47 protein-coding genes, 2 pseudogenes and 1 other annotated feature (2 of these 50 only partly in view) are annotated in these 57,671 nt (G+C 28.6%); of the genes and pseudogenes, 13 read left to right on the top strand and 36 right to left on the bottom strand.

Translation table 11 applies throughout. The features are described from left to right. The 9 genes from ACQZHJ_RS04340 to ACQZHJ_RS04300 all read right to left on the bottom strand — a co-directional run. Window positions 1–766: the 5' portion of an AAA family ATPase gene (locus ACQZHJ_RS04340; protein WP_430484314.1), read on the bottom strand. It extends 350 nt beyond the left edge of the window; the window shows 766 of its 1,116 coding nt (coding positions 1–766); its start codon is at window positions 764–766; the stop codon falls past the left edge of the window. Window positions 767–793: 27 nt separating this feature from the next. Continuing rightward, on the bottom strand, window positions 794–1,582 hold the full coding sequence (locus ACQZHJ_RS04335) for a hypothetical protein (protein WP_430484313.1): 789 nt from the start codon (window positions 1,580–1,582) through the stop codon (window positions 794–796). Window positions 1,583–1,836: 254 nt separating this feature from the next. Next, window positions 1,837–2,628 (bottom strand): GTP pyrophosphokinase, encoded by a 792-nt coding sequence (locus ACQZHJ_RS04330; RefSeq protein ID WP_430484312.1) that lies wholly within the window; start codon window positions 2,626–2,628, stop codon window positions 1,837–1,839. Between the two features lie 84 nt (window positions 2,629–2,712). After that, entirely contained in the window at window positions 2,713–3,405 is a 693-nt protein-coding gene (locus ACQZHJ_RS04325; RefSeq protein ID WP_430484311.1) for a metallophosphoesterase, read from the bottom strand. 141 nt (window positions 3,406–3,546) lie between these two features. After that, window positions 3,547–4,767: a tyrosine--tRNA ligase gene (gene tyrS / locus ACQZHJ_RS04320; RefSeq protein WP_430484310.1), complete on the bottom strand. Its 1,221-nt coding sequence runs from the start codon at window positions 4,765–4,767 to the stop codon at window positions 3,547–3,549. Between the two features lie 231 nt (window positions 4,768–4,998). Next, window positions 4,999–5,412: a hypothetical protein gene (locus tag ACQZHJ_RS04315; protein WP_430484309.1), complete on the bottom strand. Its 414-nt coding sequence runs from the start codon at window positions 5,410–5,412 to the stop codon at window positions 4,999–5,001. 78 nt (window positions 5,413–5,490) lie between these two features. Next, the gene (locus ACQZHJ_RS04310; RefSeq protein ID WP_430484308.1) at window positions 5,491–6,621 is read right to left on the bottom strand and encodes an AlbA family DNA-binding domain-containing protein; all 1,131 of its coding nucleotides are present in this window, start codon (window positions 6,619–6,621) and stop codon (window positions 5,491–5,493) included. A 134-nt stretch (window positions 6,622–6,755) separates the two neighbouring features. Beyond that, a complete protein-coding gene (locus ACQZHJ_RS04305) occupies window positions 6,756–7,880 on the bottom strand; it encodes a Ger(x)C family spore germination protein (RefSeq protein ID WP_430484307.1) in 1,125 nt (374 codons plus the stop codon). Then, window positions 7,855–9,276 (bottom strand): spore germination protein, encoded by a 1,422-nt coding sequence (locus tag ACQZHJ_RS04300; RefSeq protein ID WP_430484306.1) that lies wholly within the window; start codon window positions 9,274–9,276, stop codon window positions 7,855–7,857. Before ACQZHJ_RS04300 ends, ACQZHJ_RS04305 begins: the two co-directional genes overlap by 26 nt. Before the next feature lie 94 nt (window positions 9,277–9,370). On the opposite strand from ACQZHJ_RS04300, the gene ACQZHJ_RS04295 reads away from it, so the two are divergent. The 3 genes from ACQZHJ_RS04295 to ACQZHJ_RS04285 all read left to right on the top strand — a co-directional run bounded on the left by ACQZHJ_RS04295 (window position 9,371) and on the right by ACQZHJ_RS04285 (window position 12,739). Beyond that, window positions 9,371–10,462: a GerAB/ArcD/ProY family transporter gene (locus ACQZHJ_RS04295; RefSeq protein WP_430484305.1), complete on the top strand. Its 1,092-nt coding sequence runs from the start codon at window positions 9,371–9,373 to the stop codon at window positions 10,460–10,462. Between the two features lie 150 nt (window positions 10,463–10,612). Beyond that, entirely contained in the window at window positions 10,613–10,768 is a 156-nt protein-coding gene (locus ACQZHJ_RS04290; protein WP_300348435.1) for a zinc-ribbon domain-containing protein, read from the top strand. Window positions 10,769–11,080: 312 nt separating this feature from the next. Beyond that, window positions 11,081–12,739, top strand: coding sequence for a glutamine--tRNA ligase/YqeY domain fusion protein (locus ACQZHJ_RS04285; protein ID WP_430484304.1), 1,659 nt, complete (start codon window positions 11,081–11,083; stop codon window positions 12,737–12,739). Between the two features lie 164 nt (window positions 12,740–12,903). Here the strand turns inward: ACQZHJ_RS04285 and ACQZHJ_RS04280 are convergent, their stop codons facing one another. After that, window positions 12,904–14,082 carry a hypothetical protein gene (locus tag ACQZHJ_RS04280; protein ID WP_430484303.1) on the bottom strand — a complete coding sequence of 393 codons (1,179 nt, stop codon included), beginning with the start codon at window positions 14,080–14,082 and terminating at the stop codon, window positions 12,904–12,906. A 225-nt stretch (window positions 14,083–14,307) separates the two neighbouring features. Between ACQZHJ_RS04280 and ACQZHJ_RS04275 the strand changes: the two genes are divergently transcribed. The 3 genes from ACQZHJ_RS04275 (at window position 14,308) to ACQZHJ_RS04265 (ending at window position 16,301) form a co-directional block, all read left to right on the top strand. After that, window positions 14,308–14,772: a DUF3284 domain-containing protein gene (locus ACQZHJ_RS04275; protein ID WP_430484302.1), complete on the top strand. Its 465-nt coding sequence runs from the start codon at window positions 14,308–14,310 to the stop codon at window positions 14,770–14,772. 449 nt (window positions 14,773–15,221) lie between these two features. Next, window positions 15,222–15,638, top strand: coding sequence for a flavodoxin (locus ACQZHJ_RS04270; protein ID WP_430484301.1), 417 nt, complete (start codon window positions 15,222–15,224; stop codon window positions 15,636–15,638). Window positions 15,639–15,677: 39 nt separating this feature from the next. After that, on the top strand, window positions 15,678–16,301 hold the full coding sequence (locus ACQZHJ_RS04265) for a DUF3793 family protein (protein WP_430484300.1): 624 nt from the start codon (window positions 15,678–15,680) through the stop codon (window positions 16,299–16,301). A gap of 437 nt (window positions 16,302–16,738) precedes the next feature. Here the strand turns inward: ACQZHJ_RS04265 and ACQZHJ_RS04260 are convergent, their stop codons facing one another. The 9 genes and pseudogenes from ACQZHJ_RS04260 to trpS all read right to left on the bottom strand — a co-directional run bounded on the left by ACQZHJ_RS04260 (window position 16,739) and on the right by trpS (window position 25,634). Then, a complete protein-coding gene (locus tag ACQZHJ_RS04260; RefSeq protein ID WP_430484299.1) occupies window positions 16,739–17,434 on the bottom strand; it encodes a response regulator transcription factor in 696 nt (231 codons plus the stop codon). Window positions 17,435–17,537: 103 nt separating this feature from the next. Beyond that, window positions 17,538–18,191, bottom strand: coding sequence for a phosphate signaling complex protein PhoU (phoU, locus tag ACQZHJ_RS04255; protein ID WP_430484298.1), 654 nt, complete (start codon window positions 18,189–18,191; stop codon window positions 17,538–17,540). A 25-nt stretch (window positions 18,192–18,216) separates the two neighbouring features. Then, on the bottom strand, window positions 18,217–18,978 hold the full coding sequence (pstB, locus tag ACQZHJ_RS04250; RefSeq protein ID WP_430484297.1) for a phosphate ABC transporter ATP-binding protein PstB: 762 nt from the start codon (window positions 18,976–18,978) through the stop codon (window positions 18,217–18,219). A 17-nt stretch (window positions 18,979–18,995) separates the two neighbouring features. Further along, window positions 18,996–19,817 (bottom strand): phosphate ABC transporter permease PstA, encoded by an 822-nt coding sequence (pstA, locus tag ACQZHJ_RS04245; protein WP_430484296.1) that lies wholly within the window; start codon window positions 19,815–19,817, stop codon window positions 18,996–18,998. A 2-nt stretch (window positions 19,818–19,819) separates the two neighbouring features. Then, window positions 19,820–20,707 (bottom strand): phosphate ABC transporter permease subunit PstC, encoded by an 888-nt coding sequence (pstC, locus tag ACQZHJ_RS04240; RefSeq protein ID WP_430484295.1) that lies wholly within the window; start codon window positions 20,705–20,707, stop codon window positions 19,820–19,822. An 84-nt stretch (window positions 20,708–20,791) separates the two neighbouring features. Next, window positions 20,792–21,611 (bottom strand): annotated as a pseudogene (locus ACQZHJ_RS04235) (phosphate ABC transporter substrate-binding protein). Window positions 21,612–21,837: 226 nt separating this feature from the next. Further along, window positions 21,838–22,665, bottom strand: coding sequence for a phosphate ABC transporter substrate-binding protein (locus ACQZHJ_RS04230; protein WP_430484294.1), 828 nt, complete (start codon window positions 22,663–22,665; stop codon window positions 21,838–21,840). Window positions 22,666–23,058: 393 nt separating this feature from the next. Next, window positions 23,059–24,171, bottom strand: a complete 1,113-nt coding sequence (locus tag ACQZHJ_RS04225; RefSeq protein WP_430484293.1) for an anaerobic sulfatase maturase — start codon at window positions 24,169–24,171, stop codon at window positions 23,059–23,061. A gap of 464 nt (window positions 24,172–24,635) precedes the next feature. After that, a complete protein-coding gene (trpS, locus tag ACQZHJ_RS04220) occupies window positions 24,636–25,634 on the bottom strand; it encodes a tryptophan--tRNA ligase (protein WP_430486863.1) in 999 nt (332 codons plus the stop codon). A gap of 208 nt (window positions 25,635–25,842) precedes the next feature. Further along, window positions 25,843–26,065 (bottom strand) — a binding site (T-box leader). 349 nt (window positions 26,066–26,414) lie between these two features. On the opposite strand from trpS, the gene brnQ reads away from it, so the two are divergent. From brnQ to ACQZHJ_RS04205, 3 genes are all read left to right on the top strand, one after another. After that, complete coding sequence (gene brnQ, locus ACQZHJ_RS04215) at window positions 26,415–27,689, top strand: branched-chain amino acid transport system II carrier protein (RefSeq protein WP_430484292.1); 1,275 nt, start codon at window positions 26,415–26,417, stop codon at window positions 27,687–27,689. Window positions 27,690–27,976: 287 nt separating this feature from the next. Then, window positions 27,977–28,987: an LCP family protein gene (locus tag ACQZHJ_RS04210; protein WP_430484291.1), complete on the top strand. Its 1,011-nt coding sequence runs from the start codon at window positions 27,977–27,979 to the stop codon at window positions 28,985–28,987. A 105-nt stretch (window positions 28,988–29,092) separates the two neighbouring features. Beyond that, window positions 29,093–30,580 (top strand): cell wall-binding protein, encoded by a 1,488-nt coding sequence (locus ACQZHJ_RS04205; protein ID WP_430484290.1) that lies wholly within the window; start codon window positions 29,093–29,095, stop codon window positions 30,578–30,580. Window positions 30,581–30,642: 62 nt separating this feature from the next. On the opposite strand, the gene ACQZHJ_RS04200 is transcribed toward ACQZHJ_RS04205, so the two are convergent. The 14 genes from ACQZHJ_RS04200 to yidA form a co-directional block, all read right to left on the bottom strand. After that, complete coding sequence (locus ACQZHJ_RS04200) at window positions 30,643–31,326, bottom strand: NTP transferase domain-containing protein (protein ID WP_430484289.1); 684 nt, start codon at window positions 31,324–31,326, stop codon at window positions 30,643–30,645. A gap of 138 nt (window positions 31,327–31,464) precedes the next feature. After that, window positions 31,465–32,445, bottom strand: a complete 981-nt coding sequence (locus ACQZHJ_RS04195) for a DMT family transporter (protein WP_430484288.1) — start codon at window positions 32,443–32,445, stop codon at window positions 31,465–31,467. Window positions 32,446–32,479: 34 nt separating this feature from the next. After that, window positions 32,480–34,348, bottom strand: a complete 1,869-nt coding sequence (locus tag ACQZHJ_RS04190; RefSeq protein WP_430484287.1) for a phosphotransferase — start codon at window positions 34,346–34,348, stop codon at window positions 32,480–32,482. 121 nt (window positions 34,349–34,469) lie between these two features. Continuing rightward, window positions 34,470–35,708, bottom strand: a complete 1,239-nt coding sequence (locus tag ACQZHJ_RS04185; RefSeq protein ID WP_430484286.1) for a hypothetical protein — start codon at window positions 35,706–35,708, stop codon at window positions 34,470–34,472. A gap of 128 nt (window positions 35,709–35,836) precedes the next feature. Continuing rightward, window positions 35,837–38,488, bottom strand: coding sequence for a glucosaminidase domain-containing protein (locus ACQZHJ_RS04180; RefSeq protein WP_430484285.1), 2,652 nt, complete (start codon window positions 38,486–38,488; stop codon window positions 35,837–35,839). A 116-nt stretch (window positions 38,489–38,604) separates the two neighbouring features. Beyond that, a complete protein-coding gene (locus tag ACQZHJ_RS04175; protein WP_430484284.1) occupies window positions 38,605–40,329 on the bottom strand; it encodes a M14 family zinc carboxypeptidase in 1,725 nt (574 codons plus the stop codon). A gap of 116 nt (window positions 40,330–40,445) precedes the next feature. Beyond that, a complete protein-coding gene (locus tag ACQZHJ_RS04170) occupies window positions 40,446–41,897 on the bottom strand; it encodes an oligosaccharide flippase family protein (protein ID WP_430484283.1) in 1,452 nt (483 codons plus the stop codon). A gap of 21 nt (window positions 41,898–41,918) precedes the next feature. Then, entirely contained in the window at window positions 41,919–42,716 is a 798-nt protein-coding gene (locus ACQZHJ_RS04165) for a LicD family protein (protein ID WP_430484282.1), read from the bottom strand. Window positions 42,717–42,732: 16 nt separating this feature from the next. Then, on the bottom strand, window positions 42,733–43,869 hold the full coding sequence (locus tag ACQZHJ_RS04160; RefSeq protein ID WP_430484281.1) for a glycosyltransferase: 1,137 nt from the start codon (window positions 43,867–43,869) through the stop codon (window positions 42,733–42,735). Window positions 43,870–43,951: 82 nt separating this feature from the next. Next, the gene (locus tag ACQZHJ_RS04155) at window positions 43,952–45,394 is read right to left on the bottom strand and encodes a hypothetical protein (RefSeq protein WP_430484280.1); all 1,443 of its coding nucleotides are present in this window, start codon (window positions 45,392–45,394) and stop codon (window positions 43,952–43,954) included. Continuing rightward, entirely contained in the window at window positions 45,394–46,485 is a 1,092-nt protein-coding gene (locus ACQZHJ_RS04150) for a glycosyltransferase family 4 protein (protein ID WP_430484279.1), read from the bottom strand. Before ACQZHJ_RS04150 ends, ACQZHJ_RS04155 begins: the two co-directional genes overlap by 1 nt. A gap of 4 nt (window positions 46,486–46,489) precedes the next feature. Beyond that, window positions 46,490–47,212 carry a WecB/TagA/CpsF family glycosyltransferase gene (locus ACQZHJ_RS04145; protein ID WP_430484278.1) on the bottom strand — a complete coding sequence of 241 codons (723 nt, stop codon included), beginning with the start codon at window positions 47,210–47,212 and terminating at the stop codon, window positions 46,490–46,492. Window positions 47,213–47,228: 16 nt separating this feature from the next. Next, on the bottom strand, window positions 47,229–47,873 hold the full coding sequence (locus ACQZHJ_RS04140; protein WP_430486862.1) for a sugar transferase: 645 nt from the start codon (window positions 47,871–47,873) through the stop codon (window positions 47,229–47,231). Window positions 47,874–47,916: 43 nt separating this feature from the next. Further along, window positions 47,917–48,717: a sugar-phosphatase gene (gene yidA / locus ACQZHJ_RS04135; RefSeq protein ID WP_430484276.1), complete on the bottom strand. Its 801-nt coding sequence runs from the start codon at window positions 48,715–48,717 to the stop codon at window positions 47,917–47,919. A gap of 314 nt (window positions 48,718–49,031) precedes the next feature. Between yidA and ACQZHJ_RS04130 the strand changes: the two genes are divergently transcribed. Beyond that, window positions 49,032–49,637 carry an AAA family ATPase gene (locus ACQZHJ_RS04130; RefSeq protein ID WP_430484275.1) on the top strand — a complete coding sequence of 202 codons (606 nt, stop codon included), beginning with the start codon at window positions 49,032–49,034 and terminating at the stop codon, window positions 49,635–49,637. A 30-nt stretch (window positions 49,638–49,667) separates the two neighbouring features. Here the strand turns inward: ACQZHJ_RS04130 and galU are convergent. Then, window positions 49,668–50,542, bottom strand: a pseudogene (galU, locus tag ACQZHJ_RS04125) (UTP--glucose-1-phosphate uridylyltransferase GalU). 291 nt (window positions 50,543–50,833) lie between these two features. On the opposite strand from galU, the gene ACQZHJ_RS04120 reads away from it, so the two are divergent. Both ACQZHJ_RS04120 and ACQZHJ_RS04115 read left to right on the top strand, forming a co-directional pair. Continuing rightward, complete coding sequence (locus ACQZHJ_RS04120) at window positions 50,834–52,429, top strand: peptide chain release factor 3 (protein WP_430484274.1); 1,596 nt, start codon at window positions 50,834–50,836, stop codon at window positions 52,427–52,429. Between the two features lie 307 nt (window positions 52,430–52,736). Further along, window positions 52,737–56,066 carry an MMPL family transporter gene (locus ACQZHJ_RS04115; RefSeq protein ID WP_430484273.1) on the top strand — a complete coding sequence of 1,110 codons (3,330 nt, stop codon included), beginning with the start codon at window positions 52,737–52,739 and terminating at the stop codon, window positions 56,064–56,066. A gap of 109 nt (window positions 56,067–56,175) precedes the next feature. Here ACQZHJ_RS04115 and ACQZHJ_RS04110 read toward each other — a convergent pair whose 3' ends face one another. Then, entirely contained in the window at window positions 56,176–57,012 is an 837-nt protein-coding gene (locus tag ACQZHJ_RS04110; RefSeq protein ID WP_430484272.1) for a Cof-type HAD-IIB family hydrolase, read from the bottom strand. A 272-nt stretch (window positions 57,013–57,284) separates the two neighbouring features. Here ACQZHJ_RS04110 and ACQZHJ_RS04105 point away from each other — a divergent pair, with 272 nt between their 5' ends. Further along, window positions 57,285–57,479: a hypothetical protein gene (locus ACQZHJ_RS04105; RefSeq protein WP_430484271.1), complete on the top strand. Its 195-nt coding sequence runs from the start codon at window positions 57,285–57,287 to the stop codon at window positions 57,477–57,479. Between the two features lie 129 nt (window positions 57,480–57,608). Here ACQZHJ_RS04105 and ACQZHJ_RS04100 read toward each other — a convergent pair whose 3' ends face one another. After that, window positions 57,609–57,671, bottom strand: the 3' portion of a protein-coding gene (locus ACQZHJ_RS04100; RefSeq protein ID WP_430484270.1) for a M18 family aminopeptidase. Its footprint extends 1,233 nt past the window's final position; only the last 63 of its 1,296 coding nucleotides appear in the window; its start codon lies off the right edge, out of view; its stop codon occupies window positions 57,609–57,611.

Genomic DNA, 57,671 nt, shown 5'->3' with positions numbered 1-57,671 from the left:
AACCTACGTTCCCTTTTAAAGCACTATAAAGTATTTCCTTAGAGAAGTTCTTTTTATTTTGTAAATAAACTTTATAAGCCTTAGAAACCCTCTCCCAGCTTCTTGGAGTCGCCTTTATAGTCTCTAATGAGTTCGGAGTGTGGAAGTACTCTGGAAAAGTTGATAAGAACTCAATTATATGCTCATGTATATTTCCTTCTCCCATGGCCCAACTCATCCATTGCTTTAAATTAGAGCTTATGTCAATCCACACAAACCTATCTTCCTGTGCTGGGTCCATCTCAACAACTTGATAATCACTATCCTCATAGTTGTCATACTTATTTGATGGGTTCATAGCTGCAAGTATATAAACATCTTCACTTAACTTATACCCATTTATCTCTCTATTTAAGATAAGATTCATAAGCTCTTGTTGAACTGCATGTTCACACCTATTTAACTCATCTATGAATAGTAAAACTCTTTCTCCTCTTTCTAAACAATAATCTATTTCCATAAGCTTAACATGTGTTGCATATCTTGTTACGCTTCTTTGTATCTTTTGTCCACTGCAAACCACATCTTTCTTTTCAACCATTGGTAGTCCACCAATTTCTCCTTCTTTAAGAAGATTTCCATCTATAGTTACTAAATGATAATTGTTTATTCTACAAAGTTCTCTTGCTAAAGAAGTTTTACCTATACCACTTTCCCCTATTAAAAGTGGTACTTCCCCTGTCATAAGAACTAAATTAACTGTGCTTAATGCCTCTTTAAAATCCACTTTAGTCGTACCTTCTTTCTCTCTAGTTTATATTGATAACATACTGTCTACTAATATTACTTTTGCCTTTTTACTTCCATACTCTTTAACAAACTCTACCTTATTCATCTCTAAAACTTCTAAATCTAAGAAATCTAAAAGATATTTTTCATTAATATCCTCTTCATTTACCTTTTTCATTAAGATATCAATAACCATATCAATATCTAAGCTTTCATAAAGATATTTAACTACATTTATGTTATCTCCTATAAATGTTTCTAAATCTTCATATGTGTAATTAGGTAAGAAGTTTATCGCTTCAGCATCTTCTTTAACAGCTTCTCTCATCGCTTCTAAAGTTGGTTCTTTAACAAACTTTATTGCTGACCAGTGATTCTTTACTGCTATAAGTTGAACCTCTGGTGATGGTTCTTCAATATACTTTATAGAATCATAATCTCTATCAACAGCCATTTGCTTTAATTTTTCTGAAGGATTTTTAACAAATTGAATTGCCCATCCTTTTGTTTTTATAGCTTCTTCTATAACTTTTTCTGTTGGTTCTTTGATAAGCTTTAATGAATTCCATAATGATTTAACCGCTAATATACAAAGTTCCTCTGAAGGTTCTTTAACGTATTCTATAGTTCCTGGATTTCTTCTAACAGCCTCTTCCTTAACTTTTTCACATTGATTTTCAATGTATTGGATTGTAAAAGGATTTTTCTTAACTGCTTCTAACTGAATTTCCTCTGATGGATTTTCAATTTCTCTTATATATAAAGGATTTTCCATAACCTTCTTTTTTAGTTCTAATTTATCTATGTTACTCATAATACACATCCTTAATTCTAATTTATATATTTAAGTATTAGCTTTACACTCTTCAATAATCTTATAAATTAAAGCCTTTATTTTTTACGTACTTATATACAAATCATCTAAAAAAATAAAATTATTACAATATGTTTTATAAAATCATATTTAACACTATTTATTATATAATAATTATTATTAATAATAAACCCCTTTTATACATAAAAATACCGCCTTAATTTTAAGGACGGTATTCTAAGTATTTAAAGCTATTAAATATTAAACTTATCTATATCTCTTTGAACTGCTTGTAAAAGCTTATTAAGCTCCCAAACTTCGCCTTCTTCTATAAGCTTATTTAAGCTTATCTGATATCTTGAAGCCTCTGCAACCTTACCTATAGAGATAAGAGTTAGTATGCTGTTCATTATGTTTGTTATAATATCTGATTTAACCTCAAATAAAGTCTGAGCATCCTTTATCTCATCCTTTATCTCAAGCATTTCTTCATCTAGCATAAATGCTGCATCTGCCGCTCTCTTCAGCTTAAATTGTATATCTTTCGGTAAGTTTTTCCTATATTTATAATTTAAAGAATGTTCGATTGTAGCCCAGAAATTCATGGCCAAAGTTCTTATTTGAAACTCTGCTAATATATCTCTTTGCCCTTCTGCCATATTTATAGGATATCTTATAACCACATGGTAACTTCTATAACCACTTGGCTTGACATTACTAACATAATCCTTCTCATAAAGAACCTGCATATCTTTTCTATTTCTTATTATTCTAACAACAGTATCTATGTCATCAACAAACTGACACATAATTCTTATGCCTGCGATATCCTCCATCTCATATGGAATTCTGTCTATAGGAATACTGTACTTATTTGCTTTTTCTAATATACTAGAAACCTCTTTTACCCTTCCAGTTACAAACTCTATTGGAGAATACTCATTTTTTCTTCTAAATTCTTTTCTAATACTTCTTAACTTGACCTTAAGTTCATTTACAGCTTGATCGTAAGGTGTTAAAAATTCTTTCCAATTTTGTATAGCCATAGAATCACCTATTTCCTAACTCTCTTAGAGAATTTTTTCAAACTCTCCTCGATAATTATAACAAAAAAAGTATTAAAACTAAAGTTACTCTAAAATTTTTATAGGATCAAAATCTATGTAATCACAGCTTGTTAACTTATAATCTATTCCATCTCTCTCTTCATTTAAAACTCTTCCTCTAAGAGCCATACCATGAAGATGACCATATATAACTATATCTACTTCAAACTCTTTGAAAAGCTCTATAAAAGCTGAATCCTCAAATTTCTCATTTGTAGGTGGATAATGAACCATACAAATTATATTATCATAACCAGCCTTCTTAGCCTCTTCTAAAGAAAGTCTTAATCTTATTTGCTCTCTATCATAAATTTTCTTATCTTTTTGAGTAAATTTATCGGACCCCTCACAAATCCAACCTCTACTTCCACATATAGCCCAATCCTTATATGTAAAGAAGTTATTTTGTATAAACTTAGTATTTTCATACATACTATTTAGCTTAGTTATACTTCCCCACCAATAATCATGATTTCCCTTAATTATTATCTTCTTTCCTGGAAGTTCATTTATCCAATCTAAGTCATCCTTACTCTCATCAGACTTCATTGACCAAGAAATATCACCTGCTATTAAAACAGTATCATCCTCAGTAATCTTACTTTCCCAATTTTCCTTTATCTTTTCATGATGATTTATCCACTTATCGCCAAAGATATCCATAGGCTTATCAGTATTAAGTGCTAAATGCAAATCTGAAATAGCATATAACGCCATATTTCATCACCTTTCATCTTCTAATTTACTAGTACTTTATTATACACGCTTATCAATTATCTATACAAGTTTTCTAAACTCTATAAAAAAGGAGTGTATTTAGGTGTTTCACCCATACACTCCTACTTTGTTCAAAAGGTATTATACTAAAACTATTTTGTTATAGTTTTTCTTACCTCTTTTGATTAAAACCTCTCCATTTTCAAAGTCTGACTCTTCTAAAGTCTTTTTGAAATCTTGAACCTTTTCACCATTTAATGATAATCCACCTTGCTTAACAAGTCTTTTACCTTCAGCTTTTGATGGCATGATTTCAGCTTCAACTAAAACGTCTAAAAGCTCTGTTCCTAGCTTTTCTCTTGACATTTCGTAAGTTGGAACATTACTCATATCTCCACCTTTTCCGAATAAAGCTTCAGCTGCTTGACCTGCCTTAGTAGCTTCCTCTTCACCATGTATAAGTTTAGTTACCTCAAATGCTAAAACTTTCTTAGCTTCGTTTATTTGAGATCCTTCTAAACTTGAAAGTCTTCTTACTTCATCCATTGGAACGAATGTTAATAATTTTAAGCATTTTTCAACATCTGCATCATTAACATTTCTCCAGTATTGGTAGAACTCATATGGTGAAGTTTTTTCTGGGTCTAACCATAATGCACCATTAACTGTTTTACCCATTTTTTGTCCTTCTGAGTTAGTTAATAATGTACAAGTCATAGCAAAAGCACTTTCTTGTGATTTCTTTCTTACAAGCTCAACACCAGCTATCATGTTTGACCATTGGTCATCTCCACCTAGCTCCATTTTACAGTTATATTTCTTATTTAAAACGTAGAAGTCATATCCTTGCATTAACATGTAGTTAAACTCTAAGAATGAAAGTCCTCTTTCAAGTCTTTGCTTAAAACACTCAGCTGAAAGCATTCTGTTAACTGAGAAATGAACTCCAACTTCTCTTAAGAATTCAACATAGTTTTGGTTTAATAACCAGTCAGCATTATTAACAAGTATAGCCTTGTCATCTGAGAAATCTATAAATTTCTCCATTTGCTTTTTAATGCAAGCAACATTATGAGCTATAGTCTCATCAGTCATCATTTTTCTCATGTCAGTCTTACCACTTGGATCTCCAATTGTAGCAGTACCTCCACCAATTAAAGCTATTGGTCTATGTCCAGCCTTTTGCATATGAGCCATGAACATCATAGCTATAAAGTGTCCTACGTGTAAACTATCTGCTGTTGGGTCAAATCCTATATAAAAAGTAACTTTTTCCTTTTCTAAAAGTTCTCTTGTTTCAGCTTCATGAGTAAATTGTTTTATGTACCCACGTTCCATTAACGTATCTAATACATTAGCCATTTGTTATCCCTCCAAAAAAATTAAATCCAGCATTATTCGCTGGTGCTAAATTTAGCATATCATATATCATATAGTATATCCTTTATTATAATAATTCTCAATTGATTTACTAAAAAAATAAGAACTATAATTTAAATTATAGTTCTTATTCTATGCATAGTTTCATATATTGTTAAAATTCTATGCTTATCTATATTAATCTAAAAATTATTTTCTCATCTAGCTAAAATATCATGCTACATATTTCTTTATATTATCAGGAATAATTCTTGCTTCCCCATGAACATTCAAAAATACGTTTACATTTAATTCTCTACTCATATTTTCTATCTTCTCTAAGTAGTTTCCAAGTTCATCCAAATCAATTTTATTTAATATATCCGCAATACTGTCAACATATATACTTTCAACGTCATAATCTCTTGATGCTATTCCTTGTAAAAACCCCAAAAATTGTTCATAGTTATTTACGCAATAATTATCCATTGGTATCAATCTAACTTTCTTGTCCAATTGAAGCATTCTTCTATTGTCATTATCAATAAATATAATACTTCCCTTTGACTTTTCAACTTCCTCATTAGCTAAGTTTATTAAATTCTTGCTTTTTCCAGCACCTTTTTGATTTAAGAATAATTGAATCATCTTTACCACCCCTTATAAATATTTAAAAACAGGTAAAAACTTCCTTTTATATATAATATTCAGAACTTTCTGAAATTATTAACTTATTCTTTTATATTTATTAAATATAAATTTAGTTATTTCTTCATCACTTAGTTCTATAACTTTTACATTATTAAAACTTTCTTTTAGCTCCTTTCCACCTAAATTATAATTCATCTCACCTTCTCTACTATCTAGTGTAATTATCTTTTCATATATCCACATATTCCTTCTTATATATCCAAATCTGCCATCCCTATATCTTTTAATGATTTCTCCTGGGCAATATATACTCAAATCTTTGTTTCCTATTACAATCTCAATTATTCTATTATATTGAGAATAATCTCTATAAAGCATAATATTTCTAACAGTATCATTTATCAAAGCAAAAGGATATTCATTTGGAACTATTTCTCTTAACTTTCTTTCGACCTCTTTCATCATAGCTAAAATATTCCCTCTAATTAAAAATGTTTGTCCACCATTTAATAAACTCTTTATTTTAACTATATTATGAGGAAGATATAAATTATTCATATCAGAAAATACTAATAATCCTCCCAAAGTACATACAGACTCGCCAGATATATTATTCTTGTAAATAATATTACTACTGTTTAATAAAAACTCCTTATTTTCAGAAGTTAGCTTTATCCCCTTAAGATAAAAATACTTTCTTAATATTTCATCATTTAAAAGTTCAACACTACTCTTAACAATAGGACATGTTTCTAAATTAAAGCTTATTCCTTTTTGAAAGGCTGATAATAATTCCTGCTTTCTCATAACATCAGTTGTTGACCCTCTTCTTATATAGAAGGCACCATTTTCTCTAACTTGATATGGTTTTTGATAGCTATTATAAATAACTATGACAAGAATTCTTTTGCCCTCTAAAAAGTTTTCTTCTAAACTTATAGGTACTGGTGGGTCTATTCTTGAAGATATAATCTGTTGAAGTCTTTCCTCTGTTAAATACTTTTCTTCAAAGCCAACTATCCTCTTAGTCTTATCTTCAACACCAATTATTATATACCCTCTTCCCCCTCTTGAATTGGCTATGGCACAAACATCCTTAGCAAGTTCCTTTTTAGCTCCCTCTGTAAAAGGTTCTAACTTCAGTTTAAAATCAAGTTTTTCATATTCATTTTTTTTCAATAAGTTTTTTAGCTTATTATTATTCATAATAACCCTCTTCTTTAAATCATTTTAGAAAAATTTTAAACTTTCCTTATAATGATTATAATATATCTCCAATAAAATAGCCTATAGAACATTATATTCCATAGGCTATAGTTAATTGCTTAATATATAATCTTTTATAAAGTATTTCCTGTTATTGTTGTTCCATTAATCTCTACATTAACACTTATAGATAAATCAGTTATTTCTATAGGATCTTTAGATAGTAACTCATCTGGATATTTTCTATAAAATAAATTACCTACATTTGCAATATCTAATCCATTCTCCTTAAAACTATTAAATAAGAGTTCAACGTATTGCTTAATTGTCTCCTCTTCTTCCGCTTCTAAAAGTTTTAAAAGTTTTTCATCTACTATAAGTCTTGATTGAGATTCTCCAATTGAGCATTTTATTGTAATATCCTTATATAAAGTTATCTTTTCTCCATTATAACTTATAGATGTCTTAGTTTTAGCATCTGCTATATCTAATGTTACAAAACTATTTGGATCTTGCGGACTCATAGCCTCTAAAGTACCTTTTTTAAGTTCACCTATTAAAAGATTATAACTCATACCTTCTTCGGCAGTTATTCTTCTAACTAGTTCCTCATTTTTTAGTAAAGCACCACCACTTAACTCTAAGCGTTTTTCTTCCATATCATTTCTTATACTTAATGCACCTAAAACCATAAGATTTCCATAATTTGTTCTGCTTTCTAGGTAATCATTAGCATCTATAGCTATAACTCTAGGACTTTTGCTCATTCTTTGAACTAACTCATCAATAAATACACCTAAATATTCCTCATCAACAGTTACATCATTTAAAAGTTCTTCTGGAGATCCAAATAGTACAAACATATATGGTCTAACCATAAATTCTTGATTTTTATCTATTATATCAATATATCTTTTTATTCCATTTTTAGCGGCCTTCTCTGTAAATATATATCCCTTACATTGAGTAAAATCCAATTTACTACTAGAATATAAATTTATTTCTTTCATAGCTTCCAAAACTGTTTTTCCAGTTCCTTTATACAACACTCTTCTTCCCTTATCAGAACTTTCATTTGAACTTCTATAAGGTTTTACACAATCTAAATATATATCTACATTTCCAACTTCATTTTCATCAAATACCATACTTGTTACAAAAGTAACTTTATTTATATCTTTATAATTATAACAACTAATAAACATAGTTGATGCAATTATCATTAGTAATAAACTAGTTGTAACTTTCTTTAGATTCATTTCTACCATCCTTACTAACTATGTTTTGAGATATCTCATCTAATCTTCCTCTTATGATAATATCCTTAAATTTATATGTATTTAAAGTTCCTAATGGGAATAAGTATGGGTATTTGCAACTTCTTAAATGAGCTAAATGAGCTAATAAAACAACTCCGGCCAAAACCAAACCAGGAATTCCAAATAAGGCTGAAGTAATTACAATAATAATACTCCATATGGATACTGCTCCATAAAGTTTAGGTATCAAAAAGTAGCAAACCGCACTCATAGCAACCACTACTATTGTAATTCTTGATGCTATACCAGCACCTACAGCAGCATCTCCTAATATTAACCCTGAGACTAAACTCATTGAGGTTCCTATTGGTTGAGGAAGCCTTAATCCTGCTTCTTTAATTATTTGGAATAAAAGCATCATTATAATAACTTCTGCTACAATAGGGAAAGGAACACCTGCCCGCGCTACAGCTAGCCTAAAAACAAATATACTAGGTAAAACCGAGAAATGATGTGTCACTAAGGCAACATAAATTCCGGGTAAAAACATAGCTATAAAAAATGCCATCCACCTTAAAATTCTAGTAAAATTAGTAAAATACCTATTTAGATAATAATCATCTGGTGTTTGAAAGTTTTCTATGAAAAAAAATGGTACTGTAAGTACAAATGGTGTTCCATCAACTATTACAGCTACTCTTCCTTCTAGAAGTTTTGCTGCCACTTCATCAGCCTTCTCTGTATATCCTACTGTATCGAAAGGAGTTTTATCCTCTCTTATCTTGGCTTCAATATAATTGGTATCAAGTATAAACTTATAATCTAATGTTTTTATTTTTTCTCTTATCTCATTTACCAAATCAGTTGGAGCCTTATCTTTGATATATGATAAGCAAACTACTGTTTGAGTATCTTCTCCAACATATAATGGCTCAAATTTTAAATTATAATTTTTAATTCTTCTTCTAAGCAATGTAACATTATCCACAAAAGCTTCGTTAAATCCTTCTCTTGGTCCCTTTAATACAGCTTCTGTTATAGGAATACCAACACCTCTTCTTGTGTATCCTTTTGTTTCGCAATAAATTACCTTTTCGTGATTTTTAAATATTATTACAACATCTCCAGATAAAACGTGTAATAATGTGTCATTTTTATCCTTTGACCAGTTAGTTATGTTTATATCTATTACTTTAGTCATAATGTCATTTTCGTCTTTTATTCCATCACTAACTAAAGTAAGTGGTTTAATTATGTACTCACTTATAAATTGTGTTGAGCATAATACATCCATAAAAACAATTGTAGCTGGTCCTAAAGCTGTTTCCACCTCCCTGTACTTGACATCAAAACTGTCTTTTAATTTTTCTTTTAAAAATTCTAATTGCTTTTGCATCTTATTTATCACCCAAAAATATTATCCGCTAGTATTATGTTTAATATTCATTATTTTGAGAATACTAAACTTTGTAAATTATAAAAGAAACGAGGTGATAGCTGTGGGAAAACTCAGTGCTAGGCATTTTATATTTTTCATCATTGCTGCAATAAGTACATCTTTAGTGAGTTATACCTCTCTATTTATAAAATTGGGGGGAAGAGATTCGTGGATTTTCACTATAGCTTCAGGAGTGATTTTTTTCTTTGTAAGCACTTATATTTTTAGTGTTATATCTAAAATAAATTATTATGACTTCAAAGAAACTTGCTATATTGTTTTAGGAAAGGGACTTGGAAATGTATATATAATTCTATTCTCTTTAACTCTTATATTAGTATGTATAGAATCAGCTTCTGTAAGTGCATCTTCTATACATGTTAATATATTTGCCGAAACGCCAGTTTGGTATTGTCTATTATTCTTTATATGCACAGTATTCTTTATCGGTAAAAATAGATTCAATAGTATATTAATTATATGTATAGTTTCTATTAGTATATTTATATTAATAAATCTACTTCTTGCACTACTTAATATTAAATATATAGACTACACACTACTCTTGCCTATGTTTAAAGACAGAAGAATTTCTGAATATGTAGTCTGTGCTATAACTCAACTTGGTTCATTATCAAGTTTAGCAATAGTATTACCTATACTTCCAAGAATAGATGACAAGAAAAATCTAAAAAAAGTTTCTATAACATCAATATTGTTAACTTCAATTTGTGTTGCAATATTTGTTGTACTACTTATATCAACTTTAGGTTCATTAAGATCATCAAATATTTTTTATCCTCAATTTGTTCAGGCTCAAAGAATATACTTTGGTGGATTTGTAGAAAATGGTGCTATTTTTGTTATGATTTCATCACTACTTTCATGGGTTGTTAAGTATCTTATAACAATTTTTTCTTTATACACCATATGGAAAGATAGAATAAGACACAAAGGAACTTTTATGGCCTTAATATCAACAATAGTTTATATATTTTCTTATTTATCAGCTAAAAATGTATACACATTATTTATACTTTTAAAATACTACCAATACATAATTTTAATAGTATTTTTCATTTGTCCTGTAATCATATACACACTGGCTAATTTTAGGAAACATAAATTTAAATATTTGAGATAAAAAGTATTGTATTCTTTGTATCATATGATATAATCAGTATATAAAATAAAATTTAGTAGATAATTAATTATTTCTATCCTGTAAAATTAAATTTTATTATATGGTTAAGAAATAAAAGGGTCTAGTAAATTTTACAGGAGGTAAAGAAAAATGGAAGATAAGAATTTAGTATGTAAAGACTGTGGAAAAGATTTCGTATTCACTGTAGGAGAGCAAGAGTTCTTCAAAGAAAAAGGATTCGAAAACGATCCAGTTAGATGCCCAGCTTGCAGAAAAGCAAGAAAAGCTCAAAAAATGAATAGATAATTGATAATTAACGCAAGTTTATTCATAAATTAAAAGTTCTGCATTTTGCAGAACTTTTTTCATTGTATTTATAAAATCACTCTTATTTGGTAACATTATATAAAGTGATTTAATATATACTCACTTTACTTATTAAATTTTCCATTTGATGAATAATATTACTTTATTTTTCTAATGTTTAAGTTTTTAATTTAATTATATATATATTTATTTAAAACTATGTACTCAATTTTTTAATATATTATAGATAGATTTAGCTTTTTATGGTATATTTATGAGTATATAAAAATGAGAGAAAAGGGATGATAAACAATGTCAAATGCTGAACACTCATCAAACTTTATAAGAAACATAATAATAGATGATTTAGATAGCAAAAAGCATGATACTATAATAACTCGTTTTCCACCAGAACCTAATGGATACCTACATATAGGTCATGCAAAGTCAATAGTTTTAAACTTTGAATTAGGAAAAGAATTCAATGGTAGAACTAACTTAAGATTCGATGATACTAATCCAACTAAAGAGGATACAGAGTATGTTGAGTCAATTAAAGAAGATGTTAACTGGTTAGGATACAACTGGAGCGAATTACATTTTGCATCAAACTACTTTGATGAAATGTATAAAAGAGCTATTCTTTTAATCAAAAAAGGAAAAGCTTATGTTTGTGACTTAACTGCTGAAGAAATGAAAGAATATAGAGGAACTCTTACTGAGCCTGGTAAAGAGAGTCCATACAGAAATAGATCAGTTGAAGAAAACTTAGATTTATTCGAAAGAATGAGAAAAGGTGAATTTGAAGATGGAGCTAAGGTTTTAAGAGCTAAAATTGATATGAGCTCACCTAACATAAACTTTAGAGACCCTATCATATACAGAATAGCTCATGCTAGTCACCATAACACAGGTGATAAATGGTGCATCTACCCTATGTATGACTTCGCTCATCCACTAGAAGATGCTATAGAAGGAATAACTCACTCTATCTGTACTTTAGAGTTTGCTGACCACAGACCACTTTATGATTGGTTCGTTAAAGAATGTGAAATGGAAAGTATTCCTAGACAAATAGAGTTTGCAAGACTTAATATCACTAATACTGTTATGAGTAAAAGAAAATTAAAACAATTAGTTGATGAAGGAATCGTTGATGGATGGGATGACCCTAGAATGCCTACAGTTGCAGGTCTTAGAAGAAGAGGATATACTCCAAAGTCAATAAGAAACTTCTGTAAAGCTATCGGAGTTGCTAAAGCTGACTCAACTGTTGATTCTCAAATGCTTGAGCATTTCATAAGAGAAGACTTACAAGAAACAGCTCCAAGAGCTATGGCTGTTATAAACCCATTAAAATTAGTTATAACTAACTACCCTGAAGGAGAATCAGAAGTTCTTGAAATAGAAAACAATCCTAAGGATGAATCAGCTGGTAAGAGAGCTGTTACTTTCTCAAGAGAACTTTATATAGAAAGAGAAGATTTCATGGAAAACCCTCCAAAGAAATACTTCAGATTATTCCCAGGAAACGAAGTAAGATTAAAAGGTGCTTACTTTGTAAAATGTAACGAAGTTATCAAAGATGAAAATGGTGAAGTTACTGAAATCCACTGTACTTACGATGTAGAAACTAAGAGTGGATCAGGATTTACAGGAAGAAAAGTTAAAGGAACAATCCACTGGGTTGACGCTAACAACTGCATACCTGCTGAATTTAGACTATACGAACCACTAATCTTAGATGACTGTGAAGAAAATGAAGGAAAGCACTTCCTTGATCAAATAAACCCACATTCATTAACTGTATGTAACGGATTCATTGAGCCAAGTGCTAAAGTTGCTAAAGTTCAAGATAAATATCAATTATTTAGACATGGATACTTCAATGTTGATTCTAAGTTCACTAGTGATGATAACTTAGTATTCAACAGAATAGTTTCATTAAAGAGTTCATTCAAGGTTAAATAGTATTTTATTATTATTTAACTAGAAATATTATAAAAAAAGGATTTAGTAATGCTTACTAAATCCTTTTTCATTTTACTTAGTTATAACTTCTCCTGTTTCTACTAATTTAGATGTCTTTAAGTATTATATTATAAAAAATATATATCGTTATACTGTATCTAAAGTTATTTCATTTCATATCTTCTACAAGCTGGTGAATTGCTAATCAATACAAAATAATCATAATACTCTGTTGTAGGTGCATCCTTAACTAAAAACCTATATTTTTTAAAAGGACTATTCTCATAATTTAACTTAACTAATGTAGTTTCACCCCCAGCTGGGAAAAACTCTTCTGGCAAAGTATTTATAGGTCCATTATTATGATTTTGAGGTGTCATATTATACGAATTATTTAAAGCTGAAAGCATTGTTACTACCTTTCCCCTAGTATTCTCATATTCATTTTCTAAAAAATTAGCTAATGTTACCGGATCACTCTCATCCATAACTCCAGACTTCATTACATGCATATTACCAAACTGTCCAAAGTATTTTCCTTTTGGTAGCCTTTCATATAAAACCTTAAAATTATTTTTTATATACTTTTCTCTTAAGGCCATGCCTGGACTACTTATTGATAAATTATTTATTGAAAATGAAAAGTCGAAAAAATTATCTCCTAAATATTCTTCAAAAATATGTTTATTTTCCTCTATACCACTAGAAATTTTCTTTGCATTTACAAGAAAGTTACTCATTGTAGTCTTTCCCAACAAATTGAAATACTCCTCTATTTCCTTCGGCACTTCTTCTTTTGGTACAAGCGAATTAATATACCTCAGTGCAATATTAGGTTGATGCTCTATATCTACTCCTACAAAACTTAATTTCTTATCATCTGGTAAAGTTTTATTAAATTCATATATTCCAGATAATAGTTCATAATTTTCTTCTGTATAGCCAAAGGTTCCATGTAAAGAACTCATTATAAACTCTAATATTTCATAATCACCAGTTTCTAAAAACTCATTTAATAGTTGTGCAGTTGTATAACCTGATTCAAATAATATATATCTTACATCTGCATTCTCAACAAAGAATTTCAAGAATTCCAAATTTAACTCCATTGATTTCTTAACTGCATGAAATTCTCCAACTAAAAATATTTCATTATTTTCAATATCGTCTTTTAACCCCTTCATAAGCTCATTCTCATTTTCTTTAAAATCTAATGTAATACTATTTTTATCAAACTCTCTTTGTATATATAGATTTATAAATTCCTCTTTTATATCTCTTCCGAAAAAAATTGTTCCCAAAGCAAAAATAATAGCTATAAATCCAAAAATTTTCTTTTTCATTTTTATTAGCACCTCCAAACATAATATACATTCTCGTTTTATTATTACTATGTTAAGTAGAACTATAATAATACTTAAATATGCTAAATTAATATACAAGTTTAATATTTTAATAAATTTATATACTTAAAATTGTATTTTTGATTTATAATTATAACAAGTAGACTTATTCAAAAATTCAGTACATAATTATATAACATAAACGTAGATTATTAGGAGGTAAACATGCTTGAATTTGTAAACAAAACTGTAATCGAATACCCTATAGAGGATGTCTTCGCAATATTTGTTAAAACTGCTAAAAGAGATTTTCCTAAATTTGATATAAAAAATCCAATAGGAACTACTGTTAAAAGAGAAATCGGCAACTACTCTAAGAAAAAAGCAGAAGCTACTATAACTGTAACTGACTTTAAAGAAAATGAAATTTATGAAATAAATACAGTTACTGATACTGCTGAATATAAATCAACATATAAACTTGAAAAAATTGATGATAATAGTTGTAAACTTACATTAATTGAAGAACAAACTGTTGCAGATCTATTTGGTATATTAAATAATATAATGCACAAATTCCTTTACAAAAAAAGTATAAGAATGAGATTCCAATATTTTGTTCAAGGATTAAATGGGGAACTTCAAAGAAGAAAAGAAAATATGGAACGTAGTGCTAAAAAAACTGATTAAGATATAATTTCAATAACTCTAATATAAAATAAATTTTATATAGGGATTGTATAAAACCTTAATAATAAAAACTAAAAACATATTTCTATACTCACTGGATTTCACTGAGAATTCATGACTATTCTATTCATACTGTTTTTAGTTTTATTAGAAAGTTGTTTTTATACAGTCCCTTTTCCTTATTCCATATCATTTTCTCTACTCTATAAATCCAAAGAAATTCTATAAATAATTTAAATCAGTATTTGTTTAAATAGATTCCTTACATTTCTTCACCACTCTTAGTACCTTTTCTTAATGGAAGTGAGCCTTATTGAAAATTATTATCATTTAGTATTGACAACATATAAATCATATTGTATTATAATAACATAAATCAATTGAAACTGATTTTCATTAATAATTAAAAACAATTTTATAATATATAAAAAATTTATGAGGTGATAGATATGAAAAAACTAAATATTATTTATTGGTCAGGAACAGGTAATACAGAAACTATGGCTAACTTAATCGCAGATGGTGCAAAAGAAAACGGATTAGAAGTAAGAACTATAAATGTTTCAGAGGCTTCTACTTCAGATGTTAAAGAATGCGACATATTAGCTTTAGGTTCACCAGCTATGGGATGTGAAGTAATAGAAGAAGGAGAAATGGATCCATTTGTTGAAGAAATTTCAGGGTTAGTTTCAGGAAAACCTATTCTATTATTTGGTTCATATGACTGGGGAACTGGTGAGTGGATGGATACTTGGAAAGATAGAATGGAAGACTACGGAGCAAATGTAGTTGATACTTTAATAGTTAATAATACTCCTGAAGGAGAAGATATAGATAAATGTAAAAATGCTGGTAAAGCACTTTAATTAAATTAACTTGATTGAAAGAAAGGTGGAAGTGGTAAAATGAATAATAATTTTCTTAATCTCTTAGAATCTCTTAACAACGAAAAATACATGAGAACTTTTATATCATATTTAATTTCTCCGGTAATAACAGGGATTAAGCCCTCTTCCACTATTACTCTTTCAAAACAAGGTCACAACTTATTTAAGCTTTGGAACATGTATGGTGACGATTTATTAAAAGACCTTCAATTAAAGCATGTTCTACTTAGAGAAACAAGTAATGCCAAAGTTATTCTTATCTACGATGAGATAAACTTAATGAATACAATATATAATAGAAACTCAATGGAGTTTCTTGAAAAACTCGGCTATAATTTAGAAATGACATTAGATGATATTTTAAAACATCTAGTTAATAGATATTCGACTTTTCATTGTCCACATGAACTTGGAATATTTTTAGGAATACCTGTTAAGGATGTAAAATGTTTTATGGAATGTTCTGAGAGTAAATGCTTACTTTGTGGATACTGGAAAGTTTACGAAGAAGAACATAAAGCCCAAAAGATATTTGAATTATATGATAGTTCAAAGGAAATTATAATGAATCATTTGCTTATAGGAAAAGATTTAAAAGAAGTTTATAACTTAACAAATAATGTATATAAATTTAATATTTAAACTCTCATTGCCAAAACCACTCAGATTACTGCCATTATCTGAGTGGTTTTTATTATCTTAATCTACCTATATATTTTAAAATAAGTTTATAGCGATATTACTTCTAATAGTACTTCATATTTATATATACCTATATATTTAAAAATAAGTGGCTATTTTAAAATAATGTTGATTTTTAGATAGAACTGTAAGACTATCTTAATAAGCAGTTAGTATCGCATTGTATGCGTAAGAAAAATAGCGTTAAGAAGCTTTTTCTGTTTGAGCGTAGCGAGTTTAAAAGCTTTAGCAATTATTCTGTAGCAGATAATTGCAATACTTTACGAAATTAAGTTAAGTCTGAAGGACTAGCTAAAACTCAACATTAACTTAAATAACACATAAAATTAAAAAGCCTTAAACTCTTTACTATTAAAGAATCTAAAAGCTTTTGTTATTTAATCATTACTTGTGAACTTATATCCTACGCCTCTTATTGTTTGAATATATTGTGGATTTTTGTCATCACTTTCAACCTTTTTACGTAGATGTCTTATATGAACATCAACTGTTCTTGTTTCCCCTATGTACTCATAACCCCATATTTTATCTAATAGAAGTTCTCTAGTTAATATGTTTCCTTTATTTTTTATAAGAAGCTTTAAGAGTTCAAATTCTTTTAATGTTAGCTCGACATTTTTAGAATCTTTTGTTACTTCTCTTGTTTGGAAGTTTACTGTTACATCTCCAAACTTTATTATATTCTCTTCTTTCTTTACATTGCTTCTTCTTAATAAAGCTTTTATTCTTGCCATTAATTCTCTAATTGAGAAAGGTTTTGTTATATAATCATCAGCTCCAAGCTCTAATCCTAGAACTTTATCAAACTCTTCTCCTTTTGCTGTAATCATCATTACAGGTATGTCTGCAGTTTCTTCACTTCTTCTTATTTCCTTGCATACCTCTAATCCATCAATTTCAGGTAACATCAAATCTAAAAGTATTAAATCAAATTTATTACCTTTTATTTTTTCTAAAGCTTCTCTTCCATTTACAGCAACTTCTGTTTCATAGCCCTCTTTCTTTAGGTTAAATTTTATAAGTTCTCTAATATGCTCTTCATCATCTACTATTAGGACTTTCTTATTTGACATAGTATGTCCCTCCTTTACCTAAAACACTACCCTATTTTATAGCTTATCACAATATTGCTAACAAAAAAAGATATACCATGCTATGATATATCTTTTGTATTAATTACCCCAATTCAGTCATATCACCTTTTATAGCATAAACTATATTTTCACAAACATTTGTTATATGATCCCCTATTCTCTCTAGGTATCTTGCAACAAATATTAACTTAACTCCTTGGTTTATGTTACTTGAATCTTTATGCATAGCTCCTAATATATTTACATAAACATCATTATATAAATCATCTACTATGTCATCCTCTAAAGCCGCATCATAAGCTAATTTAGTTTCACTACTATCTAATGCATTTTTAGCTGATCTTATCATGTTTAAACAAACTGATTTCATCTTAGGAATTCCAACCATTCCAGTTATATGATCTTCATTATCTATTTTTATTGTTTCCATGGCTATATTTACTGAATAATCTCCAATTCTCTCTAATTCAGTAGCTATTGTTGATAGTGCATAAACATATCTTAAATCTTTGGCCATAGGTTGCTTAAGTGCTGTTAGTTCAATAGTCTTCTCTATTATTTTATTTCTTAAATTGTCTATTTCATCATCCATTTTTATAACTTCTCTAGCTAATTCTAGGTCTTTATTAATTATAGAATCAACAGACTTCTCTATAACAACTTCACATAATTCAATCATGCTCTTAGTTTCTATTTTTAAGTCTTTTATACTTCTTCTTAAATCATCTATACTCATTTTCGTCACCCTCTACTTTTTTATTTTAGCCGAATCTTCCTGTTATATAGTCTTCTGTTCTCTTATCTCTAGGATTTGTAAATATAGTATTCGTCTCTCCAAACTCAACTAATTCTCCATTTAAGAAGAAGGCTGTTTTATCTGATATACGAGCTGCCTGTTGCATGTTGTGAGTTACTATTACTATAGTATATTTATCTTCAAGCTTTCTTATAAGCTCTTCTACTTTTAAAGTTGATATCGGATCTAAAGCTGATGTTGGCTCATCCATAAGTATTATTTCTGGATTCATAGCAATTGCTCTAGCTATACAAATTCTTTGTTGTTGTCCTCCTGAAAGTCCTAAAGCTGATGATTTAAGTCTATTCTTAACTTCATCCCATATAGCTGCATCTCTTAAACTTTCTTCTACTATTTTATCTAAAGTCTTTTTATCTTTTATTCCATGAATTCTTGGACCATAAGCTACATTATCATATATGCTCATTGGGAAAAGATTTGGTTTTTGGAATACCATTCCCACCTTTGTACGCAGTGCTATAACATCATCGTCCTTATATATGTCATTGCCATCAATCTTTATTTCTCCCTCTATTCTTACTATAGGAATTAAGTCATTCATTCTATTTAATGTTCTTAAGAATGTTGATTTACCACATCCTGAAGGTCCTATTAAAGCTGTTACTTCATTTTCTTTTATATCTATGTTAATCTTCTTTAATGCATTATTGCTAGCATAAAATAAATCTAAATCTCTTACTTGAATTTTTGTGTTTTTTTCACTCATCTTAATACCACCTTAAATTAATAGTTTGCCTTGTTAAACTTTTTAGCTATTAACTTAGCTGAAATATTTAATGCTAATATTATAACTATAAGCACTATTCCAACTGCAGCCGCTGTTTCTATATCTCCCTTTTCCTTTGTTACTAGGTATGCTTGAACTGTTAGTGTTCTAGCACTTGAGAAAATTCCTGTTGGCATTTGTGCAACTGTACCAGCTGTAAGTAATATAGCAGCTGACTCTCCGATTATACGTCCTATTGATAATATTATTCCCGAAAGTATTCCAGGCATTGCACTTGGTAATATTACCTTATATAATGTTTGGAACTTTGTAGCCCCTAGTCCTAATGATGCTTCTCTATATGAATGAGGCACTGTTTTTAAAGCCTCTTCTGTCGTTCTTATTATTACAGGTAAAATTATGATTGATACTGTTAATGATCCTGCTAATATTGAATATCCCATTTTTAAAGCTACTACGAAGAATATTCCTCCAAATAATCCATATACAATTGATGGAATTCCTGCTAAGCTCTCCGTAGCAAATCTTATAAAGCTAACCATTTTCCCTTGCTTAGCATACTCTTGTAAGTAAACCGCAGCCAATACTCCTATTGGTGTAGCTACTGCTAATGAAAGTACAACTGTCCATAATGTTGTTACTATCATAGGTAATATTCCGCCACCTTTTGAAGAATAATCACTTATTAAAAATTCTAAATTTATTTTCCCTATTCCTTTTACAAATATAAATCCTATTATTATTAGAAGAACTCCTATTGTAAAAGCTGCTGATAACCAAACTAGTATATTTAAAATATTATCTTTAACTTTTCTCATATTTATTTACCACCTTTGTTAGAAAGTTTACTAAGCACTAGGTTAAGTATTAATATGAATGTAAATAATACTACCCCTGTCGCAAATAACATCTCTTGGTGAGTTCCAAAAGCATATCCCATTTCTAAGGCAATATTAGTTGTTAAAGGTCTTACACTATCCATTATTGAATCTGGAATAACTGGTGTATTTCCTGCTACTAATATAACTGCCATTGTTTCTCCTATAGCTCTTCCTATACCTAATACTACCCCTGTCATTATTCCTGACTTAGCAGCTGGTATAACCACCTTGAATATAGTCTCAGTCTTTGATGCTCCTAAAGCTAAAGACCCCTCTTTATAGGCTGCTGGTACTGCTCTTATAGCTGTCTCTGATACTGTTATTACTGTTGGTAACATCATTATAGCTAAAACTATTATTACAGCTAATAAACTTTGTCCTTTTGGTAAGTTAAATAAATCTTGTATAGTAGGAACTATTACTGCTAATCCAAATACACCAAACAATACTGAAGGTATTCCCGCTAAAAGCTCTACTGCTCCTGACATAATCTTTGCTAACTTTTTAGGAGCTATTTCTGCTATGAATATCGCCGTTAATATTCCTATTGGTACTCCTATTACTAATGAACCAAATGTAGCTCCTAATGAGGCAACTATCATTGGTAGTATTCCATATTTATTTGCACTTGGTATCCATTCAGTTCCAAATATAAAATCAAAGAATGAATAGCCTTCAACTATAAATGGTCTTAATCCTTTGTAGAAAACAAATCCTATTATTAAAAGTAAACTTATTACTGCTACTGAGGCACTTACTAAAAATATTTTCTCTGTTAAGCTCTCTAAAAAGTATTTATTTTTATTGTTTTGACTTTTAGCTTCCATATTTACCTCCGCCTTAAATTAATCTTTTCAATAAATATATCTTTCTCATTTTTTTCAAATTAATTCTTTTTTAATTTAATAAGCTTATCCTACACTTATTAATCCTTCTTCTACTACTATTTCTTGTCCCTCTTTAGTCATCATAAAATCTATAAATTTCTTTGAGTTTTCACTTAAATTTTCTTCTTTATAAACTAATAGAAAAGGTCTTGCTAGCTTGTAAGTATCATTTTGTACATTCTCCGCTATTGGTTCTACCCCATCAATACTTGCAGCATGTATAGAATCATCTACATAACTAAATGATATATATCCTATGGCATTTTTATTTCCAGCTACCATTGTTTTTATACTTCCTGATCCATCTGATATTTGAGCTTCTTTACTCAATCCTTCTGAATCAAACCCAACTATTTCTTGGAAGGCATCTCTTGTTCCTGAACCATCTTCTCTTGAAACAACTACTATTGGGGTATCTTCTCCTCCAACCTCTTTCCAGTTTGTTATCTTTCCTGTATATATATCCTTTATTTGTTCCATAGTAAGATTCTTTACTGGATTTTCATTACTAAGTACTATAGCCATTCCATCAAAGGCAACTGGCATCTCTTTAATGCCCATTTCTATTTCTCTTTCTTTTAAATCTCTTGATGAAAGCCCTATCTCAGCTGTACCATTTATTGCATCCTTAATTCCTGCTGATGAACCTAACTGATTAACTTCTACTGTTACTTCTGGCATTTCATCTTTAAAAGCATGTGCTTCAGCCTCTATTACTGGTCCGTACTGAAGTTGATCCTGATATTTTTATTATATTTTCTCTACCTGATTGTCCACATCCTGTCATTAAAACCCCTATAGCTAGTATACTTGCTATAGCACCTATTAATCTTCTCCTTCTCATCTGTTTCCTCCGCTTATATCTATTTAATATACATTTTAAATTCTAAATTCGAGTACTTTATATGTACTTCTTATTATTTTCATCTCGCTTACAAGATTAATAATAAAGTTCTAAAGTTAAGTTAATATTAGTTCTATGTTAAATCTATGTAAAAAAAACTAAAAAATCCTAATGATAAATTTCACAACTTATCATTAGGATAAATGTATATTAAATATATAAGCGACTATTTTACTTTTATTAAATGATCTTTAGCAACTATATCTTGCCCCTCTTCACTTAATATGAAATCTATAAAATCTTGACCTGTTTTAGTTATAACATCTTCTTTATATACTAATAAGAAAGGTCTTGAAACTTTGTATGATTTATTTTGAACATTTTCAGCTGTTGGTTCTACTCCATCAACTTTTAAAGCACCAACACTATTATCTACATAACTAAACGAAATATATCCTATGGCATTTTCATTTCCTTCTACTAATGATTTTATATTACCTGAACCATCTGAAATTTGAGAATCTACTGTTAACTCTTCTGGTTTAAAACCTATTATCTCTTGGAAAGCATCTCTTGTTCCTGAACCATCTTCTCTTGAAACAACAACTACTGGTGCATCTTTTCCACCAAGATCTTTCCAATTTGTTATCTTTCCTGTATATATATCTTTTATTTGTGCTGCAGTTAAGTCTTTAACTGGATTATTTTTATTTACTATTAAAGCTATTCCATCATAAGCTATTTCTACTTCTTTTAATCCTGCTTGTTTTTCTTGCTCTTTAAGGTCACGTGAAGCCATCCCAAGCTCTGATACTCCATCCATTGCATTTTTAATTCCTGCTGATGAACCTATTTGGTTTATTTCTACTGAAACATCTGGCATTTTAGTTTTAAAAGCTTCTGCTTCCATTTCCATTACTGGACCTACAGAAGTTGATCCTGAAACACTTACTATATTTTTTCCTGTTGTACCGCCTTCTGATGTGCAACCTACCATTGCTGTAGCTCCAATGAATATAGTTCCAATGATTGCTATTAATCTCTTTTTAAACATTTTAATATTACCTCCAAAATCTCAGTTAATATTGAGTACACTCTAATAATATCTTCTCAATGTTAAAAAGAAATTATGCTAAGGTTAAGTCCATGTTAAAGGAAAAACAAAAGGCTAAAATAGAACAAGAATCCATTTTAACCTTTTGTATGTCTATTAGCACTTAAAATAAAAGTTATGAATATATTCCGAGAATTACTGAATTTCACCAAGAATTTATAGCAATTACTCCATGTGATTTACTAAAGCTTCGAAACTCCCTTCGGTCAAACAGTCTCAGCTTCTTAACGTAAATCCCACTACATAATTACTTAAATTCTAAAGCTCATTCAGATATTCTCTTCATACTATTCATAACTTTTATAAATTAAGTGCTAAAACTAGCTTAATTATTTATTTTATAGTATTAGCTACATTAATTAGTCTTGGTAAGGCATATTCAAAGAATTCTTTGTAGCTTTGGCAATAGTAGTTTAAGTCTAGTTCTGAGTTTTCCTTTGAATCTCTGCATCTTCTACAGCCACCTTTACAAAGTGTGAACCATCTGCATTTTTTACATTCTTCATCTATTTTAAATGATGATTTTATAAATTCATGATTAATTTTTGTTTCAAAAAGATCTTTCATAGTCATATCTTGTATGTTTCCAAGCTTCCATTTATCTAAAACATAGAAGTCACATGGATATACTCCGCCATCACTTTCAACTACAAATTGACAAGTGCATGTACCATTCATTCCACAAGATGATGATTTCCCAAATAGCATGGTTTCCAATAAACTATCAAAGAATCTTATACTTATTTTATTTCCATTCATGAAATCTTTGTACCATTCATCAAATAGTTCTTTTAAAAACTTACTATAATCTTTAGGTGTTAATGAATATTTATAACTTCCCCATTCTTCATATAATGGATCTAAACAATTTATAAATTGAAGAAACTTAAAATCTTTTTCCTTAAAATATTTATAAACTTTCTTCACATGCTTTGCCGTATTAGATGTAACAACACAGAGTATATTAAAGTCAACAGCATACTTTTTAAATAATTCTGCAGTCTTTTCTACTTTATTAAAAGTGTCCATTCCTTTATAGTCTTTTCTATTTAAATTATGTATATCTTTGGGCCCATCCATAGATAACCCAACAAGAAAGTTATTTTTCCCTAAAAACTTTGCCCATTTTTCATCTATCAAAGTCCCATTTGTCTGCATACTATTATAAATATCTAAATTCTTTTTATTATATTTCTTTTGGAACTCAATTAATTTTTCAAAAAATTCTAATCCAGCTAAAGTAGGTTCTCCACCTTGAAAAGCAAAACTACAATGTCCATCAGCTTCGCTTAAAACTCTCTTAACCATATTCTCTAAAACGTCTTCTCTCATAACTCCATAGCTTCTAACTTCTCTACTCTCACTTAAAGAATGATAAAAGCAATAAGTACACTTTAAATTACACCCACTAGAAGCAGGTTTAATAAGTAAACTTAATGGTGGCATCCCAATTCCCCCTTTTAACTCTTTCCTATTAATCTATATTTTAATTGCGTATTAAATTTATCTAGCCCCTCAGACTTACTTACAGTTCTATCTAAAATTAATACTACCTTAAAACAAAACTTCATAATTAAAAGTAATAAACTATATATTCCTTTTAATAAAGTTTATCACATATATCAATAAAAAACTTTTAATAATTAGTTATAATTTACTTTTCTACCTAACTCATAAATAAGAAGACTATATAAAAAATTCGCTAGATATATGCGAAGTAATATTTGAATGAGTGAGTAGAATTTCATTTATTTTGGAATAAATATAACGTTAAAAGGCTGAGACTGTTTGACCAAAGGGAGTTTCGAAGCCTTAGTTATATTTATGTAAGAATAAATAGAAATTCTTCACGAAATTCAATAATTACTGAGCTATATCTAGCGAATTTTATTTAATAGAGTTCTTGATTCCTATCTTGGGATTAATCCTATTTTCTTTTGCATTTTTCTTAAAGTCTTCATTGCAGCATAGTTTGCTTTTTCAGCACCACTCTTATAGATTGCTTCTAAGGATTTTTTATCTCCTAATAAAGCTTTAACCTTCTCTTGAACTGGAGCTAATTCTTCAACTATTGCATCTCCAACAGTTTGCTTGAATTCAGCATATCCTTTTCCATCAAACATTTCTACAACTTGCTCTGGAGTATATCCTTTTATTGCACAAAGGATGTTTATTAAGTTTTTAACTCCTGGTTGCTCATCTGTGTAATTCACAACACCTATACTATCTGTTACTGCTCTTGAAATTTTCTTTCTTATAACATTTGGTTCATCCATTATTAATATGAAACCATTAGGATTAGCATCTGATTTTGACATCTTCTTGCTTGGATCCTGTAAGTCCATTATTTTTGCTCCCTCTTTTGGAACGTATCCTTCTGGAATAGTGAATGTTGGGCTATAAGTATTGTTAAATCTAGTTGCTATATCTCTAGCTAGCTCTAAATGTTGCATTTGGTCTTTTCCAACTGGAACAAGATTTGAGTTGTATAATAATATATCAGCAGCCATAAGAACTGGATAATTAAATAATCCTGCACCTATTGAATCTCCCATTTTCTTTGATTTATCTTTGTATTGAGTCATTCTGCTTAACTCACCCATATATGAGTTACAAGTTAAAAGCCATGAAGCTTCTGAATGAGCTGGTACATGTGATTGTATAAATAAAGTATTTTTCTCTGGATCTATGCCTGATGCTATGTATATAGCTAAAACTTCTAATGTTCTTCTTCTTAAATCAGCTGGTAATTGCTTTACTGTTATTGCATGTAAATCAACTACACAGAAGAAACAATCATACTCATCTTGTAATTTAGTCCAGTTTTTTATAGCTCCTAGGTAATTTCCTAATGTTAAGTCACCTGATGGCTTTATTCCACTGAAAATAACTTTTTTCTTATCTTCCATTATTATTCTGTCATTCACTATATTTATTATAATGAAATAACAGATTCACCTCCCTTATTTTCTTATTTAATATTTCAAATTAATTTTTAATTTTAATTAAAGATTATATTTATAAATAATTTAATTCATATGATTAACTTAATTAAGTTATTATTACAAATAACTACAAATAGTTTATAAAATAAAAAAGCCCTATAAGCTAAAATGCCTATAGGACGAATATATCGCGGTACCACCTAATGTTACAGATAATTTATATTAACTTATCTGTATCTCTATCTTGTAACGTAAGATTTACGATTTAGAATACTAATATTCCTCTAAACACCTCCAAGATCCATTCAACTTAATCATAACTACTATATTCTCACCAATATATAGCTCTCTGTAAATTTGTTTTTAAGCCTACTAATTCTTTTCACAGGTATTTTTTTATTAACTTTAATGTTATTTTATCACTTTTTAAATTTTAGTCAAGAACCTTGATTGAAATCACCCCAATAAAAAATTTATTTGACAGTCACATTTCATTTTACCCTTCTTTGATTTCCATTTAATCAATTAAACAACCTTTTTTTTATTAAAATATTAATTTTATCCTACAATTATTTTGTTTATAAAAGTTTTTTCTTGATTTTATTTGACATTATGTTAATATAGTAATATAACTTTTATTAATAAAATTTAAAATTACATGAAAAATAATAAAGTAAGATATAATAATTTGTTGAAAATCAAATAACTATTAAATTTGATTATTGCAGAAAGATGAGGTGTATTATGAATAACAAAAGATCAGACTTTTTAGTAATCGGCTTTGCATTGTTTTCAATGTTTTTAGGAGCTGGTAATCTTATTTTCCCTCCTTTCTTAGGAAGAAACTTAGGACCAGATTACTATTTAGGAATCATAGGTTTCATTGTAACAGGAGTTGGAGTTCCACTACTTGGAATACTATCTTCAATAAGAGTTAACGGACAATTTGAATTATTCGGTGATAAAGTTGGAAAGAAATTTTCATTAATATATTCAGTAGCATTGTTTATACTAATAGGACCATTATTAGCTATACCAAGAACAGCAGCTACTACATATGAGTTAGCATTTGCGCCTAACTTCCCTAACGTAAATTACTTTGCTGTAATAGTTGTTTATTTCTTAGTAAACTTAATATTTGTATTAAAACCATCTAAAGTAATAGATGTTTTAGGTAAATTCTTAACTCCAATATTAATAGCTATATTATTCTTCTTAATTGCTAAAGGAATTATGAATCCAATTGATAGTTTAACAAATTCATATACTCCTGACGCTTTATCAGTATCATTATTAGAAGGATATCAAACAATGGATGCTATAGCGGCTATAATTTTCTCTTCAATAATCTTAGGTTCAATAAAATCAAAAGGTTACAAAGGAAAAGCAAGTATAAAACTTCTTGTAAAAGCTGCTGTTATCGCAATAGGTGGATTAGCTATAATTTATGGTGGATTAATATTCCTAGGAGCTCATACTGGAAATCAAGCTTTAGATTTAAATAACTCTCAATTATTACTTTTTGTTGCTGAGAACATTTTAGGACATGCCGGAGCTATTTTAATAGGTGTATCAATGGCATTAGCTTGCCTAACTACTTCAATTGGTCTATTATCAGCTGGTGGTAGTTTCTTTGAGAGAGTTTCTAATGGAAAGTTAAAATATCAATTCAATATACTTGTAATGACTGTAACAAGTATATTAGTAGCTAGTATGGGATTAGATAAGATAATATCTTTATCTGCTACTTTACTAGGTGTAATTTACCCTGTAACAATAGTTTTAATATTATTAAACCTATTCCACAAAAAAATAACTAACCCAATGACTCATAAAGTTACTGTTTATGTAACATTAGTATTCAGTGTATTAATAACATTAGCTAATTATATCCCTGGATTAGAAAGCTTAGTTTCATTATTACCACTATACGCTAAAGGATTTGGATGGTTATTACCTGCATTCTTAGGTTTCTTAGTACCAACTATTTTACCTAGCAGAAGTACAGCTACTGCTTAATAAAAGAAATCAAAGTGTATCATCTTAGATGATACACTTTTTTATTATTTAACTTGTACTATAATCTAACATTTGTTTCAAATGAATAAAATTTAAATTTTAAGTTGATGATAATTTCTAGGCGAAATAAAATAAAATCTTAATACGAATTTACAATTAGAACTTAGCTTATATATTTTTATATAAATTTAATTTTATTTTAACTGTATATTTTGTATATTTTATCCATAACTTTACAACTTATATAATAGAATGCTACAATTATTTTGTGAAATTAAAAAGGGAGGATGCTAAAATTGACGAGAAATGCAAAAAGAAAAGGGAAACAAAAAAAATCTAGCACAAAACGTAAAGTTGCAATTACACTTTCTGTTATAGGACTTTTGATAATAGGTTTAATAGGTGGTGGTGCTGCCTATGGTTTATCAATGCTTGGTAAAGTAAATAAAGTAGAAGTAAATGAAAATAATCTTGGAATTGATAAAGAAATTGATGACAAGCTATCTCAATACGATGGTATTACTAACATAGCACTATTTGGAATTGATGCAGTGGATGGTAAAACGGGTCGTTCTGATGCTATAATGATTGCAACCATCGATGAAAAACACAAAAAATTAAAACTTACATCAATAATGAGGGATTCTTATGTTAATATTCCAGGTCATAAGATGGATAAAATAAATCATGCCTATGCATTTGGTGGACATGAATTAGCTTTAAAAACTTTGAATGAAAACTTTGATTTAAATATTAAAGATTTTGCTACTGTTGATTTTTCATCATTACCTAAAATAATTGATTCTGTAGGAGGAATTGATTTAGATATTAGATCCGATGAAATACAATATATAAATAACTATATAAATGAATTAAATTCTTTAAATGGTACTAGTGCAGCAAATATAAATACACCTGGAGTTCATCATGTAAATGGTACACAAGCATTAGCATATTGTAGAATAAGATATACTGCTGGTGGAGATGGAGAAAGAACCCAAAGACAAAGAATTGTGTTAAACAAACTATTTGAAAAGTTTACTCAATTATCTCCAACAAAATATCCATCAATTCTAGGTGATCTAATGCCTATGGTTACAACAAATCTTTCGTCTAGCGAGATGCTTAGTCTAGCAACAACTGTAGCTTCATTAGGAGGTTCTGGATTAGAACAAGAGAGATTCCCTAAGGATAACTATTCTAAAGGTGAAATGATTAATGGAGTTTATTACTTAACATTTGATAAAGAAACTACTGTTAAGCAATTGCATGATTATATCTTTGAAGATATAAAATAAATAAGAAAAGATAAATCAAACTTGTATATGGTTTATCTTTTCTTATTTTCTTTTTTTTACCTCTTATGGTATATTATTAATTGTGTCAACAACAAGGAGGTTATTATGAACAAAAAAAAATTATCTTTAATATTATCTGCTTTTTTAATATTTGCTTCATCTAAACTTATTTATGCCAAAGAAATACATAACTCTAACCCAAATATTACTGTTGAAAATTCATTAAATAATAATAGTATTGGTTGGATACAAAAAGGTTCCAAGTGGTATTATTTAGATTCTAATAACACTTATCACAAAGGATGGCTAAATCTAAACGGATATTGGTATTATTTTGATTTAAATAATAGTGAAATGAAAACAGGACTTCAAGAAATAAACGGATACAAATATTTCTTTGATACTATTAATGGTAATATGCGAACCGGTTGGATTAAATATAATGATGAATACTATTTCTTTGGTTTAGATGGAACAATGAAGACTGGTTGGATAAATGATGGTTGGACTGATTATTATTTGAAATCTGATGGAACAATCTATAAAGGCTGGCTTGATGATGGATTAAACAAATACTTCATGGATGATACTGGTCAAATGAGAAAAGGTTGGGTTAAATATAATAACAACTATTATTTCTTTGGTTCAGATGGAACAATGAAGACTGGTTGGATAAATGATGGTTGGACTGATTATTATTTAAAAGCTGATGGGACAATCTATAAAGGTTGGCTTGATGATGGATTAAACAAATACTTCATGGATGATACTGGTCAAATGAGAAAAGGTTGGGTTAAATATAATAACAACTATTATTTCTTTGGTTCAGATGGAACAATGAAGACCGGTTGGATAAATGATGGTTGGACTGATTATTATTTAAAAGCTGACGGAACAGTTTATACAGGCTGGCTTGATTATGATAATAACAAATACTATTTAGATAATGATGGTGCTATAAAAAAAGGATGGTTATCATCAAATAAAAATTGGTACTATTTTGAAAGTAACGGTGTTATGATAAAAAATACTACTAAATTAATAGATGGAAATAAATATAGATTTAATTCTAATGGAGAAATGTTAAAAGACAAATGGGATAATTCAACATATATAAATTCTAATGGTATAGTCTTAACTCCATCAACATCAATGTCTCATTCTTATACACAATATAAATTATTCAATTATATGTCAAATAAAAATAATAGAGAAGATGTACATCTTACTTCTATAGAGCTTCATGATGGAATTACTACTAACAACTGTGTTTATTTTACTTCAGAGGCCCTTAGAAGATCTGGAGTAAATATACCTTTATATACAGCTAACACTTACCAACTTGAAAGAGAACTTTTATCTAGAGGTTGGAAAAAATCAACTAATTTAACTAAACTAAAACCAGGTGATATAGTGTTCTCAGGTTACGCTCATGCGTTTACATTTATGCACTGGTATGATTCTGATTATGCTTATATAGTTGATAATCAAAAAAAATATTTTGGAGAAGTACTTCATAAAAGGAAAATAACTGGTGACGACCCAGTTTATGATACTAAAAAAGCTACTCATTTCTATTACTTACCAAATTAATTTGTAGTTTATATAAAGGACAAGCCATTCGATTTAATAAAACTGAATGGCTTGTTTAATTATTATTTTTCTACTATTGATTTAACATAGTTTAATTCATCTAAATTATCAATTTCATATATACTATCTTCTGATATTTTTTGAACACGTATATCTAGCCTAGGTATGTTATTTTTAACGATATCATCCCAATATAAGTTATCAAAATCTCCCTGTTCAACCATAGTTTCGAGTTCTTTTACTATTATATCAGTATCTTTTTTAGACCAGTATGATACCCCACAAAGTATATATCCTTCATCATCCCCAACTTCTATGTCAGTTACCTTTAAGTTTTCATCAAAATGAAGTTTCCACTCCCCTTTAAATCCTTTTTTGTTTGCTGAGAAATACATTGATGTTTCAGGATTTTCTAATAAGAAGTTTTCTGCAATATAAACATCAGCATCAACAACATATGTATCTTCTAAATATTTTCTTACTAAATACATAGTATATATATTATTGTAAACATCGTATTTATCATTATGTACTAATTTAACTCCATACTTTTCCTTTAAGTAATCAAACTTCTCTGCAAGATAACCGGTAACTACTATTATCTCTTCTACCCCTTTTTCTTTTAAATATTCAACTTGTCTTTCTAAAAGTGGTTTTCCATTAACTTCTATAAGCGATTTGGGTGTCCCAAGTGTTAATGGTCTTAATCTAGTTCCCATTCCTGCTGCTAATAATATTGCTCTCATATTAATTAACTCCTCTAATCCAATAATATAATTATAAATATAGATAGAACAACATGGTTATCATGTTCTATCCATATTTTCCATATCTTAATAACCATATTTATAATATCAAAAATATAGTCTCTATTTCAAATAAACTTAAGCTTCTATTTCTTCCACGGCATTTTCAACATTAGTTAATTCTTCTTCATGTGCCGGTTGAGTTGCTACTACAAATGAACCTATCATAACCATCAATGCACAAATAATCATTTTAATGGTTATTTCACGTCCAAGCAATAATCTATCAAACACCATAGCCCAGACAACGTATGTTATATTTAGTCCCATAGCTCTTGTTGGTCCTAACTTATGAATCGCAGTGTAATAACATACATAAGAAATTGTCCCCATTAATGCAGTTACTATTATAACCCATAATACATTTCCTTTGAATGCTTCAAACACTAAAGGATAAGCTTTTAATATTGGTATTATTATTACCCCAGAACATACTGCTGACACAAATTGACGAACTTGTAATGCTTGCTTCGGTGTAATATCATCATCTTTCATTCCATATGAACAAATTACACACTCAGATCCCCAGCCTATTACACTTAGTCCTGCAAATAAGAATCCTATTACACTTGTTTCTCCGCCAGCACTATTCATTCCTAATAATGCTATCCCTAATATACTTACTAATAATCCAACATATCCTTTTTTACTAATCTTCTCTTTTAAAAATATAGCTGCAAGTACTGCCCCTACTGCTGGATATATTGATGAAATTGTTGCTGCATATGAAGGTCCTATATATTTTACAGAAAGTAAGTATCCTGTCATACCTACTGGTCCACCCATTATAGCACCTAATACTACATACTTTGTACTAGTTGTTTTTAATGCCTTTAATAGTTTTCCAACTTGTTTTGTAAAAATCATATATGCAAACATCCATATACTTGAGAATAAATCATGTAGGAATGTACTAACAAATGGTGCTAACATTATAGCAACTTCATTATCTATAAATGGTGCCATTGCCAAAATAACACCAACTAAAACGGTATCTAGCCCCCAAGCTATAGCAGAAATAATCCCACTGCTATAACCTTTATAATTCTTATTAAACATATTATTTTTCTCCTTTAAAATAAAAATCTAATTTTTATTGCCCCATTAATATACTGTCTAATAAATCTAAATTTTTCTTTCCTCTATTATATCTATCAATTCCGTAAGTTCCAAAATCATCACCCTGTGCTTCTTTTAAAACAGTCCATATACTCCATAAGAAGTCTTGACATATTTTATAGATAAGAATTCTAATCTTATGTTTTTCTTCAATTAAGTTATTAAAGTAAATGTCTAAGAATAATTCTTCATCATCATCTGAGAAATCACACTCTATTGAATGAGCTGCTAAATCCCACATTGGATCATTTAATCCACTGTATTCCCAATCTATTAAGAACATTCTTTCATTAATATCCTTGACGAAATTTTCTGGCACTGTATCGTTGTGACATGGTTTTATTTCCATTCCATACTCTTTTAATGTTTCTTCTAACTTTAAAACTCTTTCTTTAGTTTCATCATAATCTTCAAACAATGTTCCATTAACTTTCTTAACTATGTTTTCATAGTCCTCTATTTTTTCAAAAACATCAAATCTATTTTCCATTGGTAATTCTGAATTATGAAGAGTTCTTAAAGCTCCAACAACTAATTCCATATTTTCTTTTTTCTTAGCAGTTGCTGGATTTAAAGTCTCTGCTCCTTCTATAAGCTCTGCAATCTTAACTCCTGATTCTTCATCAAAGAAAAGTATTTTAGCATCTATTCCTTTTTTAGCTGCTAATTGAGAGTTTATCATCTCATCTCTTCTATTTATCATAGAGCTTGTACCAGCACCTGGTATTCTAACTATATATGCCTTATCATTTACAAAAGCTTTATAATTCTTATTAGTCATACCACCAACTGGAAGTATCTCTTTTATCTCATTTTCAGAAACGTCTAATCCTTCTATTATGGCATTTCTAACTTGTTCTATCTTATATTGCATTTCTCTTCTTCTTATCATAGGAATAATATGTTTTCTAACCTTATCATATTGTTCCTCATTATCTATTTCACCCCATACAAGATCATTTATCTTTTCATATCCAACCTTATAATTTCTAGCAACGTCTAACATTGTATACTCATAGTTCATGTATGGATTTATATTAAATTTAAATTCTTCTAACATCATATTGAATAGTTTATATGATATTTTACTTATTCCTATCATTTCTCCATCAATTCTATTAAATTGATGTATGTCCTTTGACATCTTGAATAAATAACCATCTCTTATTTCTACGAAAGCTTCATCTCCTGAACCACTTTCATTAGTAAGCAATATACAATCTCTATTTTCATTCTTTATTATTTGTTCAACTGCTCTACTTTCAAAAACAAGGTCATTCTCTACTAATATAAAGTCATCTGTTATATATTCATTTGCTAAAGCTAAAGAACTCATAGTGCCCGTCCACTTATATGCTGAATTTGTTACACAAACTATTGATGAATCTTTTTCTGCAAGCTCCTCATAAAACTCTTTTTTATATCCATTTACTATAACTATTTTTTCTATTCCATTTGATTTTAAAGCTTCTATTATTCTATCTATAATTCTAAACTCTTCTATTTCTAAGAATCCAGCTGGTTTACCAAAGCTTCCTTTTCCTCCAGCCCCTAAAATAACAGCTTCTTTAACTTTGTAAAACTTATCTTTATGTATTGATAACTTTGTCTTCTTAATTTGATCTAATGATCTTTCTAATGAAGCAACTCCCGCCTCTGTTAGTTCATATTTAACAGTTCTTTTATCTATGTCAATCTTTGTAATATATTCTCTATCCAGTAATTCCTTAAGTAAAGCATTTACTTTGCCAACAGAAATACCTATCATACTCGCTAATCTTCTCTGACTTATATTTTCTTCATCATTTAATATTTTTAGTATCTCAATCTCATATGTTAACATACCCGCTCTCCTTCCGTTCATTTTTTGAACATTAATATCATATCACATTTTTTTCCTTTTAACAATATAACATAAAAAAATGAACTTATTTTTTACTAATAAGTTCATCTTAAATATTGATTTATCTTATACATAAATTACAAGGGTCTGTTTTCCCTGATTTTTTAGCCTCATCTAAATTCATTGTTAAAATTTCTTTACTTCTTTTAAGGGCTGTACATTCTTTATTTTTGTGATAACTCTTACCACCTGGAGTTACATATACCATTGATAACACTTCATCCTTCTTAGGTGTTCCTACTCCATTTTGATCAATAATCCATCCATCTATAGTTGTATTTGTAAGCATAATTCCATTCTTATCAAAATAATACCAATTATTATCTATCTGTTGCCATCCTAATCTCATTGCACCATCTAATCCAAAGAAATAATCCTCTCCATTATACTTAACCCAACCTTTTCTCATTTGACCATTTCCATCCATATAATATTTATTTAAGCCATCATCTAACCAACCTTTATAGATTGTTCCATCTGACTTTAAATAATAATCTGTCCATCCATCATTTATCCATCCTGTTCTCATAGCTCCATCTGGCCCAAAGAAATAGTCCTCTCCATTATATTTAATCCAACCTTTTCTCATTTGACCATTTTCATCCATATAATATTTATTTAAGCCATCATCTAACCAACCTTTATAGATTGTTCCATCTGACTTCAAATAATAATCTGTCCATCCATCATTTATCCATCCTGTTCTCATAGCTCCATCTGGCCCAAAGAAATAGTCCTCTCCATTATATTTAACCCAACCTTTTCTCATTTGACCATTTTCATCCATATAATATTTGTTTAAACCATCATCTAACCAACCTTTATAGATTGTTCCATCTGACTTTAAATAATAATCTGTCCATCCATCATTTATCCATCCTGTTTTCATAGTACCATCTTTTCCAAAGAAATAATATTCATTATTATACTTAACCCATCCAGTCTTCATACATCCTGTAGAAATATCAAAGAAATATTTGTATCCTTTTATTTCTTGTAATCCAGTCTTCATTTCGCCAGTAGCTTCATCCAAATAATACCAAACATTATTTAAATTTAACCATCCCTTAAATTTTTCACCTTTATCATTTATGTAATACCATTTATTATTTTCATTCTTCCAAGTTGGATTGGTTACTAATTTTTTTATGTTTATAGATTCTGTAAGGTCAGCATTTCTATTTTTCATGCCTATTTCATTAGTAATTTTCTCTGTTTTCACTTCTGAAGCTTGTACACTTAAACTACCTGTAGTTAGCAATAAACTACAAATAACTCCTGCAATTAATTTTCTTTTCATCCTAATACCTCCTAATATGATATTTAATTGTAATATAAAGCAATTTATTTTTCAAAAATTTTTTCTATTAAAATTCGACAAGTATTGATAAACAAAAAGTAAGAGTGTATTAAACACTCTTACTTTTATTATTTTTTCGCTATTCCATTATTACCTATATGCCATCCATCAATTGTTTGATTAGTAACCATTGCACCTGATTTGCTAAAATAATACCAATTTCCATCTACTTTATACCAACCAGTTTTCATAGCACCTTCTGTTCCTAAATAATATTTATTTCCGGCTTCTTCTAACCACCCAGTAGAAACTGTACCATCTGACTTTAAGAAATAATAAGCATAACCGTCATTTATCCATCCAGTCCTCATCGCTCCATCACTTCCAAAGAAGTAATACTCATTGTTATACTTAACCCATCCTTTTCTCATTTGTCCATTTTCATCCATATAATATTTATTTAAGCCATCATCTAGCCAACCTTTATAGATTGTTCCATCAGGTCTTAAATAATAATCTGTCCAGCCATCATTTATCCATCCTGTTTTCATAGTACCATCTTTTCCAAAGAAATAATATTCACCATTATGATTAACCCATCCAGTTCTCATATATCCACTTGCATCAAGATAGTATTTGTATCCTCCAATTTCTTGAAGTCCAGTTTTCATTTCACCAGTATTTACATCTAGATAATACCAATACCCATCAACTTTCATCCATCCTTTTGCTAATGTCCCATCTGAATTTTGATAGTAGTATTTTCCGTCTTTAATTATCCAATTAGATGCTTTTATTACATCTTTACCTTCATTTATTAATTTTAAATTATTGACTGGAGTGTATCCCTCTTTCCAGTCATATGCTCCACTTATTTTCCCATTACTTATAGGAGTTGTTCTATCAGGTTGTATTTTATAACTTAAATTTCCGCCTATACTATTTTTATTTAAGTCATTTATTATAACCGCAGTACCAACTTTACCAACTTTACTGCTATACATACTTCCTATGTTATACAGTAAAGTTCCTGTTTCATCTGTAACTTTACTATTTCTAACATATAATCCTAACTGATATTTATCATACTCTTTTAAACCTGCTAGTCCATTACCAGACACATGATAATCTACTTTATAAAAATTACTTGCTGCTTTTTCACCCCAGAATGGATCAGATGCATATTGAATATTTGCTCCAAATCCTTTATTCCCCAATGCAGCTCCATTATAAGACCAGTTATATGGATCTGCATATCCTCTAGACATTTGATACTTAGCAAATTCATTTATACATTGTTCTACACTTTCAAAATAAAAAGCATCATCCGGACTAGAATCTACAGCTCCTATTCCAAATAAATTATTTTTAGTTCTAGCATAATATGATGTTCCCCATGCTGACTCATTTATAGCTATTCCTAGCATAGTCAATGCATTAACTCCATACTTATTTTGAGCTTCTATAAAATATTGTCCTGTATTTCTAAGCTTACTAGTAGATGCTGAATAATTACTTATATATGTATTTATTTGATCAGCAGTAAAGCTTGTTTTACTTCTCATTGGCAAATAATAATAATAATTATAATATGGATCATTAGCATTTACTGCATTTACATGAGTGTTGTTCTGTAAATCACTTATTAATAAATCTAAGCTTGTATAAAAATACTTTCCATCATAATTATAATACTTCTCCCATTCTTTTAAATAACTTGGAGACTTTCCTAATGGATATCTATAATACTCTTCACTACTCATTAAATTATCACTGATAAAATGACTTAGTTCTCCATATCTATTAACATAATTACTTGGATTCTCAGCTTGATTTAGAGGAACAATATCAATTGCATCTTTGCTTATCCAACCTCTATATCCATTAACAACAACCTCTGCTGCATTTCCTTCATATTTTATTATAGGAACATCATCAATGTAAGAAGCTGCTATATATGTAAAAGCATCATTCAAACTTGAATCTGTACATATATTAATCGTACTTTGTCCACTAATTCCTACTACTCTTCCCAATGCTTTTTCAGCATATATAACTTTACCTTGGTCATTTAAAACAACAGGCATTCCTTCAGTAACAGCAAAACTTTGAATATTTGAATTTTTATGCTCCGTTGAATCCTTAGCAGCTATATAATCATCATAACTACCTAAATAGACAAAACTTCCATCATCCTTAGCTAATGCAACCTCATATTTTTTTTCTGTTTTAGGTTGTAAACGCACTAATGACTCAAGTCCATTTGAATCTCTTATTTGTTCATACTTCAATTCTTTTCCATCATTATTCACACTAAAAAATTGATATGCTTTAGGTGCTGCTTTTATATCCTTTTTCTCATAAACACTTCCAACTAAGTTATCTTTATTCTCAGCTTCTATTTTTTTAGAGTTATCCTCTTCTTTAACACTTTCTTTTTTCTCTGAAGAATTGCTAGTGCTATTTACATCAATATTTGAATTTTTTTCATCAGTTTTCTTTTTAGTATCATCTTCTGTTTTATCTTCCAATTCTTTTTTATCTCCAGATAACTTGTCCATATTTTTCTCTTTATCTTTTGATTCATCTTGAATAATACTTTTATTATCATTAACTTTATCCGATGTATTATCACCAGAAACTTTCTCATTATAATTATCTATACTTTTTTCTTGTTTATTATCAACAGCATTAATATCCACCTTTGCATCAGTAGCAAATACATTTGTTGTTGAAAGAGCTATAACTATAGCTAATATAGCAGATGTTTTTCTTATCATCCTTAATCCTCCTAATAAAATATCCATTATATTATATAATATTTTCGTAAGTTATAAAATAAATTTCAGAATAAATAAAATTTGATAGCACTACTATGTACTATCAAATTCTACATCTAATTGTTTATAAGTATATTTATTAAAGCTTTTGAAAATTTCCCTGAAAAATCCCTTCTTAGTATATCTTCATGTGATTTTGGAAAAGGAAACTCAACCAATACAGATTTAGCGCCAATTGCATTTCCATAAGTTATTACAAATCCACCTGGGTATTTTGGTATATTAGAAAATCCAAATTCTCTATCAAAGTAACTAGCTATATGACTATCACCTATAGTTTTATCTTCCCATCCATGAACATCTAACAATACTTTTTTAGTTGCACCATCCATAGCTTTATTTATAAAACTGTGTAATGCCCTAGCTTCTGGCGAACCTAAGAAATTATCACCTGTATAATTTCTTGCACTATAATAAGGTCTAAATCCTATTGGAAATGACCTATTTATATCATTTCTTGTTGTTATTGTTGTTCTACCAGGACCATAGTTTGTCCACCCCTCAATTCTTCCATCAGGATTTGCTGATGGAATTAAATATACACTCCATTCACTTAAATCATCTACATTTGCTCCAATTTCATATTGTTTAACTAAAGTATTATACGCTTTTTTTGCTATTAAATACAATTCTTGAGAATCACCATCCCAAGCATCCTCGTATCCGTGCACTCCAAAAACAGCTACTAAAACCTTCTTTCCACTCCCTACTCTATAGTAATCAAGATCTCTGCCACGTCCACTTTTACCATATGTAGATTTTTCTATATATTTACTACCAATACCTTCACTATTTATATACCAATCTCCTATAATTTTATTTCTAGACATAAGTCCTGATTGCTCAAAATAATACCAAGAATTATCTATCTCTTGCCAGCCTAACTTCATAGCTCCATCATTTCCTAGATAATACTTGTTATTTCCTTCAGTTAACCAACCTTTAGATATTTTACCTTCTTTATTCATAAAATAATATGCACAACCATCATTTATCCAACCAGTTCTCATAGCTCCATCTTTACCAAAGAAATAATATTCGCCATTATATTTAACCCAACCAGTTCTCATTTGGCCATTTTCATCCATATAATATTTATTTAATCCGTCATCTAACCAACCTTTATGAATAGTTCCATCTGGCTTTAAAAAATAATCTGTCCATCCATCATTTATCCATCCAGTTCTCATAGCTCCATCTTTACCAAAGAAATAATATTCGCCATTATATTTAACCCAACCAGTTCTCATTTGGCCATTTTCATCCATATAATATTTATTTAATCCGTCATCTAACCAACCTTTATGAATAGTTCCATCTGGCTTTAAAAAATAATCTGTCCATCCATCATTTATCCATCCAGTTCTCATAGCTCCATCTTTTCCAAAATAATAATATTCGTCATTATATTTAACCCAACCAGTTTTCATATTTCCATTATTATCATCAAAAAAATACTTATTACCATTTATTTCTTGAAAACCAGTTTTCATTTCACCTGTATTTTCATCCAAATAATACCAATAATTATTTAACTCTAGCCATCCTTTATGATAATTGCTGTTAGAATCTAAATAATACCACTTAGAATCCTTTTGTATCCAACCAACACTAGAATTTAAGTTTGAAGTATTACTTTTTAATACTATGTTATTATTACTGTTTAAATTTTCTTTTACAACAGCATCCTTAGCTTTAATATTGCTATAACAAAAAAATTGTGTACTTAATATCCCCCCTATTATAATACATTTTAAAATTCTTCTCTTAGAAGCAAGCATTATTACACCCCTTTATAAAATTTTATTAATACACCTCTAAATATACCATATTATTCATCTTTTAACACTATTTTCACGTTAAAAAAGGCTAAACATACTATGTCTAACCTTTAATATTATTTCTTAAACTTTATAATGACTTTATCAAATAATTGCATCAAAGTATTATCTTTTATTAACAATAATATTCCAAAATAAATACTACCATTAACTACTATTGATAATAAACTAACTATAAATATATTATTAAATGAATTTGTTATAACTCTAGTAATAGGTATAAATAATAATGCTATAAACAAATACTTACTTTTATCAAGAGAAAATATATTAAAATCTAAATTCAATTTTTTCTTTATATAAATACATTCTAATAATATAACTACAATATTGGCTATCATTGTAGTTATTATTGAATATGTACCATTTAATAAATTCATCTTTAATAATAATATGTTCAAAATTAAATTGACGAATCCTCCAACAAATATCATTTCAACCTGTTCTTTTTCTTTTTTCTTAATATACATAACTTGATTACCTAGTATTGTTTCATACCCTAAAGTTATCATATATATTGAAAATACAACAAGCATAGGAATAGCATTTACATACTCTTGCCCACCATATATAAGTACTATTTCTTTAGCTAAAACTACCATACCAATAGCTGCTGGGAAAAGTAATAAAAAATATATTTTGGTTATCTTGTCTAATAAATTTATGTACTCCTCATCATTATCATTTGCAATATAATGAGATAATCTAGGTATTGTTACATGTATTACAGACAATAATAATGTACTTATTATTGTACTTATATTTTGTGCAGTACCATAATATCCAACTTCTTTTAATCCAACAAATTCACCTAAAAGAAATTTATCTAATTGAGTATACAATACGTTAACATTAGATAAGATTACAACTAAAAACATAGGCTTAATATGTCTTTTTATTTTTATATCCTTAAAATTAAACTTTATACTTTTTTTAATATAAACATAACTTATAATATTATTTAAAATAGTAGATAATACTAATAAATATAGATAATTTTTTAAATCTTTTGCATTCTTAACAAACATAAATAATAATACTATGTATATAATTCTGACAACAATTGTTTTTATTGTTATAAAATCATAGTTTTCTAAAGCTTCATTTATCCACTCAACATAAAATATATTAGCGATTAAATTAAAAGTTAAAATCATACACGCCGTATAAACAATAGTCCCAGAATACATGAATTTTATAAAAAATAAATACGCTATTGTTGTTATTATTGTTGTCATTCCAGTAAAAACAAATAAGCTGGTGAATGTTTTTGACAATAGTTCTTTATCTTGTCTAACTCTACTTATTTCTCTAAGTCCATACTGATATACACCAAATCCTGCAAATATGAAGAAATATCCAAATATAGTTTGTGAAAAATTCACGGCCCCCATAAGATCTGGTCCTAATTTCCTTAAAACATATGGGCCTATTAATATAGGAACTACTAAATTAAACAAGTTAAGCAAAAACTTAAATGCTATATTTTTAAAAATCGATTTACTCATAATTCCTCCTAAAACTTTAAATTACCTAATATATATTTTCTCTGAATGTGTAGGTATTCTTTTATCCTTTGGAGGCAATATACTCCAATCACCATAAAGACTTTTTAATACATTTTTATATTTATTTGGAACCATAAATTCGTAATCTTCAAATTTATAAGTTTTTAATGGGAATACATCTTCCCTTAGTATTTTCATGTTCCAAGGTCCCTCAATTCCATAATCTATATATTCACTTCCCATATCTTTTGCTTCATCTGCAATATAGAATGCTTTTTTTATAAACATTTTATATGGTAATATTTTAAATATAATCCTAAGAAACATTAAAGCAATATTTCTAGGTATGTTTTTAACTCCATCTTTATAAGGCAATTCACTTTTCCATTTTAAATTTATTATATTATAAATAGGTTTCTTTTTAGAAATATTATAATCATTGTAATCATCATACGGTAATACATCTATGAATAATCCTGAATGACTTTTTGATTCTTTTTCACCTATATAGCTATTATTATCTCTTATTTTAATCCAAGGAGCTTCCGAATACTTATCAGTTAAAGGAGACTGACAAAAATATTTTTCACTCAATTCATTTTCAACTACCTTTTTGAAATTAATATAATCTGATCTAATCATCCCTATATCTATATCATCATCCCATGGAATAAAACCATTATGCCTTATTGCTCCTAATAAAGTACCGGCATCAAGCCAATATTTTATATTATGCTTTCTACATATTCTATCTATTTCACAAAGCATTTCAAGCATCCTTGTTTGTGCTTCTCTTAATGAACACTCTTTATAATCCATATGTAAAAACTCCTTACTAATTATCTATAATATCTTCAATCTCTATTATCTTTTCTTCAAATCCTAATTTATTTTTAAAAACTCTACAATTTTTTTGAAGCTCAGTTGCTAGATTTTTATCTTGTAATACCTCTTTCATTTTGCATGCAATATCTTCTATATCCTCTATTTCAGCTATTAATCCCAATTTCCCATTTTTAAGTATATCATTAGCCGATTCAAAATTAGTAGCTATAATTGGCTTTTCTAAAGCTATAGCTTCACATAAGCTTAATGGATATCCTTCATATCTTGATGGCATAATATAAAAATCAGCTTTTTTTAAATATTTATATGGATTTGATTCAAACCCTAAAAATTTAAAACTTTTTTCTAAAGATTCATTCTTAATAATTTTTTCAAGATTATTTAATTCTCCACCAGTTCCTAAAATAGCAATATTATGATTAATACCTTCATTAATAAGTTTTTTATGTGCCTCGATTAACAAATCATGGCCTTTAACTTTCTCTACTCTTCCAATAGCAATAAATGTTGGATTATTATTATTAAATATTTTTTCATAGCATATCTCTTCATTAGCTTTTTTATCTATAGACACCAAATCTATAGGATTATTTATCACTGTTACTCTATTGTTAAATTCAGGATGCTTTGTTATAAGTGATATTTTGCTAGCCTCAGATACGCATACCAATTTATCCATAGCTTCAAGAGCCTTACGCTCCTTATCTAATTTCATTATATTATGTTTCATTAAATCAGTATGAATCCAAGCTATCTTTTTCTCAGATAAGTCCGAATCTGATATTAATTGGATACAAGCTCCTTCTAAAAACGGAATATAAACATCATATTTTTTTTTAATATTTTTTTTAAATAATCTTCCTAATCCTAACATTCTATTTATTTTAAAATGAATTTTCGTTAATAAATAATATATCTTATACATTTTTTTCTTTTCGTAAAGTTTATCATTGTAAATGTAATTAACTTTTATATTTTTAGGTACATCCTGTAAATATACTCCTTTGTTTCTAATGAGAAAAAGTTCTACATCATACTTGTTTGAATTCAAATTTTTTATAATATCAATTAAAACTTTTTCTGCTCCACCTCCACATAAATTATCAATTAAAAATAATAACTGCATACTTTTTTACACCTCATATTAACTTTTTTATTCTGAATAAATAATTAGGCACAATCATTTAAATAATTGTGCCTGTTTTACTTTAATATCTCTTTTTATCAACCCTACTACTCCCCAATATTATCCAAAAGAAAGTAACTATAGCTGTCATTTCAAAATAAGAATCAAATATCATTAAAACCAACATTATCATAGGAAGTATCGAATATATTTTATTGTTTGAATATTTTTCTATACTATTAAAAAACATTAAATAAATTAAATATCCTAAAACTCCAAGTTCACCTATAATAGCCATAATACTACTAAATGGATATGATAAAACAGCACTCATATCTTTTACAAAAGCTAAATACTCTTCATTATATTGTTCAGCAAATTGCTTATATGGCTCAACTATATGTGGAGGTATTATCTTAGATAATGTTATAGCTAACGAATCCTCTTTAGCCATATACTCATATGCTCTTAAGTTAGCTACCCTACTGCCATATTGACCGGGCCCATATCCTAAAAGAAGCTCATAACCAATTAATTCTTCATTTATCGTCTTATCAAAATAATGAAATTTATTATTATATGGTGGTTCATATATATATCTATAAATATATTGACTTTTAGACTCTATATTATTTTTAAATGAAGGAATATGTGAAATATTAGTTATACTGTATAATGTTAAAAGAATCATTAATCCAGTAGTTAATATTTTTCTATCTTTTAAATATTTTATTTTATCAATTACAAACCATAATATAAGTACTCCTATAGCAGATACTACTATATGTTTTCCATCAGTTAGATATATCATAATTAATATAACTAATATATTTACTATATCATTTTTATCTATATACTTTTTATTTTTAATCATTATTGCAATTACAACTAAATACCATATAAGCCATACGCATAATCTGTGAGCATTTACAAATGTTCCTGCATAAGAGTCTGAAGGCTGAAAAATTCCATAATTAAAGAATTGAATTATCATCATCAATATCTGTATAATTAAAATGTTCTTAAAAACTTGCGCTATATTCACTATACTATACTTACATGCTGATGTTAATTTGAAAATAAACAGCATTATAAAGATATATCCTAATGAAAGAACTGCACTTAATATAGTTTTATTTACTATAGAACTGACAATTCCAGATATAATCATAAATATAATTAAAACGCATAACCACTTATCTCTTTTATCAAACTGTATCGTTATTTTTCCTCTTAAAATTTTCAATATCCAACTTAATCCAGCTATTCCAATTCCTAAAAAGTTAAATAATTCACTTGGCATTATCATTGAATACATTAAAAATTCAAATTCATCTATAAAACCACAAAACATAAATATTGAATTTAATATTATAGGTAATGTAAGCCAATAAGTAGAAATAGTCCATGTTCTAACTAAAACTACAATTATAGTCATAATACTTAATACAATAAATTTATTTTTTTGTGCTTTAGTATAATTTCTATAATCCAACAGATTGCTAATACTATTTTTTAAATTCATTAGATATCTCCTTCTATGCTTCTGTACAACGCCTCATGCTTTTTTATAAATATTTCTATATCATAATTCTTCTTAAACTTAACAAAAGCATTATTAGCAATACAACTTAATTCATCTCTACTTTTATAAAATGCTTCTCTTATTCCACAAGCTATATCACTAGGTTTATTAGATTTTAATTCTATACATTCATTTGATGATAAAAGTTTTTTTATTCCACCTACTCTATATGCTATTATTGGAATTTTGTAACTCATGGCCTCTAATAGAGTCATTGGTAATCCCTCCATATCAGATTGAATGATTAGACAATCCGATTTATCAAAGACATCTCTTACATCTTCAATAAAACCAAGAAACTTAATTCTATCTTCTAAACTACTATTTACAACTTGTGTTTTAAGACTGCTTTCTAACTCTCCGTTTCCAGCAATTAAACACTCTAAATTAATTTTTTCATCATTGATTTCTGTCATAGCTTCTATTAACTTATTATGAGCTTTTACTGCAGTTAATCTTCCTATACTGCAAATGGTAAATTCTTCATGTTTTACTCTTTCCCTATTATTTAATTCTCTTAATCCATTGTTTATAAAAATCAACTTTTCATCATTAACCTTTAAATCTTCAACAAAAAATTTTTCTAATTCATTTGAAACAACTATATATTTTTTATTAAGATTTATTAAATACTTTTGTAAAAAACAATATATATTTCCTTTTAGTTTATTAGTAGTGTCAAAATCTGCTCTACTATGAATGGTTGTAATAACTTTTCTTTTAGTAATTAATGAAAGTAGTACACCAAAAACCTCTGATGTTACTCCATGTGCATGAATAATATTAATATTATTATCTAAAATATATTTTCTTATTTTTAATAAACTTTTTATTATTTTTTTCTTATCATTTGGTATTAAAACAACTCTATTTCCATTTTCATTTGCTTTAATTATATCCGCAAATTTTGTATTGTCCAAAGCAACCAAATACATTCTGCAATTTTCATAATTTGAAAAAAACAGATTCTCTATTACTTTCTCTGCACCACCATATTCTCTACCTAAATTTATCAATAATACTTTAGTCATAAAACTACTCCTTCAATTCTCCAACAAAATGTTTTATAAACTTAGGATATTTTACAAAGTATCTAGAAAATAATCTCGTTGGTTCCTTTAAAAATCTATAGAACCACTCCATTCCTATTTTCTGAACAATTTTAGGTGCACGTTCTATCTCTTCAGAATATATCTTTAGTGCTCCTCCTATGGCTATAGCAATATTAACATTAATTTTATCAATATTATCAGTAATCCATATTTCTTGTTTAGGTGATCCCATTCCAACAAAAAGAATATTAGATTTTGATTCATTTATTTTTTCTATTACTCTTGAATTATCACTTTCACTAAAATAACCATTATTAAAAGTAATATTTTTTATTCCTTTAAAATCTCTTCTAATATTCTTTTCTAATTTTAAAAGTGTATCGTCTGTCGCACCTAAGAAGAATATATTTAATTCTTCTTCATCTGAAATTTTAAGAAGCTCGTCCATTAAATCAACACCAGTTATTTTATGTATAGGTGTTTTCTTAGCTTTAGCAGTAGCAACAACTGGCCATCCATCTGCTATTATATATTCAGCTTTACTATATTTATTAAAAACACCTTCATCTGATTTTATATTTATAATATGATCTACATTAGGAGTGTATATTCTAACACTCTTATTATTTTCAATATCTTTTTTTAAATCAGATGTTATATCCTCTAAACTTTTGTCATAAAAATTTAGTCCAAAAATTTTAACCATAATTTTCTCCTTACTTTTAGCTAGCATTTTCATCTCCAAATAATACAAAGAATGTTTTAAAGATAAGTTTTAAATCTAAAAGTAAACTTCTATCTTTTACATACTTAACATCTAATTTCATCCAATCTTCAAAACCAATAGAATTTCTCCCCATAACTTGCCAATAACATGTTATTCCAGGCTTAACAGCTAATCTTTCCATCATCCAAGGTTCAAATTCCTCAACCTCTTTTGGAAGACTTGGTCTAGGTCCTACTAAACTCATTTCACCTCTTAAAACATTCAACAATTGTGGTAATTCATCTATACTCGTTTTTCTAATAAACTTTCCAACCTTAGTTATTCTTGGATCATTTTTCATCTTAAACATAGGACCAGACATCTCATTTTGCTCTTTTAATTTTTCTTTTATCTCCTCAGCATTAACAACCATAGATCTAAATTTATACATATAAAATGGCTTTCCCCTAAGTCCTATTCTTTTTTGAGCAAAGAATATTGGACCTTTTGAATCCATCTTTATAGCTATAGAAACTATTAAAAATATTGGTGATAAAATTATTAATCCTAAAAAAGAAGCAATTATATCCATAATTCTTTTAATAAATAAATATATATATTTATTATCCTTAGTATCTAAAAATTGGTCTTCGATAAGAATTTTTTCTTCAACCAAAACTTGCACTCTCCTTTAAATATAAAATTTATAGTACAAACTTTTCAAAAACATGAGCAACTCCGTCATCATCATTACTTTTTGTTATAAAGTCTGCCTTTTCCTTTACTTCATCAAAAGCATTTTCCATAGCTACTCCTAAACCTGCATACTCTATCATATGCAAATCATTTCCAGCATCCCCTATGCATATTACTTCTTCTCTTTTAATCCCTAAACTTTCAGCAAGTGATTTTACTCCCTCTCCTTTATTACAAGTATTACTTAAAAACTCTAAAAAGTATGGAGCACTTCTTACTACAGTATATTTTTCATAAAGTTCTCTTGGTAATTTTTTAATACCTTCCTCTAAAACATCTGGCTTATCAATCATCATTACCTTAACTATTTCTTCTTCTGGTTCTATAGTTTCATAGTTTATTTCATATACATCTATTCCGTTTATTTTTCCTTCAAGTTCTGTATATTCATTCATTTTAGGAGTAATACATCCATCTTTTGAAAAAGCATGAATATTTACACCTATTTGTTTACTTACTTCATATAAATCTAATAAATCTTTTCCTTTTAATGAATCTCTACATATAACTCTATCTGATCCAATTTCTTTTATTATCGCACCATTAAAAGTCAAAACATATTCATTATCATGAAATAAATCTAATTCTTCTATATATTTTTTAACACCATCAACAGGTCTTCCTGTTGCTAGCACAACCTTGATATTTTTCCCCCTAGCTTTTTTAATAGCCTCTTTATTCTTTTCAGATAAAGACTTATCCTTTTTTAATAAAGTTCCATCCATATCTATAGCTACTAACTTATACATATCTTCACCTCTTAATTTATATACTGTTCAATTGACTAAAACACTAAACAATTATAACAAACTATAATTATTATTTCATCAATTTTTGGCATATTCACTTAAAATTATATCATATGCTTATTTTTTTTCAAATAATCACAAGATTCTTGAATTTATTGTTTTATTCGCCTTATAAAATATTGTTTTTATATTTCTCTATTTTAATAATTTAAAAGATTGAAATAACTTAATCAAGTTGATATAATGAAATTTGTCATTTATTGAAAAAAAATTAAAATGTTATTCATTTATAATACATACTATGGGGGTTTAATATGCCAGTTAGAATTGCAATACTTGGTGGACCAAGATGTGGAAAGACTACTTTAATACAGCAATTATATGTTGAGTTTAAAATAAGAGGACTAGATGTGGGTGCTGCTACAGAATATAGCACTGAATATTTAAAGGAAAAAGGTATGATAGAAACTATTTCTGAGCAATATGGAATCTATTTAGGTCAACTTCGTTTAGAAGAATCCCTAAACCAGTTTGACTATGCCTTAACTGATTACGCAACATTTGTACCATATATATATGGAAGATTTATGTTAGGAGATAAAACAAGATCTCAAAAAGAAATAGAAATTTTAAAAGATCTTTATCACTTAGCACTTAAAGATTTACCAAAATACGATCATATATTCTTTGTTCCTAGAGAGTTCGGATATGCTCAAGACGGGGTTAGATGGCAAGATGAATCAATGGCAAAAGCTGTCGATACTGCTATAAAACAATTCTTAGATAGTGAAAATGTTAAATACACAACTATTGAAGGTTCTACTAAAGATAGAGCTAAACAAATTCTTGAAATTGTTGGTGTAAATGACACAGAAGCTGTTCCTACTATGAAAGAACTAAAAAAGAAAAACTCAAAATAAAATAAGACAAGCTAAGCTTGTCTTATTTTATTATTTTCTTTCTAATGATTTTAAATATTTGATAAATCCCTCTCTAAGATCTCTCTTCTTAAAGCATATTCAACAGTAGCTTCTAAGAATCCTAATTTATCTCCTACATCATACCTTCTGCCTTCAAAATCATAAGCATACATAGCTTCTTGACTCATAAGTTCTAAAAGTGCATCTGTAAGTTGTATTTCTCCGCCTTTTCCTGGCTTTGTATTTTCTAATATTTCAAATATTGTAGGTGTTACTATATATCTTCCAAGTATAGCAACATTTGAAGGAGCTTCATCTTTAGAAGGTTTTTCAACTAAGCCCTTTACCTTATAAACACTTCCCTCAATATGTTTTCCTTTAACTATTCCATATTTAGAAACATCACTTTCCGGTACAGTTTGTACCCCAAGCACACTAGTTCTATATTCATTATAACAATCTATAAGTTGCTTCAAACATGGTTTTTCATCATTATAAACCACATCATCACCAAGTAATATAGCAAAAGGTTCATTGCCTACAAAAGTCTTTGCACAACTTATAGCATGCCCAAGTCCTTTTGGCTCCTTTTGTCTTATATAGTGAATATCAACCATATCAGATATATCTTTAACTAAATCTAAAAGTTCATTTTTTCCTGATTTCTCTAACTCTATTTCTAGTTCAATACTTCTATCAAAATGATCTTCTAAACACTTCTTACTTCTTCCTGTAATTATTAAAATTTCTTCTATTCCAGAAGCTATAGCTTCTTCTATTATATATTGTATTGTAGGCTTATCTACTATAGGAAGCATTTCTTTGGGTTGCGCCTTAGTTGCTGGTAAAAATCGTGTTCCAAGACCTGCTGCTGGTATTATCGCTTTTCTTATCTTTTTATTCACCTTATATCCCCTCTTATTACAAAATAATGTTATTAAAATTATAACTAATTAATTTTAGTTATTTAATTTTACATAATTTAAACCTAATTTACAAGTTACTTAATTTGCTATCAATCACCCAATTAACTTTAACTAATAATAAATATATAACTCCTATTACTTTAAGTAAAAGTTATGTTATAATAGTCTAGTCTATTTAAGAAAAACAAATTATTTTCTTAAAGCTTCATATTATATAGTAGAAAATAATTAATATTTTAATATACATAAAAATTCAAGGAGGCAATTAGATTGAGCGATTTAATTAAAGAAATAGAGAAAAGAAGAACCTTTGCCATCATCTCTCACCCTGATGCTGGTAAAACTACTCTTACTGAAAAGTTCTTACTTTACGGAGGAGCTATCAGAATGGCTGGTTCTGTTAAGGCTAGAAAGGCTGCAACTCATGCCGTTTCTGACTGGATGGAAATAGAGAAACAAAGAGGTATCTCTGTTACTTCATCTGTTATGCAGTTCAACTACGGTGGATACTGTATAAACATACTTGATACTCCTGGTCACCAAGACTTCTCAGAGGATACATATAGAACACTTATGGCTGCTGACTCAGCTGTTATGGTTATCGATGGAGCTAAAGGGGTCGAGGACCAAACAAGAAAGTTATTCCAAGTTGCTTCATTAAGAGAGATTCCAATATTCACTTTCGTAAACAAAATGGATAGAGAAACTAGAGATCCATTCCAACTTTTAGAAGATATCGAAAGCGAATTAGGAATAAAATCATACCCAATGAACTGGCCAATAGGTTGTGGAAACAACTTTAAAGGAGTTTTTGATAGAGCTACAAATACAATACATATGTTTGATGGTGGAAATCATGGACAAAGTGAAGTTTCAACTATAACTGGGGACTTAGAAGATCCTAAGTTCAAAGAGCTTTTAGGTGAAGACCTACACGCAAAATTAATGGAAGATGTTGAACTTTTAGATATAGCTGGTGATGAATTTGATTTAGAGAAAGTTAGAAAAGGAGAATTAACTCCTGTATTCTTTGGATCAGCTCTTACAAACTTCGGAGTTGAGCCATTCTTAAATGACTTCTTAAAATTAACTACTTCTCCACTATCAAGAAATTCATCAATTGGAGAAATAGATCCTATGACTGAACCATTCTCAGCTTTTGTATTTAAAATACAAGCTAACATGAATAAAGCTCATAGAGATAGACTTGCTTTCATGAGAATATGCTCAGGAAAGTTTGAAAAAGGAAAAGATGTTTTCCACGTTCAAGGTGGTAAAAAAGTTAAACTTGCTCAACCTCAACAATTCTTAGCTCAAGATAGAGAGGTTGTTGAAGAAGCATATGCTGGAGATATCATTGGTGTATTTGACCCAGGTATATTCTCAATAGGTGATACTTTATGTATGAACTCAAAGAAATTCAAATTCGAAGGAATTCCTACATTTGCTCCTGAGCACTTTGCTAGAGTTAAACCTATAGATACTATGAAGAGAAAACAATTCATAAAAGGTGTTACTCAAATAGCTCAAGAGGGTGCTATTCAGGTCTTCAAAGAATTACACATAGGTATGGAAGAAATCATAGTTGGAGTTGTTGGTGTTCTTCAGTTTGAAGTTTTAGAATACAGATTAAAAAATGAATACAATGTTGATATAAAAATGGAAAGACTTCCATTCAGATATGTTAGATGGATTGAAAATGCTGATATAGATGTAGATTCTTTAAATCTTACTTCAGATACTAAGAAGGTTAAAGACTTTAAAGACAGAAATCTTCTTATATTCCAAAATGACTGGGGTATTTCATGGGCTATAGATCATAATCCTGGAATAATACTTTCTGGTGTTGGTAAATCTGACGACTAATATAGCAAATTAAAGCAAAGACATGATTATCAAGAAAAAACTTGGTAATCATGTCTTTTTTTGTTTATTATCACGTTAACAATTAGTTCACATTTAAACCAATTTTATGTTATATTAATTTTAGTTAGATTTTATTTCTATATACATTAGGAATATTTTTCATTTCGTGTAGAAAATCCAAATATTCTTACCTAGAATAAAGATTACATTAAATGAAAGTACGATTCTTAAAAAGCTATTTTTTTGATAGAAGCCCAAGAAAATACTAACTAATAATATTTTCTTGTCAAAAGAAAGAAGGGAACACATGAAAGAAAACATATTAAAAAAATTTAAATTCAATAAAAAATTTAGCTTTCTTATTTTAATAATTTGGTGTATGGTAGTAGGATTCTTATTAATTACTGCACCATCCCTTTCTAAACTCGTTAGTGAAAAAGGTGGAATTCAATTACCTAACGATTACTCCTCAAAAATATCAGACATATTAAATAGTAATAATCAATTTAATAGTAATGATAGCTATATTGCTGTTTTCCATTCCGATTCAAAATTAACAGCTGAAAACTTAAGCAATATAAAAAATACTATAAACCGACTAAAAGATAATAAAAATATAGATTATGTTCAAAGCATAACTAACAGTTTCGATACTCCACAGTTAAAAAGCCAACTTAATTCTTCAAATGGTGAAACAATAATAGCTTTAATGACAATCGACCCTAAAGGAGCCTCTGTTAGTAAAATAGAAGATACTCTAAATAAAGAATTGAAAACTTCTGGTGTTGAGACTTATGTAACAGGACAAAGTCTTATAGAAAATGATGTTAATGTTGCTGCTCAAAAAGGTTTAAATAAAACTCAAACTATAACTGTTATATTTATTTTTATAGTGCTAATACTACTATTTAAATCCATTGTTACTCCATTTATTCCTTTACTTACAGTAGGAATAAGTTATTTGGGAGCTCAGTCTGTAGTAGCAATTTTAGCAGATAAATTTAATTTCCCACTTTCAAACTATACGCAAATATTTATGATTTGTATCATGTTTGGTATAGGAACTGACTACTCTATTCTACTTTTGAATAGGTTTAAAGAAGAATTAATTAATGGAGAAGATAATCTAAGTGCTATGAAAACAACATTCACTACTGCTGGTAAAACAGTTCTATCTAGTGCTACACCAGTCTTTGTAGTTTTTGCCTCACTTAACTTTATAGGATTTAACCTATATAGAAGTGCTGTAGCCGTAGCAATTGGTATATTATTTTTAATATTGGCTCTTTTTACAATTTTCCCTGCTGTAATGATTATATTAGGTAAGAATATTTTTTGGCCAGTTAAAGGAACATTTAAAGCTGAAGAAAATAAACTTTGGGCTAAATTAGCTAATAAAGCTTTCAATAAACCAATTCCTATATTAGGAATTATATTTGCAGTACTTTTATTTCCTATTTTATTTAATAATTTCAATCAATCCTTTAATAATTTAAATGAAATAGGCGATTCCTACTCTGCTAAGGCCGGTTTTAATATAATAGCAGATAATTTTGGAATCGGACAAGCATCCCCAGTTTCAATATACATAGAAAATGATGATGATATGAGAAAACCTGAATATGTAGCCTTAATGGAAAAGTTATCTAATGACATAAAAAATTCTAGTAATGATTTTAAATCTGTTTTAAGTGTTACTAGACCAACTGGTGATCGTATTGATGAAATATATGTTAATGACCAAGCTGGTCAAGTTGCCAAAGGAGTAGACAAAGCTAATAATGCTCTAAATGAAATAAATAGTGGATTAACAGAAGCTAATAAGAAAATAGCGGACTCAAAAGGAAAATTAAAAAGTGCTGAGGAAGGAACTGAAAAACTTCAAGATGGAACTAAACAAACTGAACAAGGTGTCTCAGAACTTCAAGCCGCACTTAATAAACTAGTTGAGAGTTTAAAAGAAGAACATGCTGGTGCCACAGAATTAAAAACTTCTATAGATGGAGCCTTAGATAAAGTTAGTGCCTTAAAACTTAGTAAAGCTCAACTTGAAAAAGACTATACATCTATAGTTGATTCAGCAAATACTGTTCTTGAGAATTTAAATAAGCTTGGTTCACTAAGTGGAGACCCCTCTTCAGTTAATGTAGATACAAGCAAACTAAAAAACTCACTTTCATCATTAAATTCTCATTTAAGTGAGTATTCAAAATCTCACCCTGAGCTTGCAAATGACGAAGACTTCAAGAAATTTTCTCAAGATGTAAGTAACTTAAATAACAATACAAACAACTTAAATGGCACTCTTAATAATAGTTCTGAAGTTAAGGCTATAAATGAAAGTATAGGTGCTCTAAAAATTTTAATAAATACTTTAAATGACAAAAAAGATACCGTAATAAATGACTTAGAAAAGTTCAATTCAGGAATTTCTGAAATTGAAAATGGACTTAATGCCTTAGATAAAGGTTTAGGAGAATCTTTATCTGGTGGTGAAGAAATTTCTTCTAAAGTTCCTGAAATTTCAAATGCTTTAAGTCAAATAGCTAATGGTCAATCTCAAATTCAAAATGGATTCAAACAATTTTCTGGTCAAATAAATGAACTCTCTGAGGGACTTAAAGCTGGTTCTAATGGGATAACTGAAATACAAAATGGACTTAAATATGCTAATGGTTTTATTAATGATTGGTCAAACCTTTCTTATAATCTTTCTGGAATATGTGTTCCTGTAGAAGTTTTTAGTAATAATGAATTTAAACAATCATTAAATCAATATATGAGTCCAGATGGTAAGCTTGCTGTTATAAATGTAATTACTACCAAAAACCCTTATTCTGATGATGCTATGAATGCAATTCCAGAATTACAATCTATTGTTGAAGATAGTGTTAAAGGAACTAAATTAGAAAATGCTAATATTGGTGTCGGCGGAATGGCTAGTACAAGTTATGAAACTAAAAAAATGGCAGATAAAGACTATGATAAGGCCTTGATTTTTGTTATTGTAGGAGTATTTATTACATTAATCATAATTTTAAGATCATTGACAATGCCAATTTACTTAATGATTTCATTACTATTAACATACTTCACATCAATAAGTGTAGTTCAATTTATAGTTACAAAAATAATGAAATATCCTGGCATATCATGGATTACTTCATTCTTTGGATTTGTTGTTCTTATGGCACTAGGAATAGACTACTCCATATTTATAATGACAAAATTTAATCAAGATCTTAATGGTTCTATAAAAGATCGTATTATAAGAACAATGAGAACAATGGGTGGTGTTATAATATCTGCTGTAATAATCCTTAGTGGTACATTTGCAGCCTTACTTCCATCGGGCGTTTTATCATTAATCGAAATTTCCATGGTTGTTTTAACTGGTATTCTTCTATATGTAGTTTTTGTACTTCCACTATTCATACCTGCTATGGTAAAAATATTTGGAAAATTAAACTGGTGGCCATTTAAACCAGCTATCGCCAAAGAAACTACTAGTTCAAGTGATAATGTAACTGTAGTAACAACTGTGGTTACCACTACTACCACCACAACAACTACAACTAAAAATGGAATAACAACCACAACTAAAAAAGAATCAAAATCCACTAAAACAGAAGACTAATTTATACCTTAATTATATAAGGGGATGTATTCAAACAACTTCTTAATAAAGAATATGTTTGTAAGCTTTATTATAAGTTTTTATACATCCCCTTTATAAAATTCACTTTTTATAACACAAATTTCTCTATAGCTTTTGCTACTCCATCATTTTCATTTGTATCCGTTACATATCCAGCCTTATCTTTTAAGAACTCTTCAGCATTTCCCATAGCTACTCCAAGACCTGCATACTCTATCATGCTAAGATCATTTTCACTATCTCCTAAACACATAACTTCTTCTCTATTTATATTTAGCATATCAGCTAAAACTTTTACTGCATTTCCCTTTGAAGTTCCTCTATTCATAACCTCAAAATTATTTGTAAAAGAACTTACAACCTCAAAGTCTTCATAATTCTTCAGTTCTTCTTTAGCCTTAAATAAATCACCTAATTTTTCTTCATTATTCTCTATACAAATAGCCTTAAGTATATGCTTGTTATATTTTTTAAATGATTCTCTAAAATCTATTCCTTCTGAGAATAAAACCTTATCTCCTGATTCACCAATCATTTGATTCATAACCTTATATCCATGCTGTTCAGGAACTATTTTTTCAGATATAACTGTATCTGATGTATTAAAGTAAGCTAATTCAATATCATATTTTTTGATAACATCATATATTCTATCTATTTGATCATCAGTTAAAACAGACTCATATATAACTCTCTCTTCATCCTTTTCTCTTATAAAAGCTCCATTACAAGATATAATAGGTGCTTTTACGCCTATAAGATCAGCATAATACTTAGCAGAAGTAAATAATCTTCCTGTAGTAATAGCTATTTTAACACCTTTTTCAGTAGCTTTTCTTATAGCATCTTTATTTCTTTCACTAACCTCATGCTTATTATTTAATAAGGTTCCATCCATATCTATACAAATTAATTTATATGCCATACAAAAAAATCTCCCTTCAATTCACATATCATTTAATACCTATTTTTTCTTCTTATATCCTATCCTAAAATATAGTATTACATTTTTCAACATTCTTAATCAGACTTTACATAAATATAACCATACTAAAACTTACTAATAATATATCTAACATCATAACTCATACAATTACTACCAAATTCAATTTAATAGTGGGATAAATTTCATAGGTTCATGAAATTATTTTTGGAGAAAATAATAATATAATTTTTAAAATGAAAGGAGTTTTTAAAATGTCAAAAGAAAAAAAATGCGATGTTTATCCACCAAAAGATAGAACTTTTTACTCTCCTAATCCCAAAGATTTAGTATCTTGTTCAGGTGATGTTTGCACAAAACTTCCAGATCCTACAAAGGATAAAATAGTTTGTAATAACATATCCTATAATGAATTTGACTACACAGAAAATCCACTTGATGATGAATAAACTTTACCACTAAAACAGAGCCAAAACTAAAAAAGATTGTATCAAAATAAATTTTGATACAATCTTTTTCTTTTATGGTTAACTGAAAATTTTATTAACTCAAAAATATATTGAAAATTTATTAATAGACTAAATTCTAAAGAACTCAGTAAATGATTTTATACAATCGAAATGATCACTTACAGCACCGAA

The organism is Clostridium sp. B9 (assembly GCF_050509515.1).
Taxonomy (GTDB): Bacteria; Bacillota; Clostridia; order Clostridiales; family Clostridiaceae; genus Sarcina.
Note: the sequence above shows the minus strand (reverse complement) of the source record. Positions and strands in the feature narration are given on the sequence as shown.

Excerpts from the sequence above, each read along its gene's own strand:
- ACQZHJ_RS04170 (WP_430484283.1), bottom strand. The coding sequence starts at position 41,897 with ATGAGTAAATCGATTTTTAAAAATATAGCATTTAAGTTTTTGCTTAAC.
- ACQZHJ_RS04335 (WP_430484313.1), bottom strand. The coding sequence starts at position 1,582 with ATGAGTAACATAGATAAATTAGAACTAAAAAAGAAGGTTATGGAAAAT.
- pstC (WP_430484295.1), bottom strand. The coding sequence starts at position 20,707 with ATGGAAGCTAAAAGTCAAAACAATAAAAATAAATACTTTTTAGAGAGC.
- ACQZHJ_RS04310 (WP_430484308.1), bottom strand. The coding sequence starts at position 6,621 with ATGAATAATAATAAGCTAAAAAACTTATTGAAAAAAAATGAATATGAA.
- ACQZHJ_RS04130 (WP_430484275.1), top strand. The coding sequence starts at position 49,032 with ATGCCAGTTAGAATTGCAATACTTGGTGGACCAAGATGTGGAAAGACT.
- ACQZHJ_RS04180 (WP_430484285.1), bottom strand. The coding sequence starts at position 38,488 with ATGATAAGAAAAACATCTGCTATATTAGCTATAGTTATAGCTCTTTCA.
- phoU (WP_430484298.1), bottom strand. The coding sequence starts at position 18,191 with ATGAGTATAGATGATTTAAGAAGAAGTATAAAAGACTTAAAAATAGAA.
- ACQZHJ_RS04160 (WP_430484281.1), bottom strand. The coding sequence starts at position 43,869 with ATGCAGTTATTATTTTTAATTGATAATTTATGTGGAGGTGGAGCAGAA.
- trpS (WP_430486863.1), bottom strand. The coding sequence starts at position 25,634 with ATGGAAGATAAGAAAAAAGTTATTTTCAGTGGAATAAAGCCATCAGGT.
- ACQZHJ_RS04300 (WP_430484306.1), bottom strand. The coding sequence starts at position 9,276 with ATGCAAAAGCAATTAGAATTTTTAAAAGAAAAATTAAAAGACAGTTTT.
- ACQZHJ_RS04195 (WP_430484288.1), bottom strand. The coding sequence starts at position 32,445 with ATGTTTAATAAGAATTATAAAGGTTATAGCAGTGGGATTATTTCTGCT.
- ACQZHJ_RS04200 (WP_430484289.1), bottom strand. The coding sequence starts at position 31,326 with ATGAGAGCAATATTATTAGCAGCAGGAATGGGAACTAGATTAAGACCA.
- ACQZHJ_RS04275 (WP_430484302.1), top strand. The coding sequence starts at position 14,308 with ATGCTTGAATTTGTAAACAAAACTGTAATCGAATACCCTATAGAGGAT.
- ACQZHJ_RS04225 (WP_430484293.1), bottom strand. The coding sequence starts at position 24,171 with ATGCCACCATTAAGTTTACTTATTAAACCTGCTTCTAGTGGGTGTAAT.
- pstB (WP_430484297.1), bottom strand. The coding sequence starts at position 18,978 with ATGAGTGAAAAAAACACAAAAATTCAAGTAAGAGATTTAGATTTATTT.
- ACQZHJ_RS04165 (WP_430484282.1), bottom strand. The coding sequence starts at position 42,716 with ATGGATTATAAAGAGTGTTCATTAAGAGAAGCACAAACAAGGATGCTT.
- ACQZHJ_RS04280 (WP_430484303.1), bottom strand. The coding sequence starts at position 14,082 with ATGAAAAAGAAAATTTTTGGATTTATAGCTATTATTTTTGCTTTGGGA.
- tyrS (WP_430484310.1), bottom strand. The coding sequence starts at position 4,767 with ATGGCTAATGTATTAGATACGTTAATGGAACGTGGGTACATAAAACAA.
- ACQZHJ_RS04155 (WP_430484280.1), bottom strand. The coding sequence starts at position 45,394 with ATGAATTTAAAAAATAGTATTAGCAATCTGTTGGATTATAGAAATTAT.
- yidA (WP_430484276.1), bottom strand. The coding sequence starts at position 48,717 with ATGTATAAGTTAGTAGCTATAGATATGGATGGAACTTTATTAAAAAAG.
- ACQZHJ_RS04150 (WP_430484279.1), bottom strand. The coding sequence starts at position 46,485 with ATGACTAAAGTATTATTGATAAATTTAGGTAGAGAATATGGTGGTGCA.
- ACQZHJ_RS04315 (WP_430484309.1), bottom strand. The coding sequence starts at position 5,412 with ATGATTCAATTATTCTTAAATCAAAAAGGTGCTGGAAAAAGCAAGAAT.
- ACQZHJ_RS04190 (WP_430484287.1), bottom strand. The coding sequence starts at position 34,348 with ATGTTAACATATGAGATTGAGATACTAAAAATATTAAATGATGAAGAA.
- ACQZHJ_RS04210 (WP_430484291.1), top strand. The coding sequence starts at position 27,977 with ATGCTAAAATTGACGAGAAATGCAAAAAGAAAAGGGAAACAAAAAAAA.
- ACQZHJ_RS04260 (WP_430484299.1), bottom strand. The coding sequence starts at position 17,434 with ATGTCAAATAAGAAAGTCCTAATAGTAGATGATGAAGAGCATATTAGA.
- ACQZHJ_RS04305 (WP_430484307.1), bottom strand. The coding sequence starts at position 7,880 with ATGAATCTAAAGAAAGTTACAACTAGTTTATTACTAATGATAATTGCA.
- ACQZHJ_RS04265 (WP_430484300.1), top strand. The coding sequence starts at position 15,678 with ATGAATAATAATTTTCTTAATCTCTTAGAATCTCTTAACAACGAAAAA.
- ACQZHJ_RS04230 (WP_430484294.1), bottom strand. The coding sequence starts at position 22,665 with ATGTTTAAAAAGAGATTAATAGCAATCATTGGAACTATATTCATTGGA.
- ACQZHJ_RS04325 (WP_430484311.1), bottom strand. The coding sequence starts at position 3,405 with ATGGCGTTATATGCTATTTCAGATTTGCATTTAGCACTTAATACTGAT.
- ACQZHJ_RS04105 (WP_430484271.1), top strand. The coding sequence starts at position 57,285 with ATGTCAAAAGAAAAAAAATGCGATGTTTATCCACCAAAAGATAGAACT.
- ACQZHJ_RS04330 (WP_430484312.1), bottom strand. The coding sequence starts at position 2,628 with ATGGCTATACAAAATTGGAAAGAATTTTTAACACCTTACGATCAAGCT.
- ACQZHJ_RS04290 (WP_300348435.1), top strand. The coding sequence starts at position 10,613 with ATGGAAGATAAGAATTTAGTATGTAAAGACTGTGGAAAAGATTTCGTA.
- ACQZHJ_RS04110 (WP_430484272.1), bottom strand. The coding sequence starts at position 57,012 with ATGGCATATAAATTAATTTGTATAGATATGGATGGAACCTTATTAAAT.
- ACQZHJ_RS04115 (WP_430484273.1), top strand. The coding sequence starts at position 52,737 with ATGAAAGAAAACATATTAAAAAAATTTAAATTCAATAAAAAATTTAGC.
- ACQZHJ_RS04175 (WP_430484284.1), bottom strand. The coding sequence starts at position 40,329 with ATGCTTGCTTCTAAGAGAAGAATTTTAAAATGTATTATAATAGGGGGG.
- ACQZHJ_RS04205 (WP_430484290.1), top strand. The coding sequence starts at position 29,093 with ATGAACAAAAAAAAATTATCTTTAATATTATCTGCTTTTTTAATATTT.
- ACQZHJ_RS04270 (WP_430484301.1), top strand. The coding sequence starts at position 15,222 with ATGAAAAAACTAAATATTATTTATTGGTCAGGAACAGGTAATACAGAA.
- brnQ (WP_430484292.1), top strand. The coding sequence starts at position 26,415 with ATGAATAACAAAAGATCAGACTTTTTAGTAATCGGCTTTGCATTGTTT.
- ACQZHJ_RS04185 (WP_430484286.1), bottom strand. The coding sequence starts at position 35,708 with ATGAAAAGAAAATTAATTGCAGGAGTTATTTGTAGTTTATTGCTAACT.
- ACQZHJ_RS04285 (WP_430484304.1), top strand. The coding sequence starts at position 11,081 with ATGTCAAATGCTGAACACTCATCAAACTTTATAAGAAACATAATAATA.
- ACQZHJ_RS04145 (WP_430484278.1), bottom strand. The coding sequence starts at position 47,212 with ATGGTTAAAATTTTTGGACTAAATTTTTATGACAAAAGTTTAGAGGAT.
- pstA (WP_430484296.1), bottom strand. The coding sequence starts at position 19,817 with ATGAGAAAAGTTAAAGATAATATTTTAAATATACTAGTTTGGTTATCA.